Below are 55,543 nucleotides of genomic sequence, written 5' to 3'. Positions count from 1 at the left end.
GACTCTACGGAAAGGCTGGCCCAACATCACGCCTCGGCGCGAACCCGCCCTTGACGGAGTGTGGCGAGGAGTTCTCGGTACGGGCCGACGATGTACGCGGTATCGCCCGCCGAAAGGCGAGTATCCCGACGCGGATGCAGCTGGAGCGGCATCGCTTTGCGCTCGATCGCGAAAACCCTGGTCTGGGTGGACAAATCGGCCATTCGCAGGCCGTCCAACTCGCTGTCTTCCTCGACGAAGACACCGCCCACGGTGAACGACTGCTGTCCCACCGAGAACGTGCCGAGGACGCGGAGCCCCATGGCTGCGCCGATGAACCACGGTGCCGCGAGGTCGACCGTCGACCGCACATGGTCGAAGCCGAATCGTTTGGCGACCGCAGAGCCGAGATCGCGGTCGAAGACTCGCATCACGACCGGGACGTCGGGCCAGCGGGAACCCAAGCGGTTGCGCAGCACGATTCCGGTCTCGATGTTGACCATGTCGTCCTGGGTGAGAACGGCGACAGCCTGAGCCTCGTCGATCCGCGCCGCGTCCCAGGTCGCCGGCAGGGTCGCGTCGCCGAAGATGATCGGTATGTCCAGCTCGGCTGCGGTCGCCAGGTAGCGATTGCTCTCCGACCGCTCGATCACCGCGACGTCGTATCCCGCGTCTTTGAGGTCCTTCGCCACACGGATTCCGAAGGAACCGATACCGACGACGATGATGTGCTGGGTGAGGTCGCGTACCGCCCGTCGTCCCGCGTTCTGCGCGACACGTCGCGACAGCAGCAGGTCGACGACGAACGCCATGACAACGGCGGTGGTCGCGATGCCGGCGAACATCAGGAAGATGCTGAACATTCGTAGCCATACCGGCTGGTCGACGAACGAGAAGTCGCCGTAGCCGACCGTTGCGATCGTCTCGGTGGAGAAGTACAGCGCGTCGACGAAGCCCATACCCGGTCGCTGGTACGCATAGCGCAGCAACACCGTTGAGATGGCCAGCAGAGTGAGGCCCACCCCGAGGGCGCGGAAGAATGTCGGGTTCACGTCTTCGCGGAACGCCCGCAGCCCGGAAACCAGCCGGGAGGTTGGCGAGCGCAGCCGAGGCCTGCGGACGACACTGACGGGCGGCGCGATGCCATACGGCTCGAACTCATCGGCGGTTCCGATGAGTGCGGTCAGATCACCCTGTCGCACTGCGAAGTCGCGGCCCGGGCACGCGACGACGTTGCCCGGAGACGGTGACGCCTCCCCCTCCAACACCGCGACGGGAGCCAGATCGCCGAAGACATCGCGAAGAACGCCGTCGCGGGAAACCTGACTTTCGGAGATCACGAAGTCCACGCCCGCCGCCGCAACAGTGTGGGTCGTACGTCGCAAGCATGCCTCTACGACCGAAGGTGCTGCGAGATCGGCGACACCGAGCACCGCGCCCGGACCGTTTCCGCGTGCCACGGCTTCGCGGATCACGTCATTCACCAGGCGGGTCACGACCCGCACGTTCGGGTTGAGTTGCCGAGCCAAGAGCGCGATTTCGAGGTTCTGCGCATCACCTGTGCCGGCGCAGACGACGGCCGACGCTTTCGAAACACCGGCTGCGCGGAGTCCCTCGACGCCCTCGAGTGCGACGACGCGCACACCAGAACTTCCAAGCTCGTCGGCGATACGAAGAGCGAGCGCGTCACGGCCGTAAACAATCGCGTGTCCCCTCACCCTTGGGAACGTTAGCGTGCGCTCCGACGTTGCTGGGGCCGACATATGGCCTTTCGCCTCACGACTTTCGTCACTGGCGAATGCGGTCGGCGAGAGATGAAATGGAAGTACGGGCCGAGTTATCCGCCCGATCGCTCCGTCTCGGGGAGGCAGCAATGAAGACTTCACAGTCGATCGACGCCAGGACACGGATGTTCGCCCGTGTGATCGGCCCCTACCTGGTGCTCGTCATGGCCGTCGCAATTGCGCGTTTCTCGGACCTGCGGAACTTGATCTCTCAATTCACCGCCGACTCCAGCCTGACGTGGTTCGGCGGCGCGTTCGTGCTTCTCGCTGGACTGATCGTCATCGCGCTGCACACATCGTGGCGCGGTGCGCCGGCGATCATCGTGTCGCTCATGGGATGGAGCACGGCACTCAAGGGTCTCGCTCTGATGGCATTTCCCGCCTCGTACTTCGACTTCGCGAAGTCCTTTGTCGATGCGACTCCCGTGTGGATCGCTACGTACGTTCTGGTGGGCGTCATCGGCCTCTACCTGACGTATGTCGGTTGGGGTTCGTCGTTGCGGATGCCGACAGTCCACGGTTCGCGCTCGTTCGGGCGGTTGGGGCACGCCACGTAGGGTGGCCGCATGACCACCGCAACTGTCGTGGGCGCGGGACCGAACGGTCTCGCGTCCGCGGTTGTGCTTGCCGCGCAGGGTATTCGGGTCACGGTGTTGGAGGCCGCTGCCGAGATCGGCGGCGGCACCCGCACCAGCGAAATGCTGGTGCCGGGCCTGCTACATGACCACTGCTCGGCGATCCATCCGTTGGCCGTCGGCTCGCCGTTCCTGCAGAGCCTGGGTCTCGAGAAGTACGGGTTGTCGTGGAAACTCCCGGACGTCGACTGCGTGCACCCGCTCGATGACGGCACCGCGGGCGTTCTGGTCCGCTCGGTCGACGAAACCGCCGCTGGCCTCGGCCGCGATGGCAAGCGTTGGCGCCGACTCTTCGGTCGCCCGTCGGAGCGCTTCGACGCGCTCGCCGAAGACATCATGGGTCCACTCGTCCGCGTACCTCGTCACCCGCTGACCCTGACCCGGTTCGGTGCGCCGACCGCGTTGCCGGGGTCCGCGCTGGCGCGGTACTTCCGCACTCCGCAAGCCCGGGCACTGTTCGGCGGGGTGGCCGCGCACGCCTTCCGTCCACTGCACTACCCACTCACCTCGGCGATCGGCCTCGGCATCATCACCGCTGGTCACCGGCATGGTTGGGCGGTCGCCACCGGCGGTTCTCAGTCGATCACCAACGCCATGGCCCGCCTTCTTGGCGATCTTGGCGGGGAGATCCAAACGGGGGTCCGGGTCGAGTCCGCAGCCCAGCTGCCGGAATCGGACGTGACGATGTTCGACCTCGACCCGGCCGCGGTCGCGCGCATCATGGGCGATCGACTCCCCCGTCGTATCTCGGATGCATTCACGAAATTCCGACGCGGGCCGGGGGCCTTCAAAGTCGACTTCGCGGTCGAGGGTGGGGTGCCGTGGACGAACACTGATGCCCGGCGCGCAGGGACTGTGCACGTCATCGGCGACTACCGCGAGCTCGCCGCGGCCGAACGTGACATTCATGTCGGCCGGATGCCGGAGCGTCCGTTCGTTCTCGTGGGCCAGCAGTATCTGGCGGATCCATCTCGGTCGGCCGGAAATGTCCATCCGGTGTGGTCGTACGCGCACGTGCCGAACGGATACACCGGCGACGCCACCGCGGCGATCATCGACCAGATCGAACGGTTCGCACCGGGATTCCGGGACCGAATCGTCGGGCATACCGTGCGCTCGACGACCGAGATGGGCACGTACAACGCCAACTTCGCCGGCGGTGACATTCTCACGGGCGCCAAGGACATTCGTCAGCTGGTGTTCGGGCCGCGGATCACGTTGTCGCCGTACACCTTGGGTGTCCCCGGGTGGTACATCTGCTCGGCTGCCACGCCGCCCGGACCGGGTGCACACGGCATGTGCGGGGCCAACGCGGCAGCGAAGGCGTTGGAGTACTTACGCCGAGGCGCAGGATCGCCTACGTTCGAAACGTGACTGAGTCAGACGCAACTGAGGTTGTCCGCGCATTCCTGAATGCACTTGCTGTCGATGATGTCGCGACCGCGCTGTCGCTGACCACCCAGGATCTCAAGTGGCTCAACAGTCGCCTTCCCACGCTTCGCGGGCGGGCGGCGTCCGGGGTCCTGAAGTTGCTGGATCGTGGTCCAGTCGGATTCGACGTCGAAATACTGGCAATTTCGGCAGACGGAAACGTCGTCCAGACCGACCGCGTCGATTACCTGACGATGGGGCGCCTGTCCACGGGGTTCCCGGTTCAAGGCACCTTCACCTTGCGCGACGGAAAGATCGCGCGGTGGGACGATCATTTCAGTGTCCGGGAATTTGTCGGCGGATTGACATTTCGCGCGCCGCCGTCCAAAAGAGCTTGATCAATAACTTCCGAATTGGTGCCGGTGTTTCGGTTGTCGGTTACTGAATCGCTGGAATAGGTGCCTCCCTGAAGTGGTTCAACGTTCCACTTGAATTGACGTAAATACCAAGGTCAGCCGTATTGTCACGTGCCGTCGCGGCCACTTAATGTTGGAAATGCGATAACCCTGGAAGGAGCCTTCCGATGACGACTTCAAATGGCTCCGAGGCGTCAGCCAAACACAATATTTTGTTCGTGTTCACCGACCAGGAACGCTACTTTTCCGAATGGCCCGCAGGAATGTCGCTGCCCGGACGCGAACGGCTCCAGCGCGATGGCGTTTCGTTCTGCAACCACTACGGACCGGCAGTCATGTGCACGAGCTCGCGTTCGGTGATCATGACCGGGTTGCAGACTCCGGACAACGGGATGTTCGAGAACGCGGACCTGCCCTGGGTGCCGAACCTGGACCCGGCGATCCCGACGATTGGCCACATGCTGCGCAAGGCCGGGTACTACACCGCCTACAAGGGCAAGTGGCATCTCAACGCCGACTTCGATGTGCCGAATCCCGACCACTTGCTGATCAAGGAGATGGAGGCCTACGGCTTCTCCGACTACGCGTGGCCAGGTGACGTCGTGGGACACACGCTCGGCGGGTACACGTATGACTCGATCATCGGTGGCACGGCGGTGTCGTGGCTGCGCGACAAGGGCCGTCCGATGGCCGACGACGACAAGCCGTGGGCGCTTTTCGTCAGTCTCGTGAACCCGCACGACATCATGTACTTCAACACCGACGCGCCAGGCGAGCGGGTGCAGGACACCGGCAATCTCATGATGCACGCCGCCCCCGCACCGAAGAACACAGTCTATTCGAAGACCTGGGATGTCAAGCTTCCGGACAACCTGACGCAACCGATGGATGAGGCGGGGCGGCCCCGCGCGCACGACGAGTTCCTCAAGTCGTGGGGATACACCCTCGGTCTCGTGCCGCCCGAGGAAGCCCGTTGGCACCGATTCTGGGACTTCTACCTCAACAGCATCCGCAACGTCGACCGCCAGCTCGAACTGCTGCTCGACGAACTCGACGCGCTGTCACTGACCGAGAACACCATCGTCATCTTCACGTCGGATCACGGTGAAATGGGCGGTTCGCACGGTCTCCGCGGCAAGGGTCCGTTCGCCTACCAGGAGAACATTCATCTACCGCTGCACATCGTGCACCCGGACATCGAGGGCGGTCAGGAAAGCAAAGCACTCACCGGCCACATCGACTTCGTGCCGACGATCCTCGCCCTCGCCGGTGCGACACCGGAGCAGCGGAGCGAGTTTGCGGGCCGGGATCTGCCCGGCCGGGATTTCAGCGATGCCCTGGGCATTCCCCGGACTGCCGAGTTGCACAGCGTGCGGGACGGCGTGCTGTTCACCTACAGCTGCGTTTCGACGAACGACAGCGAGGTCGTCCGGATCGTGTCCGAGGCTAAGGCGGCCAAGCAGGATCCGAAGCAGGCCGTGAAGGCGTCCGGCTACCAGGTGGACTTCTCCAAGCGCGGAACCCTGCGCGCGATGTTCGACGGGCGCTACAAGTTCACCCGGTACTTCGGGCCGACCCAACGCAACCTGCCGAAGACGCTCGACGACCTCTACGCCCACAACGACCTGGAACTGTACGACCTCGAGAACGACCCCAAGGAAATGACCAATCTGGCGGCGAAGAAGGGCGAGAACGAAGACCTCGTGCTCGCCTGCAGTGCCAAGCTCGAAGGTCTGATCAAGGACGAGATCGGCGTCGACGACGGTCGGGAAATGCCTGAACTCACCAACATCAAGTGGACGCTCAGTCGCATCGACCTCTGACGGCGCGCTGCAAGAGAAGCCCGCAGGAAGGCAGACCGATGTCTACTCTTGGCCAACTCCTTCTCGGATCAGTGCCCGTCTTGGGTGGGGCATTGCTCGGCGTCACGGCGGGTGGCGAAAAGCGGGAGAGGAAGGAACGCCCAGGTGGACCTGCGTCCCGGGTCACGATCCGGCAGGACCAGGAAATCCTCGAGCGGATTCCACCCGAGGACACTGAGCTACGGGCCGGGCTCGAACGCAGCATCCAAGCGCGAATTCGCTACCTCGTCAAGGTGAGCGAGGCGAATCGCGAGGTCATGCAGGCCGCGGTCTCACATCAAGGGACGTGGCGGGATGCGGTTCTCTTCGTCTGCACGGTGACCTTCACGGTCATCTGGTGGGACCTCGACCACAGCCGGGAAACGTGGCTGCCGGTGTTCATCGTGCTGCTTCTGCTCGTTGCGGTGAGCGCGTATTACGCGTTCTCCGGCGGATTCCGGCGCCTGTCCGAACTCCGCGACAACGACTAGTTACGACCCCTTCGGCTGCCGCCCGGGGCCAAAGCCGATTCCCGCGAACGTGCCACCGAAGATGCGGCTCACGCCGGGGATCTGGCTGAGCACCGACTGCGCCGCATGCACTGCAGCCGAGGTGCCCACGTCGACACCTTTGCCGATGAGACCGCGCTCGACATCGGCATCGGTGATCAGATTGCACGCGCGCCACAGGCCGGCGGCCGGGCCACCGATCAAGCCGTTGTCGTGGAGGAATTCAACGAGGTTCTTGCCCCACTCCGCGCGGGCGGCGTGCACGTGCGGGTTGTTCCGTGCAACCTGCAGAGCACGCTTCTGGTCGAGGCCGACCGCGGGATACACGCCCGGGCTGACCAATGCCTGGACGATCGTGTAGCCGACCACCGCACAGATCGTCTGCTGCGCGAGTTTGTCCGCGGGGTTGAGTCCCGCCTTCACCATGTCGGTGATTTCCTCGCGCGCGAAGCGCATGTGCCGCGCTTCTTCGGTGACGTGAATCTGGGCGACTTTGCGCACGAGCGGCTGCAGCGAGTCGTCGATCATCATCTCTTTTTGCGCCTCGTCGAGTATCTCCTCGGCGACGAGGATGCCGGCGTACGCCATCGGCCCCCACGCGATCGTCTTGAAGATCCGGCCGAGTTCGTTGAACATCGCCGAGTGGCGGTGGGGCGAAACTCCCACTTTGTCGCAGTACTTGCCGAACATGATCGAGTGCCGGCATTCATCGGCGATCTCGGTGAGGGCCCAGTGCACGTGTGAGGTCCGCGGGTCCTGGTCATAGATCGCGCGAAGGACCATCTGCATGAGGATCATCTCGAAGAACACGCCGGCACTGGCGATGCTCGCCGTCTCGTGTTTGCTGAGTTCGATCTGCTGCGCACGGGACATCTCTTCCCACATGTCCGTGCCGTACAGCGTGACCCGGTTGGGCGAGATGTAGAACTTGTCGGGATCCAGAGGTGCATCCCAGTCGATGTCGACCCAGGGGTTGTAACTCTGCTTCTGCGACGCCTTGATGAGCGTTGTGGAGATCTTTTCCGAAGCTTCAAAGCGTGCGTCGACAACACCGGTCACGTGTTCCTCCAACAGCCATGGTGGGAGTGATCTATGTCACTATGGCTGACGGTACCTGTTCCGTTTACACGCTGCGGAAATTTGCGACGTTAGCGCGGACCAGTTGGACTTACCCGGTCGCCGCACCCTTCAAGTCGAACTGCCACACCCACACGTCCCCGAGATAGGTACCCGGCCGGTTGAAGAGTGCCGTCAACACGTCGTACATCTGCCTATCGCGCACGGTGTGCGGCAACACGACGACGTCCGCGTCCCAGTCCTGGAGATCGGTGATGAATTCCAGTCGGTCAGCGTCGGTGATCGACGGGACGGTGCCGGTTTCGTACACGGACTTCAGCAGTTCGGACGTGAAGTTGGGATCGGGGTAGTGGCTGCCCACTCCCCAGACGTTGGGTCCGACGAAGTATCCGCTGGCCATCGGGAAACCGAAGTCGGCGACGGCCTGCCACCGCAGTGGTTCGGCATAACTGTGCCCAGGCAGCGGTGCGAAAACGACGCTGCCGCCGTGGACGTATTTCTGCCACATGGTGTGCGAGATAAAGCCCGGAACCGGCGGACGGGGCACGACGTCGAGCGGAGTCGGGACGAGCGGCACGAGCGCGACCGCCAGGGCCCCAAGTCCGAGAATCCGGACATCACGGTGTTCGCTGCGCAGAATCCGGTCGATGGCCATCGCGATGAGCATCGCGATCAGGGGCAGGCAAGCCCCCGCGAACCGCAACTCGACGATCGTGCTGAGGGGCGGAATCTCGCGCAGCGCGGCCCAGGGCAGCGGGATACCGGTGTGATGGCCGGCAATGTCCAGTGTCGGCCCGAGAGACAGCACCAGCATCACTCCGATCGCCAGCGCGGCGGCGCGGACGAGCGGCCTCCCCCACATCACGACGATCGCGGCGATGACAACCGGCAGCAGGAGCCCGTAATACGCACTCAGCTCGGTCGGGTTCGTCGAGAGTCGCTCGGTGGTCCACAGCAGGTTCCCGACCGAATGCTCGGGGAACTGGACGAACTCGAGCAGGTCGTTGCTGGTGCCGGTGTGGTCGAGCGTGCGGTAGCTCTGCGGGCCGAAGAATTGCCACCAAATCGGCACCCCGGTAAGCACCAGCGTGACGGCGACGCCCGTGATGATCGGACGAACCGCTCCCCGTCCCCATGTCACCGTGCGCCGGAAGTCGAAGCCGAGCAGCCCGAGCCCGAAGACGACGCATCCGAAGGCGAACAGCAACAGGGGTTCTTCGCCGATGAATATCTGCCAGGAAACGAGCAGCCCGAGGTACACACCGTCGCGCCATGGGCGCTTTGTCGCGCCCGCGCGGATGAGGCGAATCGCGATCCACGGCAGCAGCGCGCCGAACACGAAGTTCACATGGCCATGGGCATGGGAAACGATGGCCGGCCCGAATCCGCACACCGCGCCACCCACCACGGCGGCGACCTGATGGAGCCGGAGATGTCGTTGGAAGACCCAGTACCAGCCGAAAGCCGTCGAAGCCATACCGAGGGTGAGCGTGAGAGCGAATGTCGCGGTGGGGCCAAAGGCGAGAGTGATGGGCGCGAGCGGTATCCCCAGCCCGAGCAACAGTGTGTTCGCCATGCCGTTGAAGCCGGTCGGGTAATTCTGCAGCGTCGTGAGGAACGGGTTCTGCAGGTGCGTGAGCACGTGCGCGTCATACGCGAAGAACCACTCCATCATCACTTGGTCCTGGTTGTCCGGCAGGACGCTGGAACGCAGGCCCTTCCACACCCGCCACAAGACGAAGAGCGCAGCGGAAAGGTAGACGAGGGCGATGATCGCCGGGAGCGGAACCCGGAGTCGGAAGCGACGTACGGGCCGGAACCCGGGAGTAAGTGATTCGGGCTGAGTGCGCCACTCGGGTACGACGGCGAGCTCAGCCAGGTCTGCTGTCATTTACCCTCTCGAGCCAAGACGGGCTTACGGTCAAACGCGGAAGACCGATACGACTGCGTATCGCCGCGGCGGGTGCATATGTTGCAGCGAGGTTAACCGGAATGTATATGGTTTGACTAAGTGATCGTGATCAGTCGTCGAATACGTTCCAGCAGATCGCACTTCGGTTCCGCTGGTCGTCGAGGACGAGATCTTGAACTGCCGCGGGAATTTGTTCCCGCTGCCAGTCGCGCTCGCGGATTCGCGCCTGCGCGCCTTCTGCAGCCACCACCGCCCGGATGGCATACGCCGCAGCGCCGAGATCGTGCGCAGCAACGTGACCGACGGCCGCGGCCTGGCCCGCGGACAGCGCGGCGAATTTCGCCGGATCCGGCACACCCTTCGCCGCCGCATTCGACCCGAAAGCGGCTTGGCGCGCTTCCTGCCACGTCGCCTCACCGCGGACCCAGGCACGACCCAAAACGATCGCATCTCGCGGACGGGAGTCGTTGGGTTGCGTCTGCTCGAACAGGTGGAGAACGTGTTCGGTGCACACGAACGCCCACTCCGCGAGGAGACGGTGATGTTCGTCGGTCAGTGATCCGCCGCGTCGAATGGTGATCAGCCGCGGGTCGCGGTCCTTGGGGAGGATGGGCATTAGGTCAGCTTGACCAGCTGTTTGCCGAAGTTCCGGCCCTTGAGTAGGCCGAGAAAGGCCTCCGGAGCGCTGTCCAGGCCCTGGGCAATGCTTTCGCGGTACCGCAGTCGGCCGGCGGCGTACAACGACCCCAGCTCGGTCAGTGCCTCGGGCCAGAACTCCATGTGCTCCGACACGATGAATCCGCGGATGGTCATCCGGTTGATGAGAATCAGCGCCGGGATCTGCATCGGCGTCGGTTCGCCGTTGTAACCCGCGATCATCCCGCACATGGCGATCCGGCTGAAGGCGTTGGAGCGCAGCATCACCGCGTCGAGGATGATGCCGCCGACATTCTCGAAGTAGCCGTCGATGCCGTTCGGGCAGGCGGTCTTCAAGGCAGCGGAAAGCGATCGCGCGTCGGGGTGTTCCCGGTAGTCGATGCAGACGTCGAACCCGAGTTCGCTGACGACGAATCGACACTTCTCCGGACCACCGGCCAACCCGACCACGCGCGCGCCGCGCTCTTTTGCGAGTTGTCCGACGACACTGCCGACGGCACCACTCGCCGCACTGACGACGACCGTCTCCCCCGGTTTCGGGTCGATGATCTGGGTGAGTCCGTACCACGCCGTGATGCCCGGCATGCCGACCGCACCGAGATACGCCTGCAGCGGGATGTGGGTTGTATCGACTTTGCGCAGCTGCCCCGGTGTGCCATCGGCGACCTGAAACTCCTGCCATCCGCCCATACCGACGACGTGGTCGCCGACCTCGAAGCGATCGCTCCTGGACTCGACGACTTCACCGACGGTGCCGCCGATCATGACCTCGTCGAGAGGCTGCGGCGCCGCGTAGCTCTTGGTGTCGTTCATCCGGCCCCGCATATACGGGTCGAGGCTCAGGTAGTGGTTGCGGACGAGGACCTGGCCGTCGGCGAGGGCGGGTATCGGTGTCTCGACCAGCCGAAAGTTGTCGACCGAGGGTTCGCCCTCGGGGCGGGAGGCCAACAGGATCTGGCGGTTGGTCGCAGTCATGGTTCTCACTCAACCACTAAGTCCCCGGGCGTAGCGTTCGGATCGTGGGCGTCATTGATCGGATCGGAATCGAGCACCCGGTCGTCCAGGCGGGCATGGGTGGTGGCATCGCAGCGGGCATGTTGGCGGGCGCGGTCTCTGCCGCCGGCGGCCTCGGGACTGTCGGAATTCTGCCGCCGAAGAAGTTCGAAAACGAACTCGACCTTGCGTACGAACAATCGGGTGGACGGCCGATCGCAGCCAACCTTCTGGTGCCCTTCACGACGCGCGCGCATGTCGAGGCGATCGCCAGGTCGAAGGCACGGGTGGTCACTCTGCACGGTGGCTTCGACAGCCGGCTGGTCGAGCAACTCCAGGAAGATCAGGCGTGCGTCCTCGCGACGGTCGGCACTGTCGACGAGGCGCGGCAGGCCCTCGCTGGTGGCGCGGACGGACTCGTCGTGCAGGGAATTGAGGCGGGCGGACACCTTGTTGGTGTCGAGCCGGCATTGGAAGCCCTGCGCCGAATTCACGACGCAACCCGTTCGAATGATCTGCTGGTCGCCGGCGGAATCGCGACCGCAGCCGACTCCCGCCAGGCCCTCGAGGCCGGTGCTGCTGCGGTGGTCGCGGGAACGCGCTTCCTGCTCACAGCCGAGTGCGGAGCTCACGAGGCGTACAAACAACGAGTCATCGCCGCGGACCGGACCTTCGAGACGATGTTGTTCAGCATGGGATGGCCGATGCGCCACCGCGTCATTCCCAACGCGGCAACTGACCGGTGGTGTCGCGACGACCCGCATGGACCGCGGGCAATCCGGCGTCTCGCGTCGCTGACGAGCGGAATGCGGCATCTGCCGATGACCATCGCCGACCGGTTTGCGATGACCCAGACTCCCGCGATCCCGTTCTTCGGACCTGCCGCTCCCCTCGCCGGAATGCCGGAACGACTGGTCGACGCGACCGCGCTCTATGCCGGCGAGACGGCGTTGCGGATCCAGTCGGTGGTGCCCGCTGCCGTGGCTGTACGGGAGCTCGCGGGAGTTCCGTGATCGAGGTACAGACCGGTGACGTGATCGCGTTCCGCTTGCGGGCGCATCATCTGCTCGCGCGACGACCGGCTTCCGACGTGGCAGAAATGCTGGGCGCCTGCGGAATTCAGAACAGCTCGCCGGGGTCGGCGCTACTCGCTCTGAATGCCCGGGTCGAGGTCATCGATCGGCTCGTGGACGAGAAGACCCTGCTGCAGACCTGGAGCCTGCGCGGCGCGCCGTACTACTTCCCCACGGTCGACGCTTCGGTCTTCACAACGGGAGTTCTACCCGCCACCGAGTCGGCGCGGCTTCATCTGATCCTCGGCGTCGAGCAGGCACTCAAGCAGGTCGACCTCGGGCTTGACGAGGTGGTCGCACTGATCTCCCCCATCGTGCGGGAGGCGCTGCACGGACGGCATTTGGCGATCAACGAACTCGGCCGGGACGTGGCAGAGCGCGTGGCGGACCGGCTGCCGACGAAGACCTGCGCGGCCTGGAACACAGAGGGCCCGTACGCCAAAGATCAACCGCTCGGCGAGGCCATTGTGCATTTCTGCCTGCGGATTCTGACGCTGCACGGCATCGTCTGCTTCGCTCGTCGCACCGACAACAAGGCGCCTTTCGTCCTCGTCGACGAGTGGTTGGGCGGACCATTGACACCCATCGACAACGTGCGATCCGAACTCCTGCGCCGCTATCTGCACTGCTACGGACCGTCGACGCGCAAGGACTTCGCGGCGTGGGTCGGGGTATACGTCGGTGACGTCGACGCGTGGTGGAGCGCGATCGACGACGAGCTTTCGCCGGTCTCGTTCAACGGGAATCGCACGTGGATGCTCGCGGACGACGTTGCGTTGCTCGGGCAGTCAACCGTGCCTGGCGGTGTTCGGCTTCTGCCACCTGGTGATCCCTACACCCAGTTGCGGGACCGCGACACCATCGTCGACAAAGCCCACCATCGCGAGGTGTGGAAGCACCTCGGTGCCCCCGGAACCGTCCTGGCAGACGGACGGATCGTGGGTACCTGGCGACCGCGCAAGACCGGAACTCGACTGACCTTGACGCTGGAAACCTTCGAGGCGCTGACGGCACTACAGATCGACCAACTTCAGGCGGAAGCCGAACAGGTCGCGGTGCTGCGCGGAGCATCCACAGTGGAGATCCTCACCTGACCAACGCCTGCAGTGCTTCGGCGACAAGCACTGGGTCGATGATCATCGCGTCATGACCGCTGGGAAGTTCGAGCCACGTCCAATCCGACCGGCCACGCGCGTAGTCCCGGCTGGCGTCGATCGTGGAGTAGGCGGGATCGCACAGCGAGATGTACGTGCACGGCAGCCCGTTCCCTATGGGATGCAACCACGGCATCTTCTCTTCGTAGAGCGCGATGGGGTGCGGCGTGAGCCGGCGGCTCAACCACGCGGCATCGTCGGGATCCGTCACGCCATACGCCTCGGGTGGCGGGATTCGCATGCATCGCACGCCGAGGTGGATTTCTGACTCCGCTCTTCTCGTCTCCACGACATCGATCGGCAAGGTGTCGAACACCGACTTGCCGTGGTCGACGAGCAGGCTGTCCAGGAAGACCACCTGGCGGAGGCGCTCGGGAATGCGATCCGCGACGCCGATCGCGGTCAGCCCACCAAAGCTGTGGCCGACGAGGATGACGTCGTTCAGCTCTTCGCATTCGATGACGCCGACGACATCCCGAATCTGCGTGTCCATAGTCGCGGACGCGATCAGGTGTTCGCGTTCGCCCAGTCCCGTCAACGTCGGCGTGACGACGACGCACCCGTGGTGACGAAGAAGATCCGCAACGTGTCTCCAGCACCAGCCACCGTGGGAGGCACCGTGAATGAGAACGAACGTCGGGTCTGTCTGCATAAGCCGTCCCGGGATCGAAGCGTTTCCATGCTCATGATCGCACTGTCTCGCGGCTCACAACACCAGGACTGTTCTAGTACCTTGACAGGCGAGGTACTCCGACATATGTTGTATTGCATGGCAGACAGGAAACTCTCCGCGGACCTACTCCGCGGACATACGGACACGATCGTCCTGAGGCTGCTGACGGATGGCGACAAGTACGGCTACGAGATCACCAAGCTCGTATTCGACAACTCCGACCAGCTCTACGAGTTGAAGGAGGCGACCTTGTATTCGAGTCTCAAGCGACTCGAGAAGGACGGCTTCATCACCTCGTACTGGGGTGACGAATCCCAGGGCGGCCGGCGGAAGTACTACAGCGTCACCGCATTGGGCCGCGATCTCTACCACGACAACAAACGCAACTGGGAGTACGCCAAGCAGATCATCGATCGCCTGGTGTGAAGGGAGCTACAGAACACATGCACGCAGAACTCCGGAGCTTCCTGGAGACCACGCTCGCGCCGTACGGCAACTTCCCCGCGCGGGACGACGTGATCGAGGAACTACTCGCAAACCTCACCGACAAATACGAAGACCTGAAGAACCAGGGCAAGACCGAGAAAGAGGCATTCGACATGGCAACCAGCTCGTTTGGAGACGTCTCCGAATTGATGGAAGAGATCCCGCAGGCACCGGCTCAGCCGACTGAGAAGCCGGGCCTGATCAGGGGATTCATCGCGAAGGTGGTCGGACCCGGCTCCGACACTCCCCCGGGCCGACTCCTCGGTGGCACCGACCTCCGCGACGCGGACCTGAGCGACAGCAACCTGCGCGGCGCGAACTTCAACGGCAGTGCACTCGAGAAGGCGAACTTCGACGGTTCGGATCTCGCCGGCGCCAAGTTCAAGGGTGCCGCCTTGCGGTCCGCTTCCTTCGGCGGCGCAGACCTCACCGACGCCGACTTCTACGGGTCAGACACGTCGAATGTGGCGCTGACCGGGGCGAACCTCACCCGTACCAAGTTCCGGGCGATCCCGTTGCAGGGTGTCGACTTCGAAGGCACCACCCTCGTCGGGACGAACTTCAGCACGTCGGACCTCGGCGACGTCTCTTTCGATGGCCTCGAACTCGTCGGCGTGAACTTCAACAGCACATCGCTGAAGAACACCTCGTTCCGGAATGCCACGCTCCGGGACGTCACGTTCCGCCACTCCGCGGTCAAGAAGGCGGTGTTCGACGGTGCGGCCATGGACAAGATCACGTACGCGGTGCTCAAAGGCGCCAAGGCAACGTTGAAGGACGTCACGATCCTTCCGGGTAAGTCGGAAGAGTAATCCCGATCTACACAGCCCCGGCGATTATCGATCGCCGGGGCTGCGCTGGTTGTGTCATCGATCACTGCCGTTAACGGCGCGGGTGACTTGACCGACTGACGGGGGGATCTGGTTGTGTCGCCAGACACGATTGAGTGGATGTGGCGGACAAGTGCGACGTGTTCTGAGTGCTGTCTTTCTTGTGGCGGGCGTTGCTCTCGTGGGTTCTGCCCCAGCCTCCGCCATTGCGAACGGGACTCCCGCGCAGCCGGGTCAGTTCGGATTCACTGCCAAGCTGACCATGACCGAAGTCCCCCGGCCGGATGGCACCACTTACGACAGTGCGTGCACTGGCGCGCTGATCTCTCCGACCTGGGTCATCACCGCGGGCCACTGTTTCCATGACGTCTTCCGGACGAATGTGAGCGGCCCGGTCCCCTACCGGACGACGGCGACGTTCAACACCGTCGATCTGTCGAAGTCGCCAGGAGACGTGATCGACGTCGTCGAGGTGGTGCAGGCTCCCGATCGAGACATCGCATTGGCAAAACTCGCACGGCCGTATACCGGCGTGACCCCGGTCCGGTTGCCCACGTCTAGTCCCCTGTTCGGGAGCACGGTGACACTGGCGGGCTGGGGTGCCACGTCGAGCGTCGATCCGGTGCCGTCGACGCGGCTGATGACCGGTCAGTTCAAAGTCCGGTCGATCATGCCGGACACGGTCGCGATCTTTTCCTACGCGCCGTCACGCGACACGAGTGCTTGCCCGCACGACAGCGGAGCGCCCTACTTCACCACGCTGCCGTCGGGCGTTTCGCAGCTGGTGTCCGTCGAGAGCAACGGGAATGAGTGCCCGTCGAAGGCCGGCGAGATCACGTCCCGGGTCGACAACATCGTCAGCTGGATCAAGAGCATCGTCGCCGATCTCCCGAACTAGGCACCGTGGTGTTCGTTTCCGCCCGCTGAGTGGGCGGAAACGAACACCAATCGACTACTTCCGAAGCAGTTCTCTCGAGATCGCGTACTTGTGCACCTCGGTCGGGCCGTCGTAGAGGCGGAAGGCGCGCATGTCGCGGAAGATCCCGGCGACCGGCGTCTCGTCACTGATACCCATTCCGCCGAGTACCTGGACGCAGCGATCTGCGACCTTGAACAGTTCCTCGGAGACCGACGACTTGACCATGCTCGACTCGTGGCGTCCCTTGGAGCCGTTGTCGAGGTGCCAGCAGGCCCACCAGATCATGAGGCGGCACTGCTGCAGCGCGATCTCATTGTCCGCCAACATGAATCCGACGCCCTCGTGCTCGCCGATCGGCTTGCCAAACGCTGTCCGGGTCTTGGCGTAATCGATCGCGATGGCCTGCGCACGTTCGGCGGCACCAAGCCAGCGCATGCAGTGTGTGAGGCGGGCCGGCGCCAGGCGCAGCTGGGCGTAACGGAAGGCCTGTCCGGGCTCGCCGAGGATCGAACTCTTCGGCAGCCGCAGGTTCTCGAAGCGCACGACGCCATGGCCCGAGACGTAGTTCCGGTCCATCGTGTCCATCGCGCGCTCGATGACGATGCCTTCGGTGTCGCCGTCGCACAGGAACAGCGTGGCGCCCTCGGCACCGTTGGCCATGATGATCCACGTCTTCGCGCCGTGCGCTCCGGTGATGAGCCACTTGAGCCCGTTGATGACGTACTCGTCGCCGTCGAGGACGTATTCGGTGGCGAGCTGGCTCGGGTCGGATCCTGCGCCATTCGGCTCGGTCATCGCGAAGACGGACCGCTGGTGACCGTCGACGACGGGCTTGAGGAATTGCTCGGCCTGCTCCTCGTTCGCGACCTTCGACAGCAGGAACATGTTGCCTTCGTCCGGGGCCGCGCAGTTCATCGCGACCGGACCAAGCACCGACCATCCAGCGGCCTCGTACACGACCGCCTGCTCGATGTGGCTCATGCCGTCGGCCTGAATCGTGAGTAGCCCCGCCGCACGTGCCAGCTCGACGAGTTCCTGGCGAAGGTCGTCGGTCGGTCCGTGCACAGTGACGCGCGGGTCCTTCTCGAAGGGCACGATCTGCTCAACCACGAAGTTGCGCACTTTGTCGCGTAGAGCGGCCAGTTCGCCAGGGATCTCGAAGTCGATCATCAGTTGCCTTCCATCAAAGTGACGGCTCGCTCGAAGAGCCGAAGGGTCGTGGTGTGGAGCCGGTCGCCGATTTCCATCGGCGCCTTGCCGGCCAGCGCACGCGCGTGGCTTCCCTCGAGAATGATCCCGAGCTTGAAGCAGGCCAGAACGATGTACCAAGTGAGGTCATCGAGCCGGCGCGTGGCGCGCTCGGCATAGCGGGCCGCGAGTTCCCCGGCGGTGGCGAGATTCCCGGCCCGGGTCAGCGGACCCGCGAATTCCTCTGGCGCGCCGGGCAATTGCCACGTCGCGAGGAGCCAGCCGAGGTCCAGGAGCGGGTCGCCGATCGTGCACATCTCCCAGTCGACAACCGCTGCGACCTCGGGTCCGGTGCGCGAGAACATGACGTTGGCGGCGTGGAAATCGCCGTGGATGATTCCCGGTCGATAGTCGGTCGGCCGATGCTCGTCGAGCCAGCGGGCGACCTCGTCAACAGGGCCGATGTCGGGACCGGGGTATTCCGCGAAGACGTTGTACGACTCGAGTTCACCGAGCCATCGCGGCACCTGCCGTTCTAGAAAGCCGCTCGGCTTCCCGAAGTCGCCGAGTCCGACGGCGACATGGTCGACCTCGCTCAGTTCGGCGAGTGCATCGACGAGGTGGAGCCCCATGTCGTGACGGACCTGCGCGTCTGTTCGGTGCAGTTCGGGTAATCCGACGCTGGCGTTGAAGCCGTCGACCGGCTCCATGAGATAGAAGACGGCGCCGCCGAGAACAGTCGTGTCGTCGCAGGTCGCGATCAGTGCGGGGTGCGGAACCCCGGTCTTTCCGAGCGCCTCGAGGACCCGGAATTCACGCGCAATCTGATCGTTGCTGCGCGGACGCAGATGCACTGGGCCGCGCCGAAGAATGTAGCTGCGTCCGGCGCGATCGAAGCGGACCATGACGTTCTGGGTGCCGCCCGTAACAGGTACGACGTTGAGCAGCGGTCCGGTGCCGAGACTGACAGTGTCCATCCACGATGCGACTGCTGCTTCGTCGATCAAAGCCTTGGCTCCAACTTCTGACAGGATAGATTGTCAGGCCTTTTCTATCACACCCGTGCCTACTAGTGACCGGAGGGCCAGGCCGGCGCGGTGAGCCACGCGGGCGTCACAACGTTCTGCCCCAACATTCTCGACTGCAGCGTGTAGCTCGCGTTCAGGTTGGGAAAACCCGTGTCGAGACTGGTGGCGATCTGGTAGTGGTCAGCACTCGGTCCCGCCGTGACAGTTCCCGTGGTGTTGGCACCGTCGGAGAAGTCGTTGGCCTCGAACACGACGACGGTGTGGTCCGGAAGTTGGTAGCTCATGACGGCCGCCATCCGGTCGTAGCCGGCATTGCTTGCCGTGACGATCTCACTCGTGTGCGGCGCCAGGATCTGTTGCGGCGCCGCGATGAAGTCGCCGACGTTCGTGTACTGCGCAGCAAGGGTCATGGGCTGATCGGTGTCGTTGGAGATCGTCATCGCAACGGTGTCACCGTCCATCGGCAGGGTGCCGGCGTGCGCCGTGGCGACGAATCCGAGGCCGGTGCCGACGATTGCGATTCCGACGAAGGAAACGCCCAGGATGAGGTGGCGGCGGGGGTTGATGCGGGTGGTGGTCATTTCCGGGCCTTTCGTAGAAGGTGCAATTACTCAATGACTTTCGCCCGCGTCGGGGGTGCGCGTGATGCCCCGAATGGGCCCTCCAACAGGGGAAACCCGCCTCCCCCAATCGGTGGAGGACCCGGTAGGTTGGCGTGATGGCCGACCAGTCCGCAGTAACCGCAGTCATGGCGGACCTCGCCGCGCTCGAAGACCCGAAGATGCGCGCGGTCAACGAAAAACGGGGTGACGATCACGGCGTCAACCTCACAAAACTGCGCGCACTCGCAAAGCAGTTGAAGATCCAGCACGAACTCGCGGTGGATCTCTGGGCGACCGGCGACACCGCAGCTCGCCTGCTCGCTCTACTGATCTGCCGCCCGAAATCGTTCCGCCGCGAGGAACTCGATTCGATGCTTCGCGACGCCCGAGCCCCCAAGGTTCACGACTGGCTCGTCGGTTATGTGGTGAAGAAGAGCCCGCACGCAGAGGACCTCCGGAAGGCCTGGTTCAACGATCCGGACCCGGTGATCGCGAGCGCGGGGTGGGCGTTGACCAATGACCTGATCGCGAAGAAGTCCGCGGAAGTGGACCCTGAGCAGTTACTGGCGTTGATCGATCCGGGTATGAAGACCGCACCGGAGCGCCTGCAGTGGGCGATGAACAACGGCCTGGCGATGATCGGGATTCATCGTCCCGAATATCGGGCCCGCGCCCTCGAGATCGGCGAACGACTGGAGGTCCTCAAGGACTACCCGACTCCCCCGGGCTGCACCTCACCGTTCGCGCCCATCTGGATCGCCGAAATGGTCCGGCGAGGAGCCTAAATGCTTGTGGCGGGAGCCCCATCCCGTTGGCACACTGGGGTCAGACCATGAGGAGGTCACATGAGCAACAACGGCCCATTCGGTATTGACCCGGAAGACCTCGAACGCGCGATCGCGGACGCGACGGCTCAGTTGCGGGGCGCATTTGACTTCGCGAATGGGCTGGTCGAGAAGTCAAAGGACGGCTCGCTGTTGTCCGGGCTTCTCGACGGACTCCTCGCCGGTGGACGCCCGTCCGTGTGGGACCAAGCGACTCGACGGCACGAGGGCGGAACCGCCCAGGAAAACGGCAGCGGCGTATGGGTGATCTACACCCTCGACGGTGACGGTTCAGCGCGCGTCGAGCAGGTGTACGCGACGGAGATCGAGGCTCTGCGAGCGAACAAGGACAACACCGACGCCGCGCGCAAGGTGCGATTCCTCCCCTACGGAGTGACGATCGGCGTTCTCGACGCGTCCTGATTCACTCGCCACCGCCGCGGCGGCGTTCCGACCTCGCGAGTAAATACCCGCGTGAAGTACGCGGGATCATCGAATCCGACGTTGCGCGCGACGATGCCAACGGGCAGTTTGGTCTCGGCCAGTAACTTCCGTGCCTCGACGAGTTTTCGCTCCAGAATCCACTCCTGCACGGTCTTGCCAGTGCGCTTGCGGACCCAGGTCGTGAGGTAACCGGGCGTCAGACCGACAGTCTTCGCCACATCGCTGAGGGTCAGCGGCTCCGCGACACTGGCTTCGATCGCCTCGAAGACGGCGTGGAGTGCCGGGTCCGGACGGCTGATGAACTCGGCCGCGAGCCGTTCCAGTTCGATCAACAGCACGGTCAGATGTGCCGCGAGCGCCAGTCGATAACCGTCTCGTCGATCGGCGATTTCGCACTCGATCGCCGCGATCGTTCGTTGCCAGTCGGGCTGCTTCTCCGGCGGGAGGGCAATCTGCAGGATCCCGCCCGACTGGTTGTGTCGCGTCAGCGTGAGCAGTTTCGCGTCCACGAGGGTCGGCTCGAAGACGATGGCCGTGCAGTCGTGGCCTACATCCGCGCGATCCGGATCGATGATTTCGCCAGGCTGCACGATCCAGGCCGATTCGCCATCGGTGAGCAGAATCGGAAAGTCGTGGATGTGCCGGTTGGCAGTTGCCGGAAGGTGGCCGTGCCCGACGCGCAAGATCGTGACGGGGGCCGCGTCGGGCGCGGGGTCATATCGATAGACCGGGACGCCGTTGCGATAGCGAACCGGGTGGATCGCGGTGTGCATGAGTCGAAGATAATCCAAGTACTAGCGCATATCGACCAATTCACCGGCCCTTATGTGCGCGAACATCGAAGTCATGAAGCATGTTCATCCAAATACGCACGATTACCTTCCGGCCGCCGGGCATGACGCCTTCCTGCCCTTCTACGACGTACTGACGAAGCTGCTCGGCGTCGGCAGACTGCATCGGGAACTGATCGAACAAGCGAGACTCTCGAACGGCCTTGCGGTGCTCGAAATCGGATGCGGAACCGGCAACCTTTCGCAGGCGGCGAAGCGGTCCACTCCTGGACTTCACGTGACCGGCACCGATCCCGATCCGCGAGCAATCGAACGGGCGCGGAAGAAGACCACCGACATCACCTTCGAAACGGCGTATGCGCAGACCCTGCCGTATCCGACCGCCACCTTCGACCGAGTGCTGTCGGCGTTGATGATTCATCACATTCCCGAGCAGACGCGCCCCGATGTGCTGGCGGAGGTGTTCCGGGTGTTAAAGCCCGGCGGGGGTTTTCACGTCGTCGACTTCGCCGGCGGACATGGGCACGGTCACGGCTCGATCAATCCGGATGCGATGACGACACTGCTCGAGGCGGCCGGATTCACGGTCGGCCCGGTGCGCCGCACACGCACGATCGCTGGTCAGTTCGCCTTCTACGAGGCCGTCCGCTGACGCGATAACGTGGGCTTCGTGACCGTTGATCTGTTCGCGGGAGTTCCCGTCAGTGACTTCCGGGTTGCCCAGACGTGGTACGAGAAGCTGCTGGGAGCTCCGCCGGCTTTCTTTCCGAACGACACCGAGGCAGTGTTCGAACTCGCCGATCATCGCTACCTCTACATCGAGCATCTGCCCGCGCGGGCCGGGTTCGCGATGCTCACGCTATTCGTCGAAGACTTCGACGAGAGGATCGCGACGATTGCTGATCGCGGGCTGCAACCAGTGAGTGTGGAGACCTACGAGAACGGCGTCCGGAAGGCGATTTTTCGGGATGTGGATGGGAACGAGATCGGTTTCGGCGGAGCGCCGCGCCCCGTCTAGTCGCGGGTGACAAACGATTCCGTGCTCTCACAGCGTTGTCGTCGACGCATATCGATGACGACGTCCGGAGAGCACGGAATCGTTTGGAAGTCAGGCGATCGCCCGCTCGAGTGCCTCGCGGTTTGACTCGATGAAGGCGATGTCGGCCTGCAGGAGCTTCACGAATTCGGCACACCCGCCATTCGCGGACAGCTTGGTGAGCGCGTGGCCAAGTCGATCGAGGATGTCATCGACGAAACCCGTGCGGTCGGTGAGTCCGTAGGCGTCGAGGAAGATCCGAAGGCGTCGAGCGACGTCCGGCTGGCGGGTCCAGCCGCGCGCCTCCGCGTGTGCCGGCGCGTGCAGGGCGACGACATGCCATGCGGCGATCGCCAGATCCTTGCGGCGGGTGGTCGGGCCGGCGTTGTCCCAGTCGATGAGCGAGTGGATGCGGCCGTCCGAATCGGCGACGAGATTCGCCAGGCTGACATCGTTGTGGCCGATGATCTCTCCCGGCTCGAGGCCGCTGCGGCCGGACCGCCAGGTCAGTTCCGGGTCCGGGCGAAACGTCTCGACCGCGTCGTGGAATCGGCGAAGCATGCTCCCGACGCGCACCAGGTTGGATTCCGAGCGAGCCCACTCCGGCCAGGACGCGGCGGTGGCGACAGTCTGTCCTTCGATGAAGCTCAACACTTCGCGGCCTTCAGCGTCGACTCCGAAAACTCGGGGCGAGCCGTCGAAGCCCGCGGACTCCAGATGGGTCAAGAGAGCGTGAACCGCCGGCGTCCAGTCGCCGGTCGACCGACGGACGGTGCCTCCGGTGCGGATGACCGCGCCGCCCCAACCTCCATACAATCGTTCGCTCCGCTCGGTCGTGGTGTCGCGGTAGACGCGGCGTCGTGTCGTGAGGCTCGCAGCGTGGAACCCCTGGCGCTTGTCCGATCGGGACTGAGTGGCAACCATGATGTTCCTCCTGCGAGAGTCAATTTCTCTAGTACTGACGCTACGGAGAAGGGCCTGCAGGTAGGAGGTGCCAGACGGCCGAATAGTTACTAGATGTGGCAACGTTGATCGGTCAATGGTGACGAGTCACGGTGGCGGTCCGCTACCGTCGAAGCTGTGACTGTCGATCAGTTCCATCTCTCCGGCGCGTGGAACTTCCGCGACGTCGGCGGACTGAAAGCCGACGATGGCCGCACGATTCGTCCGGGGATTCTTTTCCGTTCTTCGGAACTCTGTGCGCTCGACGCCGATGGCCAACGCACGCTGCTCGGGCTCGGGGTCGCAGACGTCGTTGATCTGCGCAGTCCTGACGAGGTTGCCTATAACCGTCCAGACGCGCTTCCCTCTGGCGTGCACCTGCATTCGACGCCGGTCAAGGATCACGAGCGCCAAGAACACGCACCCCACGAGCAGCCCCGCGTGCTCACTCCGGAGTTGGCCGAGGTTCTGCTCGAGTACGCCTATACCCGGTTCCCAGTTCTCGAAAACGGTCAGAAGGCGCTGGCGCACACGATCGAACTCATCGCGAATTCCACTGGGGGCGTGCTCATTCACTGCGCTGCCGGCAAGGATCGGGCAGGCTGGATCGTCGCGGCGGTCTTGCGTGCGGCGGGTATTTCCGAGTCCGACATCCTCGCTGATTACCTGCGAAGCAACGACGGGATCGAGCCGCTCCGGCAGGTGGTGATCGCACGCAATGGCGACCTGACACAGATCTCGGACAAGGTGCTCGGCGTGCACGAGGACTTTCTCCATGGAGCGTGGCGGGCTGTCGACGAGAAGTACGGGAGTTTTGAGAATTACCTTGAGTTAATCGGGGTTCGCGACGAATCCGTCGAACGGCTGCGAGCGCGACTGCTCGGCTGAATTCGCGGTAGTTCGAAGAATTCGGCGGGCTAATGTCCAGTAATGATCCGCAAGCTCATCGCGATCTGCGCGAGCGTCGCATTGCTCCTCTTGGCCGGATGTTCGAAGGCCGAGGACAAGAAGCCTCCGACGCCCGTGGAGATCGTCAGCTACACCCAGATCGACGAACACCTCAGCGTCCGCCTGCGGAATCCCAACAGCGATGTCGGGTTGGTCCGGAGCCCGTTTGAGTTGACGATGATCGACGAGTCCGGCGGGATCATCGGCGTTGCTGGCCAAGGCGGGCTCGCCGGGGCACCGATCAACACCATTTATCAGCTACCGCCCAAGGGTGATTTCGGTCTGGACGTCGACGTACCGAAAGGCAGTGTCGTCAAGAACGTCAAGCTCACCGTTCTTGGCACGTGGTTCGACTGGGACATCGTCGGTGCGGCGAAGGTAACCGTGTCCGACCAATCTGTGCGACCGGACCCGGGCTTTTCGGGTCCCACCGTGACCGGACGGATTGCAATCGACAAACCTGGTCCCTTCAACATCCGCGTCATTGCATTCGTCAAGACGCCACAAGGCGTGGTCGTGTCGTCGAACTGGGTTGACTGTGTCAAGCAGGGTGATGACCGAGCATTCGAAACGCAATCGTTCGGCAGCGTTCGTGGTCCCTATGAACTCGACGGCGTGGTCGCGTACCAAAGCGCAGTTCCGGACGTCGGTCCACAATATGTGCCGACGTGCCCGGCGTGAGTTCTAGGCCTGCACCGTTGCCGTCGCGACGAATTTGAACCGGTCCCCGCGGTACAACGAGCGCGTCCATTCGATGACTTCGCCGGATTCGTCCCGACCGGTTCGATGGATGAGCAGACCAGGTTGGCCGACGCCGACATCGAGAAGCTCGGCCTCATTCGGATCGACGAGCGCGACCTCAACCGCGTCCTCGACCGTAGCGATCCGACGCCCATACGCGGTGCGCAGGGTGGTGTACAGCGAGCCATGCTCCGACAATCGTTGCGGCAGATCGCGCAGTGAGCCTGGCAGGTGCGCGATCTCGAGGGCGAGTGGCGCGCCGTCGACGAGTCGCAACCGGTTCAGCCGCCACACCGACGCAGCGGGCGTGACGCCGAAGATCGTGGCGAGTTCGTCGCCCGCTCGCACCTTCTCGATTTCCAGGACCTTCGCCGAGGTCGTCAACCCCATCGACGCCAAATCCTCAGTCAGCGAGGTCAATTGGCGAACCGGCACGATTTTCGGCGGCGCAACATAGTTGCCACTGCCCTGCGTTCGGCGGAGGCGTCCCTCGGCAGCCAGTTCCGCGAGGGCCTTGCGCAGCGTCGTGCGCGAAGTCCCCAGTTCCTCAGCGAGCGCGCGCTCGGGCGGTAGCGATGAGCCTTCAGCGAGCGCGGCGAGTCGATCCTGAAGTGCCATCTTGACCTGGAAGTACCGAGGCGCTGACATGAAATCACCCTAACGTCTTGACGGCCCAATTGGTATATGCCAATGTTGTCTACATCACATTGGTATATACCAATTGTGGCCCAGTGAAAGGATCGGGGACAGTGGGCACAGCAACCACCATCGCGACGAAGGCGCCGGCACGGCTCGGGCTGTTCGTTGCCATCACGGCCGCGAGCGTCGGTGTCATCTACGGCTACGACATGTCGAACATCGCCGGCGCGCTTCTCTTCATGACGAGCGACCTCGGGCTGACGACGCATCAACAAGAGCTCATCACGACCGCTGTCGTCATCGGATCGATCGCGGGCGCGATCGGCGCCGGATGGCTTGCGAACGCGATCGGCCGGAAGAAGTCGATGGTGCTGGTAGCCGGAACGTATGGCGTGTTCGCCGTCCTGAGCGCGTTGTCGACGTCGGTGCCGATGCTGCTCGGTGCACGTTTCCTGCTCGGCATCACGATCGGTATCTCGATTGTGGTCGTTCCCGTGTTCGTCGCCGAATCCGCTCCGGCCAAGAACCGCGGTGCGCTCCTCGTCGCCTATCAGGTGGCGACGGTCATCGGCATCATTCTTGGATACCTCGCCGCCTACGCGCTCTCGGCAACAGAAAGCTGGCGCTGGATGCTCGGCCTCGCCGCCATTCCCGCGTTCCTGACCACGCTCCTGCTGCTCCGCATGCCCGACACCGCGCGGTGGTACGTCCTCAAAGGCCGGATCGACAAAGCTCGTGAAACTCTCCGACTGATCGAGCCGGCGTCGGACGCCGATGCCGAGATCGCAGAGATCACGCGGAGCCTGAAAACCGAGTCGGGCGGCGGCTTCCGCGAAATGCTTCGCAAGCCATTCGTGCGGGCCACCGCCTTCGTCGTGGGGCTGGGCTTCGCGATCCAGATCACGGGTATCAACGCGATCGTGTACTACTCGCCACGGCTGTTCGAAAAGATGGGCTTCCACGGCAACTTCTCGCTGCTCGTCCTTCCAGCCCTCATTCAGGTCGCCGCGCTCCTGGCCGTGTTCGTGTCGCTGTCGCTCGTGGACAAGGTCGGCCGCCGACCGATCCTGTTGGGCGGCATCGCGATGATGATCGCGGCGAACGCACTGCTCATCGGCGTTTTTCTGACCAGTTCTGACTTCGGTGGACTGCTCACCGCGCTCGGCTTCTTCGGGGTCCTCCTGTTCACCGTTGGTTTCACGTTCGGATTCGGCTCACTCGTGTGGGTCTACGCCGGCGAGAGCTTCCCGGCTCGGCTGCGGTCCATGGGCTCGTCCACGATGCTGACCTCCGACCTGGTTGCCAACGCGATCATCGCTGCCTTCTTCCTCACGATGCTCAATTCGCTCGGTGGCGCCGGGACGTTCGCGGTGTTCGGTCTGTTCGCCGTCCTGAGCTTCGCGTTTGTCTACAAGATGGCCCCCGAGACGAAGGGCAAGCACCTCGAGGAGATCCAGGAGTTCTGGGTCAACGGAGGCAAGTGGGAGTCGAGCAAGTGATGGCGACCGTACTCGGCCTCGATATCGGCGGATCGAAAACGCAGGCAGTTCGTTCCGAGGACGGAACCGTTGTCGCAGAAGCACTCTCGGGCAGCGCGAACGTCATGAGCGTGGGCACCGTCGAGGCCGGACTCCAGCTCGACACCATCGTCGCGCGGGTCGGCAATCACGATATCGACGCGGTGTGTGCGGGAGCCGCCGGCATCGACACACCGGCTGGCGAGCGGCGACTGCGGGATCTGCTCAGCTCGCGATTTCCGCGCGCGAAGATCCGGATCGTCCACGACAGCCAGCTGATTCTCGCGGCGGCCGGTCTGACCGATGGAATCGCCGTCATCTCCGGTACCGGTTCGGTGGCCTGGGGTCGCACGGGGACGGAAAGCGCACGAGCGGGCGGTTGGGGTTACCTCCTCGGCGACGAAGGAAGTGGCTATTGGATCGGCCGGGAGGCGGTTCGGCACACGCTGGGCCGCGTCGACCGGAACGAGCACCCGGACCGGCTTGGCCAGGAGATCGCCGCCGATTGCGGACTGCAATCCGCCGCCGACCTGCTCGACCATTTCTACGCCCAACCCGAGCGCCGCTACTGGGCCGGACGAGCGCGTGTTGTCTTCGAGCTCGCCAAGACCGGCGACGCCACCTGCCTGTCGATTATCGAGGAGGCCGCGCGTCACCTGGCCAACCTCGCGGTCGCGGTCGGAGAACGGCTCGGGACGCCGGTGCCCGTGGTCCTCGCGGGCGGGCTCGCCGTCCACCAACCGGCACTCCAGCGCGGTGTTCGACGTCATCTCGCCGAACACCGCATCCACGACGTCCGCATCCTGACCGTCGACCCGGTCCGCGGCGCCATCGAAATCGCACAACGAATGCTTCAGGAGCAGAAATGAACCCCGGTCACTTGATGGCCCGTGAAATCGCCGAACAACCCGACGTCTGGCGGCGATTCCTGCGTGAGGGGTCGGACCAGATCGCGGTCGCCAAGGCGCGAATCGCGGACTACTCCCCCAGGTTCGTGCAGTTCGTGGCCCGCGGCACGAGCGACCACGCTGCCCTGTACGCCAAGTACCTCGTCGAGATTCATCACCAACTTCCCGCCGGTCTCGTCTCGCCCTCCTCGACAACCGTCTACGGGGCGCGGCCGAAGCTCGAGGATGTGCTCTATGTGGCGGTGAGCCAGTCGGGCGGATCTCCAGATCTGGTGAAGTCCGTTTCGGTGGCGCGCGAGCAGGGTGCGCTCACCGTGGCGGTCACGAACAACCCCGATTCCGCGCTTGCCGAAGCCGCGCAGCTCCACATCGACGTCCTGGCCGGACCGGAGCTGTCCGTCGCGGCGACGAAGACGTACACCGCCGAACTGCTTGCGCTGTACGAGCTGTTCGTGGGTGGCGGCACCGCGGACTTGCCAGCGTTCGGGGAGCAGGTGCTCGCCAACGACGAAGCCGTGGTCACCGCGGCACAGCGCTATCGATTCGCGCAGCGACTCATCACGACCGCACGCGGTTATTCGTACCCCACCGCGCGGGAAGCAGCACTCAAGCTCATGGAAACGTCGTACCTCTCCGCGCAGGCCTTCTCGGGTGCTGACCTCCTCCACGGCCCGCTCGCGACCGTCGATCCACAGGTGCCGGTGATCGCGATCGTGCCGAACAACGTGGGTGGGCACGCGATGGCGCCCGTCCTGCAGCGACTCGAGGAGCGCCACGCTGACATCCTTCGGGTGGGCGCGAAGCTACCCAACGTCGCCGATTCGCTGTCGCCGTTATTGGAAATCCTTCCGCTACAACAGCTTGCGCTCCATCTCGCACTGGCCCGGGGCGGCAATCCGGACGAGCCTCGCGGTCTGTTCAAGGTGACCGAGACGCTATGACGATCGTTGCTGCCGGCACCGTGATCCACGGCGGCTCGGTGTTCCGCCCCGGGTGGATCGACACCGCTACGGGCCTCGCCGGGCCTGGTCAACCACCTGTTCCGCCAGAGTCGAACCACCCTGACGGCATCGTCGCGCCTGGCTTCGTCGACCTCCACGTGCACGGTGGTGGAGGCGCTGATTACGCGGTCGATCCCGAGACGGCCTTCGCGTTCCATCGCAGCCATGGAACGGTGGCCACGCTCGCGAGTCTCGTCACGGTGTCGCCATCGGAACTCTTGGCGACGGTGTCGAAACTCAGCACCGATCACCGGATCGAAGGCATTCACCTGGAAGGGCCGTGGCTCAGTGCGCTGCGCTGCGGAGCGCATGATTCGACGCAGCTACGCCTTCCGGATCGCGCGGAGATCACTGCGGTTCTCGAGGCTGGGCAGGGCCGCATCCGCATGGTGACCCTCGCACCAGAACTCCCCGGAGCGATGGACGCGATCAGACAGTTCACCGACCACGGGGTGATCGTCGCCATCGGGCATACGGACGCGTCCTACGAACAGACCGTGGCCGCGATCGACGTCGGCGCGACCGTCGCGACGCATCTGTTCAATGCGATGCGTCCACTTCGACAGCGCGATCCCGGCCCCGCGCTCGCACTGCTCGAAGACCCCCGGGTCACCGTCGAACTCATCGCCGACGGGATTCACCTGCATCCGGCGCTCGTTCGCAACACGATCAATGCGGTTGGCGGGGAGCGGGTCGCCTTGGTGACGGACGCGATGTCCGCGGCGGGAATGTGCAGTGGCCACTACCGACTGGGAACCCTCGACATCGACGTGCAGGACGCGGTGGCGAGGGTTGCCGGGACCGACACGATCGCGGGGAGCACGGCGACGATGGACAACCTCTTCCACGCGACGGTGTCGATGTTCGGTGGAGCTGCAAACGACGATGCCTTGCTCATGGCCGCGACAGTGACGTCCGCAACTCCGGCCCGACTGCTCGGAATGAAGGACCCCGACTACATCGTGCTCGACGGCCGGGCGGTTGTCTGGCCGCCCAAACGCGGCCCAAACTGTTAGGTCCACCCCAACCAGCGCTCCATTTGGTGTGGATCTGGCAGATGTGGGTGCGTTTGTCGAGGCCAGTCAGTGGCGACGCAGGCGTTCCCGCGCATTCTGGAGACGCTCGCGCATGGTCGGCTTCGACGGCCGTGGAACCTCGCCGCCGTTGTTGTAGGCCGCGGTATAGCGAACGTGGAGTTGTTCGCGCACTTCGTCGGGCGTGTATGCCCGACGTTTGCGCTCATCTCGGGCCACCATGACACCGGTGGCGGCCACGCCGACCACTCCCGCCATGCCAACGTATTTCAGAACCTTCGCTCCAGAAACCGCCATATCTCTACGCTATTGCTATGCCGACCCGTCCGCGCGAATCTTCGGTAAACCTGAGCACCGCTGTCGACAACGCACGTACTGGAGACATCTGGATCTTCCGTGGTCACTCGGGTCCCGATCGTGCGATCCAGACCCTGAGCAACAGCCCGGTCAATCACGTCGGAATGGCCGTGGTCCTGGACGACATGCCGCCATTGATGTGGCACGCCGAGCTCGGAAAGGCGCTTCAGGACATGTGGACTGGGCGCTACCAACGTGGTGTGCAGCTCCATGACCTGCGCGGTTCGGTGCAGGTGTGGTGTGGTCGCTACGGCCAGACTCCGTGGTTCCGCCAGCTCGAGCCGGGTGTCACGAAGGAGCAGGAGGATGCTGTCCTGCGCACGATCGCGCGCCTCGACGGCACGCCGTTTCCGTCCACAGCCAAGGTCGCGAGTCGATGGCTCGGCGGCAAGGTCAACCGGGTTGCGGCGCCGGTCACGAGGGCCGAGCTCGAGACGACATACTGCGCTGAGGTCGTGGGTGTGACCTACGAGTCGATGGGGTTGCTCAAGAAGGAACGCCGGCGCGATTGGTACGACCCGGGCCGGTTCTGGAGTGGCGATCGACTGCCAATGGCGCCCGGCTACTCACTCGGCAAAGAGGTCGCGGTTGTGCTCACGCCGGAAGAACTGGAAGCCGGTAAGAACCCACCCCGACCGGCTACCCGATAACGGGCGTACGTCCGGCGGTCAGCTCATCCATCTTCGCTTGCATGACGCCGTGCACGCGTCCGGCGAACGCTTCCGCGGACTCGCCCTCGTAGGCACGCATCGGCGGCAGCACGGCGGTGACCAGCTTCGTCGGGAGCGGAATGTATGGCAGCGCCATCCCGACCAGGCCCACGTTGAGCCCCCACGGAATCGACAGGCTGACCGCCAGGGACTTGGCGCGCATCAATTGCGGAAGGCGCAGCAACTTCGCCAGTCGCTGCCCGTCGTTGAGAACGAACACCGACTCCCCCGCACCGGCGGTCACCACCGGGACAATCGGCACGTCATGTTCGATTGCCACGCGGGCGAAACCAGTCCGACCGTCGAACTTGACGACGTTCCGCTCGGAGTAGGGTTTGGCGGCCTCGATGTCACCACCGGGGAAAACGGCGACGTGATGCCCTGCAGCGAACCCGGCGTCGACCGACTCCTGACTCCCCGGACGGCAACCGAGGGGCTCGATCAGCCATCCGAGCTTGAAGGTCCACGCCACCTGATGCACCAGGAAGGTGATCGGCCGGGATTCCACCAGTTTGTCCAGAACGACCGCAAGAACCATCGCGTTGAGGTCGAGTGCGCCCCCGAAGCCATGGTTTGCGACGACGAGGCACGGGGTGTCCGGGAGCATCTCGTCGGCCTGAACCTCATGGCGGTGGTACGTGCGCAGATAGGTGTCGAGCACCGAAATCAGGGCGGGCGCGGGTGACGCGGCGTTCATGCAACAGCTTTCTAAGCGGAATAACTGATAAAAGAATCAGTTACGAGCCTGATATCAGTCAAGGGATGTGAGGAACCTTTCACGTCGTCCCGGTGGCCGCTGACCGTCAGCAGTTCAACGGCCAGCATGGTTCGGATTCTCCACCATGTCCTTGTCCCAACCGGGCAGGAAAGCTGCGAAGGACTCGGACGCCGCGGTGGGCGGTCTCGCCCGTGCGGCCCTTATCGTGCTCGGAAATCGCATAGCCTGGCAATGTGCTCACAGAGTTGCTCCGTTTGCCGGGCGGCACATTTCGGATGGGGTCAACCGACTTCTACCCGGAAGAAGCGCCGATTCGCGACGAACAGGTTGGGCCGTTTTCGATCGAACGCCATCCAGTCACAAACGCGCAATTCGCAGATTTCGTCTCCGACACGGGCTATGTCACCGTCGCTGAACGGCCGATGGACCCACTGCTGTATCCGGGGGTTGCGCCCGAGGATCTCGTGCCCGGCGCGCTCGTGTTCCGGGCGACATCGGGGCCGGTGGATCTACGTGACTGGCAGCAGTGGTGGACCTGGGTGCCCGGTGCGTCCTGGAAGCACCCGTTCGGGCCGGACTCGTCGGTGTCAGAGCGGCCGACGCACCCGGTCGTCCAGGTTTCCTACGCGGATGCGGTGGCCTATGCGCAATGGGCGAAGCGCCGGCTACCCACCGAGGCCGAATGGGAGTATGCCGCACGTGCGAGTACGTCGACGACGTACGCGTGGGGCGACGAAGTGCGGCCGAACGGGCACCTCATGGCGAACACGTGGCAGGGCAGGTTTCCGTATGCCAATGACGGCGCACTGGGCTGGGTTGGTACCTCGCCGGTCGGCACGTTCCCGGCGAACGGGTTTGGCTTGCTCGACATGATCGGAAACGTCTGGGAATGGACCAGCACAAGATATTCGCCGCGGTACAAGCCGATCCAGCTCGCAGCGACCTGCTGTCCACCGTCAGATCTCGCTGACCCGACGATCAATCAGGTATTGAAGGGTGGTTCCCACCTGTGTGCGCCCGAATACTGTCACCGATACCGACCGGCAGCGCGCTCACCGCAATCTGTCGATAGCGCGACAACCCATATCGGGTTTCGTTGCGTTCTCTAACCGGCCCTCTTGCCGAGACCATGCGGCAGTGACCGAAGGCTGCCGAACTACCCGCGCAACGGGCGCTCTCAGATGCTCAGCGGAACGTCATCGAAGTCTTCGTAGACGCTGAGCACCTTGTCCAGGCCGGTGATTTCGAGGGGCCGGGCGGCGATGTTGTTGGCGACAATCGCCATTCGTTGCGGCGCGGCGAGGCGTTGATGGGTTCGAGCCAGGATCGTCAATCCGGCCGAACCGAGAAACTCGACCTCCGACAGATCAACGACGAGAAGCGTCTGAAGATCGTTGAGAACGTTCGCGAGGGCGTTCTCGAGCACTTCCGCAGTCGACAGGTCGATATACCCGGATACTTTGAGCACCAAGGCATCTCGAACCACCGACTGCTCCGTCCAGAGGCCAACGTCGGTGGGTTGGTTCTCCGTCATGGTGTTAGTTTGCCTGATACGTTGGGTCACGAGAAGCGGCTGACGTTTTTGATGCCGCTTGGGCGGGAATTCGCTTCATACCGCCACAGATGGAGCGCCTTGTCTCACCTTGAACCCGCACGCGATGGGAACGAACTGTCGCGTTTCGACGAAGAATTCGGGAAATACATTCCGGAATACGTCGAACCGCGGCACCTACTCGAAAATGCTCTCGCGCGACTGCGCACTGTTCTCGATGTCGACACCGCGACCGTGCTTCGATACGACGCCCGGAGCAATCGTCTCGTTGCCGTCGCGTCGTCGGGCATCGAGGAAGAGGTTTACCAGGGCGTCCGGATTCCGTTCGGTTCCGGATTCGCCGGGCGCATCGCGGCCGCTCTTCGTCCGTTGACCTTGGACCACGTCGATCGAGACACCGTGATCAACCCTTTGCTGTGGGAACACGGTCTGCGCTCGCTGCTCGGCGTCCCGATGGTCAGCTACGGACGATTGCTGGGCGTCCTGCACGTCGGTTCGATCACCGGGCGGGTGTTCACACCGTCGGATATCCGCATTCTGGAGCGGGTGGGTGAACGCCTCGCTCACTCGGTCTATTTCGCCACGCTCGGTGAGGAACACACCGCCACTCTCGCGCTGCAGCGAAGCCTGCTCCCCGCCGCGCTCCCGGAGGTGCGTGGACTGGAGGTTGCCACCCGCTACGTGCCCGGCGCCGATGCCGGACTCGGTGGCGACTGGTACGACCTGTTTCCCTTGCCGGAAGATCGCGTCGGCCTGGTCATGGGAGACGTCGCCGGACACGGACTCGAGGCGTCGGTCGTCATGGGGCGGATCCGGAGTGCGCTCCGTGCTTACGCGCTGGAGTGGTCGGCCGACCCGGCCCGCGTCCTGGAACGCGTCGACGCCAAGATGCACCACTTCGAACCAGGTGTCATGGCCACGATTGCCTACGGGGTACTGGATGCGTCGCGGCGAAAACTCACCCTGTCGCTCGCTGGTCATCCCCCACCGATTCGAACGAATGATGATGGATCGACATTTCTCGCCATCGATCCGGATCTGCCGATCGGGCTGTTCCCCGGGGTGCCGCGTGCGAACACCGAGTTCCTCCTCGCCGATCACGACGCAATCGCTCTCTATACCGACGGCCTTGTCGAAAGGCGTGGCGAGAGTATGGATCTCGGATTGCGGCGGCTTTGTATGGCAATGACGAACGGGGAACCAGAGGCGGCCTGTGCCCGTGTCATGTCCCGGCTCGTCGGGCCACACGCACCGCGCGACGACGTCGCATTGCTGATTGCACGATGCGTCCCGTTCGATGCTCCGCAGATGAGTTAATGCGGACCTGCGCGGGTAATCAGGGATGACGATGCCTGATGATCTCGCCCAAGGATTTGCACTGACGATGCCCGGAACGCCTGCAGTCCTGCAGGACGTTCGGTTGGCTCTGCGCGCGTGGCTGTCGGTGGAGCATGTCCCGTCGTTGGTCCAGATCGATGTCGTTCTGGCCGTTGACGAGGCCGTCGCGAATGCCGTGGAGCACGCGATTCCGCGTACGCCGGGGACGCCGGTCGAGTTCAGCGTCGTCGCGTTCGTTCGTTCACACGAGTTCTTGGTGACCGTTTCCGACAATGGCGGATGGCGCGAATCCCCGCGGAACGCCATGCGCGGCCGCGGAATTCCACTCATGATCGCAGTGATGACGACGGTCGACATCGAGAGATCCGAATCCGGCACGACTGTGCACATGAGTCGCACGTTCTAGCGGACGTTCTGCCCCTGCAGTTCGCGATCGAATCCACCACGGCGCGTTGCCATTCGGTCGAGGAAGTAGTTCTGGTACAGGCGCCACGAGCCGCGGGGACCCTGGGCCGGAAACTGGTCGCCCGCGCGTTGGAAGTATCCCGACTTCAAATTGAACAAGGGGCTCCGCGGCATTCCATTGGGCGCCGAGGCAGTGACAGAGGCCAGATTCTTGCGGTCCATGTAGCGAAGCAGTCGGCACACGAGTTTGGCGGCGATGTCTGAGCGAAGCGTCCACGACGAGTTCGTGTAGCCGATGCAGATCGCCAGGTTCGGTACGCCGCTGACCATCGCGCCACGCCAGAGGAACGTCTGATTCAGTTCGATCTTTCGTCCATCGACCGAAACCTCGATTCCGCCCGCGGGTAGCAACTGGAGGCCGGTGGCGCTGATGACGACGTCCGCCTCGAGTTTCCCGCCGCTGACGAGGCGGATGCCGTCGGGTTCGAAGTGGTCGATCCGATCGCTCACGACGCTCGCGTCTCCACTCCGGATGGCCTTGAAGAAGTCGGCACCCGGCGCGGCACACAGCCGCTGTTCCCACGGGTTGTACGTCGGCGTGAAGTGCTCGGCGACGAGATCCTCGTGGCCGTCGAGCATCTTCGTCACAAGTTCGAGAAGTAGTTTGCGGGCGCCTTCGGGGTTCCGTCGACAGTAGGAATAGAACACTGTCCGCAGCGTCGCGTACCGCAGGCGCAGGATCGAATGTGCGAGTTTGGCGGGCAGTATCGACTGCAGACGCTCGGCGGTCTTGTCCCGGAACGGGACCGGGGTGATCCACGTTGCCGATCGCTGGAGCATCGTGACGTGTCGGGCCGTACGTGCCATCGCGGGCAGCATTGTCACCGCCGTCGCACCGCTCCCGATGATGACGACATTCTTGTCGGCGTATTCGAGGTCTTCCGGCCAGAACTGCGGATGAACAAACGTTCCCTCAAACGATCCGAGGTCGGCGAAATCTGGGGTGTACCCGGCGTCGTAGCGGTAGTAGCCGCAGCACAGATACAGGAACCGAGCGTCGATGGATGAGGTCCTACCGTCGGCCTCAATCGTCAGATGCCACTTCTGGTGCGGGCTCGACCAATCGGCGCTCAACACCTTCGTGCCGTACCGAATGTGCTGGTCGATGCCGTTTTCGCTGGCTGCTTCGCGGAGATAGTCGAGGATTTCGGCACCATCGGCCAAGGTTTTGTCGCCCGTCCACGGCTTGAAGCCGAAACCGAACGTGAAGATGTCGGAATCGGAGCGGACGCCCGGATAGCGGAACAGGTCCCAGGTGCCGCCCATCGAATCGCGGGCCTCGAGGATCGCGTACGTCTTGTCCGGACACCGTTCCTGCAGCCGATAGGCGGCATTGATGCCCGACAGTCCCGCGCCGACAATGACGACGTCGAAAGAAGTGGTCAACTGCGCTCGCTCAGCGGGCGAAATTGACGTCGGATGAGCACGGTTGCCCAGATCGCCGCGAACAGTCCGAACAGCACGAACCCGGCGTATTCGAGGTTGACCGACGCGATCGCCGCCGTGACCGGGTCCGACAGCCCCAGCGCCGAATGCAGTGTGCCGACGAGGACGATCACCCCGACGACCAGTGCCGACACGACGGACATGGCCGTGATGAAGACGAGGAACCGCGGCCGCTTGGTCGAGGACATCGCATTCGCGTAGAGGCGCAGCATCACCAGGCCGTTGGCGGTGTCGGCCAGCGTCATGCCGGCGGCGAACGCCACCGGGAGCGCGAGCACGCCGGCGATGCCGATTCCCGACGTCGCCGTCGCCGCGGTCAGGACGAGGAAACCGATGAGGGTCGCCGTGTCGAAGCCCAGCCCGAACAGGAAGCCCAGCACGAAGATGTGCCACGGCTGGCGAACCCGGGCGAGGGGTTTCATCATCAAGCGCCCGGAGAAGGTCCGCGGGAGCATGTCCTGTTGTCGCGAGCCGCCGAAGAGGCTCACCGAGTTGAACGTGCCGATCAAGATCAGGAAGCTGCCGGCGACGATCCCGCCAACCGTGGCGAACGTCGTCGGCGCACCATCCGCGACCACGCCGCGGGCGAGTTGCGAACCCGCGACGATCGCGAGCGCCAGCAGGAACACGACGGTCGAATGCCCCAGGCTGAACGCCAGGCCGACGCTCGTCGGGCGTCTCCCCTCGCCAACGAATTTTCTTGTCGCATTGTCGATTCCGGCGATGTGGTCGCAGTCTGCGGCGTGCCGTAGGCCAGCGAGGTAGGCGGTGACGGCGGCGCCGATCGCGATCGCGCCGGCCGACCCGTCGAGTGCTCCGAGAGCGAGCAATGCAAGCGCGATGACGTGCAGCAATCCAACGACGCCGAGCGTCACGGCTCGACGCGTGCGCTCCGGCCGCGACTCTCGGTACGCCGAATCAAGAATCAGCCGGGCGTGATTGGACACCGCGTGCATTCTCACGACCTTCTCTGTATCAGAACGGCGTTGACCAACGCGAGCGAACGCTCCGTCGCCGCCGACAGAGCGGAAACCTCGGCAGAGTCCAACCTGTCACAGATCCAGCCCCAATGCGCGCTGACGCTGAGGCCAACCCGGGGCGGGCCGATGAGCGAACGATTGGGACTTCGCCAGCGGATCCGTTCGGGCGACGGTTCGCCGAGGGACAGTGTGTTCCCATCGAATTCCAGTGGCCGGGTTTCGACCGTGGCATGGTCCTCGTCCACGGCCATCACCTTGCCCCAGCGGATCCGGCACTTCTGCAGGATCGCGAGCGGCGTCACCGGATCCACCGCCAGTAGCCGAACCCAGGGATAGACCGCGAGAACGTGGAAGCTGTGGTGCGCCACCGCCGATTCGACGTCCCCCAGCGCGCCGGGATTCTGGTGCGCGAACACGGGTCGAAGGTGATCCAAGAGGGCTTTCGGATCGACGCGGTCGAGTAACTCGCCACCGATCCAGTAAGCCTCCACGATCCGGGCGTCCATGGGGTTCTCGAACCCGCCGGCTTTGGCCAACGCCGCGAGATAGGGCCAGGCACCGTCGAATTCCCGGGCGCGCTGCCCCAACTCCAATTCGGTGTCGACGTCGGTCGGGCCGCAGTAGCCGAGCTCGTGCGGTGGAAACGCGTAGCGCGCGAACAGCACGGGCCCGGCATCGGAATCGACGGTCGCAGTCATGGAAGGTTTCTCAACAGATTCGTGGAAGCTGCTCTCCAGCGGGTAGGTCGACCACCCGCGTTCCGCCGAGTGCGGTCTTGGCCACCACGATCCCGGGGTGGTCGCTGACGCACTCACCGATCGCGACGGCACGCGATCCACGTGGGTGTGCGCGCATTGCTTCGAGCACCTTATCGGCGTCTTCTGGCCGAACGAACGCCACGAGCTTGCCCTCATTCGCCACATACATCGGATCGAGTCCGAGGAGCCCACACGCGTCGCGCACTTCCGGCGGAACCGGCAGTTTGCGTTCGTCGAGTGAGATGCCGACTCCGGCGGTGCGCGCGATCTCGTTGAGCGTGGCCGACAGTCCACCGCGGGTGGGGTCCCGCATCGTGTGAATGTCGGCACCGGTGGCGATCATCGCGGCGACCAGGCCGTTCAGTGGCGCGGTGTCGCTGGTGATCGTGGTTCCGAATTCGAGCCCTTCGCGGCAGCTCATGATCGCGATCCCGTGAACGCCGAGGTCGCCGCTGACGATCACGACGTCGCCGGGAGTCGCGCGCTGTGGACGCACGTCGACGTTCGCCGGCACGACGCCGATCCCCGTCGTGTTGACGAAGATTCCATCGCCATGTCCAGCATCGACGACCTTCGTGTCGCCCGTGACGAGCTTGACGCCGGCCGCCAGCGCCGCCGTACCGAGCGCGTGCGCGACGCGCTGGATCTCGGTGAGCGGCGTGCCTTCCTCCAGGATGAACGCCGTCGAGAGAACCAACGGTGTCGCGCCGGACATCGCGAGGTCGTTGACCGTCCCGTTGACCGCGAGATCGCCGATGTTGCCGCCCGGGAATTCGAGCGGTTTCACGACGAACGAGTCGGTCGAGAACGCGAGCCGAGCGCCATTCACTTCGACGATGGCCGAGTCGCCCATCTGAGCGTCCGCGGCTGCCCCGAATGCGGGCAGGAACAGGTGCTCGATGAGCTCACCGGACATCGCACCCCCGCCGCCGTGGCCCATGACGATGTTGGGGGAATCGCGAAGCGGCAGCGGGCACACCCAGCCGTCGATGTCGATCGTCACGGGCAGTGTTTCCTCAGACATGAGCCACCTCGGGTAGGACGGTCAGTCGCCGGTACAGGTAGTAGGCCGCGCACGCGCCTTCGGACGACACCATCGTGGCGCCCAACGGATTACGCGGCGTGCATTCCTTGCCGAACGCTGCGCACTCGTGCGGTTTGATGAGGCCTTGCAGCACCTCTCCGGACCGGCAGATCGGGGACTCGTTGGCGTGCAGATCCTGAACGGAGAACCGGTGTTCGGCGTCGAACTTGCGGTACTTCTCGGACAGTTTCCAGCCGCTCTTCGGGATCATGCCGATGCCTCGCCACTTGCGGTCGGTGACCTCGAAGACGTCGTTGAGCATCTTCTTGGCGGGGAGGTTCCCCTCTGCCCGAACCGCTCGCGGGTAGGCGTTGTCGAGTTCGGCGCGTCCGTTTTCGAGCTGGTCCACCGTGCGGCGGATGCCCTCGAGGATGTCGAGCGGTTCGAACCCGGTGACCACCATCGGCACCTTGTACTTCTCGACCAGCGGCGGGTACTCCTCGGTGCCCATGACGCTGCACACGTGACCCGCGAGCAGGAATGCCTGGACTCGGCACTGCGGCGAGTCCATGATCGCGGCGATCGCCGGCGGGACCAGAACGTGCGAGACCAGCAGCGAGAAATTCTCGACGCCGAGTCGCTCGGCTTGGTAGACCGTCATGGCGTTCGCCGGAGCCGTCGTCTCGAAGCCGATGCCGAAGAAGACAACCTGCTTGTCCGGATTCTGGCGAGCGAGATTGAGCGCATCCAGAGGTGAGTAAACGACGCGAATGTCGCCGCCTTCGCTCTTGATGTGGAACAGGTCCTTGCGGCTGCCCGGGACGCGAAGCATGTCGCCGAACGAGCAGAAGATGACGCCGGGCTGCGCCGCGATGGCGAGCGCCTTGTCGATGAGTTCGAGCGGGGTCACGCAGACCGGGCAACCGGGGCCGTGAATCATCTCGATCGTCTCTGGCAACAGCTGGTCAATCCCGTGACGAATGATCGAATGCGTTTGTCCACCACAGACTTCCATCATCGACCAGCGGCGGTCGGTGGTGTCGTGGATCTTGTCGATGAGAATGCGCGCGAGGTCGGGATCGCTGAATTCGTCGAGGTACTTCATGACGTCACCTTCGGGACGGTTGGATCGGGTAGACCCGCTTGTTTGGCGGCGAATGAGAATCCGTCGCTGAACTCTTCCTTGAGCACACCGAGGTGCTCGAACTCTTTCAGCGTGCGAAGGGCGGACTCTTCATCGAGGCGCTGGATCGCAAAACCGACATGGACGACGACGTAATCCCCTACGGCGGCGTCGGGGATGTATTGCAGACAGACGTCCTTGTGCACACCTCCGAAGTCGACCTCGGACATCAGAGTCCCGTCGCGCTCCTCGAGATTGAGGATGCGTCCGGGTACGGCCAGGCACATATCCACTCCCCTCACATTGCGTTGGCGGCCAGGATCTGCCCCAATGCGATCCCGCCATCATTTGGTGGCAATTTGCGGTGGCTGATCACGTCGAATCCGTGATCGGTCAACGCCCGGCGTGCCGCGGACAGCAGCACAGCGTTCTGGAAGACGCCGCCGGACAGGGCGGCGACATTGGTTCCGGTGTCGGTCCGGATTCGCTCGGCAAGGTCCACGATGAGCGCCGAGACCGCAGCGTGGAAGCGCGCGCCGATCAGCGCGGCCGGCACGCCGTTTCGCACATCAACGACGACCGCGCGGATGACGGGCGCAGCGTCGATTTCATCTCTCGCGAGCTCGAACGCATATGGCTCGGCGTCGGCATTGGCGGTGAGCCCTTCGAACTCGATCGCGGCTTCGGCTTCGTAATCGACGACGTGGCGGACACCGGCGAGGGATGCGACCGCGTCGAACAGTCGTCCCATGCTCGAGGTCGGGGCGCAGCCGAAACCGGTCTCGAGCTGATGCCGCAGGACTCGTTGTTCGGTCGGCGAGCACGCCGCGACCGACGGGATGTCCGGCGTCCATTCGATGCCCGCGGCCCACAAGTGCGACAACGCCATTCGGTACGGACGTTCCACACTGATGTCGCCGCCGGCGAGCGGGACGTAGCGGAGGTGCCAAAGCCGTTGGAAGCCTTTGTAGTCGGCGAGCATGACCTCGCCGCCCCACACCGCACCGTCGGGGCCGTAGCCCGTGCCGTCGAAGGCGAAGCCGATCACTTGACCAGAGCCGTCGAGCCCGTGCTCCCCCATGACCGCGGCAATGTGCGCGTGATGGTGCTGGACGAGAACAAGCGGGCGATCGCCCTGATGGCGTTTAGCCCAGCCTGTCGAGCGGTACAGCGGGTGCGCGTCGGCCACAACCAGCGTCGGCGATACGGTCGTGAGTTCTTCGAGGTGCTGTTCGGCGTCAGTGAAGGCCTGCAGCGTGGCGAGGTCGTCCATGTCGCCGATGTGCTGGCTCAGCCAGGCATACCGCCCGTCGGCGACCGCACACGTGTTCTTCAGATCGGCGCCGACCGCGAGTGTCGGTTGGACCGGCGTTGGCAGCGCAACGGGCATCGGTGCGTAGCCGCGCGACCGGCGGATCGGGACGTCCTCGCCGTCGACCACCCGGATGACCGAGTCGTCGCATGGCACGAGGATCGCGCGGTTGTGCTGCAGGAATCCGTCGGCAAGGTGCTGCAGCCGGTCGAGGGCGTCGTCGTTGCGGTAGCAGATCGGCTCCCCGCCGAGGTTGCCCGAGGTCATCACGAGAACCTGTGGTCCCGGTGCGTCACCGGGCAATCCGAACAGCAGTTGATGCAGCGGCGTGTAGGCGATCATGAGCCCGAGGTTGCGGTTGTGCGGCGCGACGGACGGCGCGAGAATCTCGCCGCGCTTGGCCGCCAGCAGGATCGGCCGCTGCGGGCACTCGAGCAGGAACCGCTCGCGTTCGTCGAGGTGAACCAAGGACTCCGCGGTCGCGAGATCGGGCACCATGACGGCAAACGGCTTGGCACCGCGCCGCTTTCGTTGTCGCAGAAGTTGCACCGCAGTGTCGTCGTAGGCATCGCAGGCCAGGTGGTAGCCGCCGATTCCCTTCACCGCGACGATTCGTCCACCGGTCAGCATCTCCCGAGCACGGCGAAGGGCGTCTTCCCAGCGGTGAACTTCGCCCGATGCGACGAACTCGAGTTCGGGGCCGCATTGCGGACAGGCGACCGGCTGCGCGTGGAATCGGCGGTCGCCGGGGTCGCGGTATTCGCTGGCGCAGTCGGAACACATCGGGAACACGCTCATCGTCGTAGCTGAGCGGTCGTACGGAAGCTCCCGGATGATCGTGAACCGCGGTCCGCAGTTCGTGCAGTTGACGAATGGGTGGCGGTAGCGGCGATTCGTGGGATCGCGCAGTTCACGGGCGCAATCGGCACACAAGGCGACGTCCGGGGACGCGAGCGTGCGCCCGCCGGTTTTGTTCGTGCTGCCGATGTGGAACCCGGTTCCACCGACGAGGGGAATCTCGACTGCCGTCATCGACTCGACGACCGCGAGGGGTGGCGGGCGGTGCTCGACGCGGTCCGCGAACTCCGCCACGGCGCCTGGTTCGCCTTCGACCTCGATGAAGACACCCGAGCTGTCGTTGCCGACGAATCCGGAAAGAGCGAGTTCGGCCGCGGTCGTGTAGACGAACGGACGGAACCCGACGCCCTGCACGACGCCGTGGACCTCGATGCGCATCCGGGTTCTCAAGGTTCGTCGCCCCGCTGCAGGAGGCGAAGTCCGGCCATTGCGTTCGCGGCGCCGTCGGCGTCAGTCTTCTCCACGGCGAAACCCATGTGGATGATGATCCAGTCGCCCGACTCGAACGTCTCCTCGGGCAGCATGCCGATGTTCACCTTCCGGTGCTCGCCCGCCACATCGACAAGAGCGAGTTGGCCGCCGTAGCCCTCGAGGAGCCGTACGACCTGTCCGGGAATGCCGAGGCACATGAGTCAGCCCGCCTTTGCCAGTTGGGCCACGAGGTTGGTCGCGAGGTCGACGGCCGCGGCGACCGTCGGACTCAGCCCCATCCCTTCATCGATGTTCTCGGCCTCGCAGCCGACGACGATGGTTCGGGGCAGCTCTCCCCCTAGTGCTTTGAGTGACGCGAAGACCGTCGCCGGGTCCATGGCGTGCGCGTCCAGCGCGGCGCCGTTTCCGGCCGCCGCTTCGAGAACGTGCACGGTACCGGGTGCACCGCGGCTGGGTATCGCGTCCACGAGAATCAGTTCGTCGACGCCCTCGAGCAGGTCGTAGGCGAGGTGAACCCCACGGATTCCGTAATCGACGACGCGGATGCCCGGACCAAGGTCGGGCAATCGGCGGACCACCTCGGAGCCGAAGCCATCGTCTCCGAGGAAGATGTTGCCGATGCCGGCGACCAGAATTCCGGGCACTTACCGCACCATCACATTCGACGCATCCGGACATACCGGCGTAGATCCGGCACCGAGCGAATACCCACTACAACGCCGATCAGGACGGCGGCTGCCACAATGACCGTTGCGCCTATGCCAACAATTTCCATTTCAGGCTCCTATCTAGCCGTGAGCGGTTCGACCTCGTCGGGTGCGAAATACAGGTAGCGGCCGAACCATTCATGCAGGTCGGACGCAGGATCGTCATCGAGCACGACACCCACGTGCGCATTGCCGTCGACGTCGGCATGAACCGACGTCACGTGGGCGGTCTTGCCCTCGTAAAACAGGTCATGGGCATCAGCGCGGCGGCCCGGATGCAGGCGCACGTGGCTTCCCTTCGCGACGCGCACACCGTTGACGAGCACAGCGTCGGAATCCGGTGACACGGCAGTGTCAGCCATCGGATCCCACCAGTCGACGCCGTTCGGGACTTCGGGGATCAGGCCCCGCGGACTGCGCAGAATCCCGTGCAGCCGCTGCATGGCGTCGGGGGTCATGGAGTCGCACTGGTCGATGATGCGAGCGGCTTCCGGGTCGGTGGCGCGGGCCTGTGCCTTCTCCTCGTCGGTCATCGTCATGATGCGCAGGGTGAGGATCTCGTCGATCTCGGTCGAGTCGAAGAGCGAGCCTTCGCTCTGCTCGGCGATCTGCGGGTAGTCGTACAGGATGATCGGCGAGATCAAGAGCGTGCGGCGCTGGTCAGGTTCGCCCGCCAGGACCGGGAAGCATCGGTGCTGTTGGCAGCCGACAACGGCGGAGTCCGCGCCCGGTGGCGGATCGATGAGTGAGACGAACTCGCCGGGGGCAGCTTCGACGATCACGTGCGTGCCGATGAACGACCGGGCGATGGCGTCGGTCTTGTCGGTGGCTCGGGCGGCGGTGTTGTGCACCAAGAGGGTGATTCGGGTGAAACCGTCGACGGGTTCGGCCGTCACTTCGAGGAAGCCGTTGAGGCTCTCGCGCGTCCGAACCAATCTCCCGGCAGCGCCGACCATTTCGATGTCCGAGCCGCCGGGGACCTGGAGTGGCAGCAGACGCGGCAGGTCGGCCACGGCGATCGGGCCGTAGGAGATTTCGCGCGGTACGGCTTCGTCCCAGGTGAGCCACGACAACTGGCCGTCAGTGAGTTCGGCGACGCGCTCGAAACCAGAATCGAGAGCCTTCTCGGCATCCCGGCGCTGCAGCTGCAGGAAGCGCACAGTGACGTCGAGCGATGTCTCCCCGGCGACGACAAACTGCGCCTCGAGGTGGTCGTTCTCACCCAGTCCGTCGGCCTCGGCGTTCGGTGGTCCGAGCACCCCGAACTGCCATCGGGCCTGGTTCTTCGTCGCGTTTCCCCGGTACGGATAGAGCAGGTAGCCCTCGTACAGGACGGCATCGGCGACCGCGCGAACAGAACTCATGCCGACGCTCCGAGCAGTTTGCCGACGGTCTCGTCGAAGTCGAGTAGGCCGTGGGCCGCCTTGTATCGGGTGAGTGCCGCAATCGTGTCTTCGTGCAGACGCAGCCAACCGGTGTGCGGGAAATGTTGCGCGATGAGCGCGCGCCAGGTGGCCACCGGCAACTCGTGGTGATCCTCGCGATCCCAGGGGATCTGCTGAACGGCGAATCCGTCGGTGCCCTTCAGGAATACCGTGCCGCTGAACAGGAACAACAGCGGGATCGACCCGTTTCGGAGGGCGTGCAGGTACTTCGAGGCGGCGACGTCGAAGTCGTAGGTGCATTCGAGCGGCAGGTCGATCTCGGTCGCGCCGGAGAACCCGCGCAACATCGTCGCGCAGTGGAGCCACAGGAAAGTGCGCTGCGTGTCGGCCCAGCGCTCGCGGGGTCCGAACAGGTCGGTGAGACCCGCGGCCTCCTCGTCGTCGTAGCGGCGGCGCATCGGCTCGATTCGCACCTGGCAGCGCAGCGCGATCGCATGCACCGGCATCTCCTCGAGTGAAGCGACACCCACCCGCGCCCGGAGAACCGGTGTGACTGAATAGGGTTCCGGAGTCACATCGAGGACGGCGAACGTGATGCCACTCATGACGTCACCGCCTGGCTGCGCGCTCGGATTCGTTCGAAGAATTCGTCGATGAATGCGCGGACATCCTGCCCACCGTCGAATCCGCGCCACAGCATGCGCAGCCGACCGACGAACTCGTAGCAGGCGTCGATCGGAAGCAAGAAACAATCCGGGCCCGGCATCCGCATGAGCAGCGCTTCGACGTCGTCGGTGAGCATTTTCACCCGCGGGTCGGCTGCGGTGATGTCGTCCCAGGCACTCATCGACAGCTCGGATTCCGTCGCCCCGGCCGGGCCGGGGTAGAACGCGACCATCCGGTCCTGGAGGGAGTTCCGGAAGAAGAACGCCAATCCGACCGGAATTTCCAAGGCGTCCCAGTGCGCCGGGCTCAACGCGAAGTCTCCGAACTCCAGGTATCGGTCCGGGACCGCGCGATACCGGAGATCGGCTGATTGATCGGTGAACAGCAGATAGCAGGGGCGGCACACGCACAGCAATTGCCGCCCCGCGACATTCACGACGTGCGAGTGCTCGTCGGAGATGGGCTCGGTGCACATCTCGCATCGCTCGCCGGCGGAGCTGGGACGACGATTGGCCCGGATCCGCTGCAAGACGTCGTACGCACTGTTCATCCCGAGACTCCGGCCGGTATCGCGACCGAAAGCACGCCGTCACGCATGAGGAGCGGCAACGGATCGAGATGGGTGTCGCTGTCGAGGCTGGCCCCCGCGTGGACGACGTCGAAATGCGATCGGCAACGGGGGCAACGCAATACGGCCGGCGACGCACCGGTGCCGCGATGCAGGACGGCACCCGCCATCGAACTCAGGCACGCCGGACAGCGATCGCGATACGCGTACAACTCATCGCCCACCCGGCAGGCCAGCACAGTCGCGCCGTTGACCGCGAAGCCGCCGACTTCCCCCGCGGTCAACGACGCTATCTCTGGCACGTGGTGCCAGCTCGTCCCGTTGGCGTGCACTTTCGAGAAGAGCGATGCCGCTGGGATGACCTTTTCTGCCTTCTCGGCAGGTACCACCTCGATCTCTTCGATCTCGGGTGCAGCGGCCCGAATCGCGTCTTCGACCGCGAATTCGAGCGTCACCGACGAGGACGGGCAGCTCTGGCAGCTCCCCGCGAACTGGAGTTTGACGACGTTGTCCGCGACGCTGAGCAGCTTGACGTCACCGCCATGCGAACCGAGGTATGGCCGCACCCGTTCGAGTGCATCGGCTACCCGTTGCTGCAGGTCGTGCGGATGCAGACCGTGGACGAGCAGCAGGCTGGCCACCAACTCGTCCGCGGCAAGCCGGTCAAGCGTCGGTGCGGGCACAGACGCGGCAACGCGCGAGAGCGCCGACCCGTAAAGGTCGGCGACCTCGTGCACGAGCATCTCGGCCCGCTCGCGGACCGCAGGCCCGCCGGCCGACATGGCGTCGAGGAGATTCTGGATCCGCTCTCCGGCCGAGCGCCAGTGGTCGTCGTTGGTACCCACTTCGCCCGGCATGGTTCACTCCGCCGTGAGGGTTTGAGTCGGAGAGTGGAGCTTCTCCAGGGTCTTCCCTTCGCCGAGGTACATGTGCACTCCGCACGGCAGGCACGGGTCGAAGCTGCGGACCGTCCGCATGACATCGATGCCTTTGAAGTGCTCCCGGTCGTTCTCCTCGAAGATGGGCTGTCCTTGAACGGCGTCCTCGTAGGGACCGGGTGTCCCGTAGCTGTCGCGCGGATTCGCGTTCCACGGCGTCGGCGGATACGGATGGTAGTTCGCGATCTTGCCGTCACGAATCACCATGTGGTGGCTGAGCACACCGCGTACGGCCTCGGTGAAACCACACCCGATCGCTTCATTCGGGACGTCGAACTTCTCCCACGTCTTCGTCCGTCCGGCACGGATTTCCGCGATCGCCTTTTCGCAGAAGTGCAGGGCGCACGCTGCGGCGTAGGCCTGGAAGTACGTTCGTGCGCGGTTCCGCTCGATGGTGTTGCTGCCGGCCGCCGGAATCTTCCACTCCATCGAGACCGGGCCCTTGAGCGCGGTCTTCGGGAAGTTGATCTGCACGCTGGTGCCGGTCGCCTTCACGTAGCCGATGTCGACGAGCCCGGCCAACGCGGTGGACCACAGGCGAGCCAAGGGGCCACCACCGGTGTCGAGGGCGAGATGGTCCTTGCCGTCGTACCAGCGCGGCGACATGACCCAGCTGTACTTGCCGCCCTCCTCCATGTTGCGCTTCTGCGGCTTCGGGTTGGTGTGCTGGTTCCACGGGTGCCGGCGATCGACCGGGTTGCCGAGCGGGTCGTTCTTGACGAACATCTCCTGGTCGGTCCAGTCGTCGTAGTACGAGCTGCCCAGCAGAATCCGGATACCGAGGTTGATGTCGACGAGCGAGGTCGTGACGAGCTTGCCGTCGACCACGACGCCCGGGGTCACGAACATCGCCCGGCCCCACTTCTCCATGTCCTTGTAGGCGAAGTTGCACACCGCCGGATCCTGGAAGGAACCCCAGCATCCGAGCAGGGTCCGCCGGAGGCCGACCTTGTCGTAGCCCGGCAGTGCTTCGTAGAAGAAGTCGAACAGGTCGTCGTGCATGGGCACGACCTTCTTCATGAACTCCACGTAGCGCATGAGACGGGTCTGGTAGTCGGTCATGAGTTGGATCGTCGCGACCGTGCCGATGCCGCCGGGGTACAGCGTCGACGGGTGGACGTGACGGCCTTCCATGAGGCAGAACATCTCTCGCGTCCACCGGCTGACGACGAGCGCTTCGCGGTAGAACTCGCCGGTGAACGGGTTGAGGGCCCGCATGATGTCCGCGATGGTCCGGTAGCCGTGGGCGTCGGAGTTCGGTGCCTTGGTCTTCTCGGCCTTGGCCAACACCTTCGGGTTGGTCTCCGAGACCATCTTTTCGCAGTAGTCGACCCCGACCAGGTTCTCCTGGAAGATGTTGTGGTCGAACATGTACTCGGCGGCCTCACCGAGATTGACGAGCCACTCACCCAGGTGAGGTGGCTTCACGCCGTAGGCCATGTTCTGGCAGTAGCACGAACACGTGGCGTGGTTGTCGCCGCAGATTCCACAGATGCGGCTCGTGATGAAGTGTGCGTCGCGAGGGTCTTTGCCCTTCATGAAGATCGAGTAGCCGCGGAAGATCGACGACGTGCTGTGGCATTCCACCACTTGACGGTTCTTGAAGTCGATCTTGGTGTAGATGCCGAGACTGCCCACAATGCGGGTGATGGGGTCCCAGGCCATCTCCACCAGATTGCCGGAATCGGTCCTTTGCGACGGCTCGGGGATGATCGTTGTCATCGGATGCCTCTGCAGTTCGGGTTACCAGGTGCGGGTGGCACCGGTGGTGAGCTTGTCGCCCTTGTGCCGCCAGTGCGGCTCCTTGTCGACGGTCTTTGCGGTGATTCCGCGCAGCTTGCGAATGAGCGAGCCGTACGCCTTCGAGCCGGCGGACGATAGCTTTCCGCCTGGCGGTTCGTCCATGAATGGCATGAACTTGTCCGGGAATCCGGGCATCGTGCAGCCGATGCAGATCCCGCCGACATTCGGGCATCCACCGACACCATTGACCCAACCACGTTTGGGCACATTGCATTTCACCACTGGACCCCAGCAGCCGAGCTTGACGATGCACTTCGGCGAGCCATACTCGGTCGCGAAGTCACCCTGCTCGTAGTAGCCCGCGCGATCGCAACCTTCGTGAACGGTGGCACCGAAGAGCCACGTGGGGCGAAGGGCTTCGTCGAGCGGGATCATCGGCGCCTGGCCGGTCGCCATGTAGAGCAGATAGGTCAGGGTTTCGGACAGGTTGTCCGGGTGGATCGGGCAACCGGGAACGCACACGATCGGAATCCCGGCCTTGGACTTCCAGTCCCAGCCGAGATAGTCGGGTACACCCATCGCTCCGGTCGGGTTTCCGGCCATCGCGTGTATGCCGCCGTAGGTCGCGCACGTCCCGACGGCAACGACCGCGGTCGCTTTCGGCGCAAGCCGGTCGAGCCATTCGCTCGTGGTCATGGGTTGTCCGGTCGCGGGGTTGTTTCCAAACCCGCACCAGTAACCCTCCGCGTGCAGCTTTTCGTTGGGGATGGATCCTTCGACGACGAGGACGAACGGCTCCAGTTCTCCACGGTCGGCCTTGAAGAACCATTCGAGGAAGTCGTCTGCCCCACCGTTGGGGCCACATTCGAAATCGATAAGGGGCCAGTGGACAGCGACCTGAGGCAGTCCGGGAAGTGCGCCCAGCGCAATTTCCTCGATACTCGGCTGGGTAGCGGCAGTCAACGCTACCGAGTCGCCATCACAACTGAGCCCAGCGTTGATCCAGAGAATATGGATCAACGCTGACTCTGCTTTGACTGCTGCTTCTGTGGGCACGATGCAGCTTTCGCGGGGGCGGTGGGCTGGGAGCCCCCTCGCGTCGCAGGAGCTGTCCTTCAGCCCACTTGCGTGACGCTAACTTTCAGCGTCTGCCCATTTTCAATCACTGTCAATGCTTGTCCGACAATTCATCTCGACCCATCCGAACCACGCGTCGAGACCCTCCCCAGACTTCGCGGAAACGGGTAGAACAGTGACGTCTGGATTCACCAATCGTGCGTACTGCGAGCAACTTTCAAGGTCAAAATCGACGTAGGGCAGCAAGTCGATCTTGTTCACGAGGACCAGCGTCGCGGCCGCGAACATATGCGGATACTTCAGCGGTTTGTCGGTGCCCTCGGTAACCGAGATGACGACGACTTTGCCCATTTCACCGAGATCGAACATTGCCGGGCAAACCAGGTTTCCGACGTTCTCGATGAACAGAATCGAACCTGTTTCGGGTTGGAGTTTGGCAACGGCGCGGTCGATCATGCTCGCGTCGAGGTGGCATCCCGCGCCGGTGTTGACCTGCACGACGTTCGCCCCCGCCGAGTGGATGCGATCGGCGTCGAGGGTCGTTTCCTGGTCGCCCTCGATCACCGAGACCGAACGCTTGCCGCTGAGTTCTCGGATGGTGCGTTCCAGAAGTGTGGTCTTGCCGGACCCAGGTGAGCTGGTCAGGTTGAGGACGGTGATGTCGTGGTCGGCGAACCAGCGCCGGTTCTGCTCGGCGATCGCGTCGTTCTTTGCGAGGACTTTCTGCTCGAGCGTCAGCGTCTCGTGCGGGTGTTCATGTTCGTGCTCGTGTTCATGCACGTGGTGATGGGTGTGGGTGTGCCCATCATGGGTGTGGGTTTCGATCGTGATTACCGAGCCGTCGGACTCGCCGCATCCGCAGGTTGCGCACATTGTTGTTCTCGATTCTGAGGGTCTTCTCGATCCTCGACGTCGATGGAAAGAATGCGTATGTCCCGACCGCTTCGCACCACGACATCGGCGCTGCCACAGGGGCACAACAGAATGAAATCGTCGAATTGAACGTCGTTGCCGCAGCTGCGACACGACCCGGCACCCGGCGTGACGGTCAGTTCGAGGCGGGCGCCGGCAGCAAGGGTGCCTTCGGTCGCCAGCTCGAAGCAGAACTCCATCGCATCCGGGAACACGCCGGTCAACGCCCCGGCCTCGACCCGCACCACCGACACGCGTCTACCCGCGGCGGCCTCGCACACCGCATCGATGAGACTTTCGGTAATCGCCAGTTCGTGCATCACGACCTCGCCAGGAACGGTTATTTCCACGATAGGCCGGTGACCAGCGGGGCGACAGAGATGACCCGATGGTCGAGGCGCCCCAACCTCGCAATGGAGATGCTCGGGGACGGATGACATGCCAACATGTGGCATCTGCCGTCCGCCATGTGGAGGCGCGACGGTACCGTGCATCCAGTGCCGTAGAGAGCGCCTGATCAGGTGCTCTAGACGGCAGGCTATGCACCTGACCTCGGTATTCGACGCTTGAACCGGCAAGCGATGCATTCTTCTGTCGTCCAACTCACCGGAAAATGTCCGGCGGACGTTCGTCCAGCCGCGATTCTGCAATGCCTACTGACCGCGGGTTTTCCTGCTGTCTAGAGAAACTCCGCGAGCTCGGACTCCAGCTCCTGCTTCGTCTTCCGGCCCGTGATCGTCTTCACGACCTTGCCCTGATCGAACACTTTGAGCGTCGGAGCGGCGGTGACGCCGTATTCGTACGCGATGGCCGGTTCGTTCCCGACGTTGACGGTGTAGATCGGCAGCCCCTGGTCCCCCAGCTCCGAGACCGCGGGCATCGTCGCCTTGCACGCGCCGCACCAGGTGGCCCAGAACGCGACCACGACGGGCTGCTCGTGCTTGAGCACCGTCGTCCAGAAGTTCGAGTTGCCGACCTCGTTCATTGCCATGCTGGGGAAACGCCGAACGCCGGGGATTGATTCCAGCCCGCGGCGCGCAGTGCCATGCTGGGGTTATGTCGAACGCCCAACGGTCATCGGTGACCTGGCCTCGAGTCGCCCGAAATGTGCGCCGCATCGTCACTCGCGGTGGACTCCGAGCAGCCGGTCAGTACACCCGCGGCATGGCCGCACGTGAAACCCTGACGCTGCCTGAGGTTCGCGCCATGCGAATCATGCTCGAGAGGTACATGACGAGGCCAGCGATGGCAGCCGATCGCAGTACGCGCGTCGAACAGGTTCGCGCGGCCTTCGACAACGACCAGGTCCGCGGCGAATGGGTCGAACGGCCCGGCGTCGGACCGCGCAGCGAGGCAGTCATCCTGTACATCCACGGCGGCGGCTTCGTCGCCGGGTCTCCGCTGTCGCATCGGGGCCTGACCAGCGAGATCTCCGCGCGTACCGGACGTCCGGTGTTCTCCGTCGACTATCGGCGCGCACCCGAGTACCCCTATCCGGCGGCCGCCGATGACGCTCTCCGGGCGTACAAGTGGCTCCTCGCATCGGGACTTGACGCTTCTCAGATCGTCGTTGCAGGCGACTCCGCGGGCGGACATCTGACGCTTGGACTGCCGCCGCGTGCGAAGCGGGCTGGACTCCCCACTCCCGCCGGCGTCGTTGCGCTCTCTCCGGTCGTTGATCCGAAGATGGCGCTGAGTCGCCGGTGGGTGCGCGATCACGACGCCGATCTTCCGGACTACTTCACCGACGCGGGCCGCACGCTCATGGCGGCGCACTGGCGCAACGTATCCGCGGAGCACCGCGAAATGTTGCTCACCAACGACGACCTCACGGTCATGCCGCCGGTTCTCGTTCAGGCGAGCGACAACGAATTGCTCGCCGGCGATGCCGAGCACTACGTCGAGCGGCTCAACGCGGTCGGCGGCAAAGGCCGACTACACCTGTATCACAACAAGTTCCACGTGTTTCAGGTCTCGCATCGAGTGTCGAAGAACGCCTCACAGGCACTCGACGAGATTGCCGCATTCGTGGACGAAGTGAGCCCGAAGGGTCGCTAGGTTCCGAGTTCGAGGACCTCGTCGAGTTCCGCACGAAGCGCGGCGAGAGCGACGTCGACGCCCGGGTCGAGCCACTTGTCGGCGGTGACTCCGAAGCAGACGCGCCCGTTGTAGGACAGGACGCCGACGCCGAAGCCCTGGTCAGCGGGGTTGAGAGACATAACTGGAAACACGCCGTGCACCGCGGAGCCGTTGAAGTACAGCGGCATCTGCGGGCCAGGCACGTTGGACACGACAATGTTCTGAATCGAGCCGCCATCGTCGCGCGGCCGGGGCATGGCGGAGAGCGCGCTGGACATGAGTGGTGGAACGACTCCGGTCATGTCCAGAGCGACCGAGCCGGCGATGACTTCGGCCGACCCTTTGATCTTCCGCATCCGCTCCGAAATCAGTGCGATTCGCTTCGCGGGATCCCGTTCGGAAACCGGCAGGTCGACGAAGACGACGGCGATCCGGTTACCGCCCGACGAATCACCCGGTGGCCGTACCGACACCGGCACGAGCGCGACGGGGTCCTGCTCCAGACTCGATAGCGCGAAACCCGCGGCTTCGAGATAGCGCGCAACCTGACCGGAAACCGCTGCGAGGATGGCGTCGTTCACCGTTCCACCATTGGCCTTGGCGGCCCGTTTGAGTCCGTCGAGCGGTGCTGTGGTCCACGCGAAGGAACGGTTGGCACTGATCGGCTTGTTGAACGGCAGAGGCGCCGCCGACGATCGCAGCTTCTGCAATGCGCGCACCAGCCCAGTGGCGAGGCGCAGGTCGCTTTCGGCTTGTCGCGGGTCCAGCGCGCGGTCGAGCATCCATTCGGTCGCAGTGACCGCGATCCGCTGCGTCATGCTGAGGTTTCGCATCGGAATTCGCGCGAAGTAGTGATAGAGCTTCGAATGCTGGCGCGGTTCGGATTCCTCTTCGGAAACCGGCGGGACCGGCTGCGGCTCGGGAGTCATGTCCATCAGCACCATGAACACGCCGACCGCGCTCATTCCGTCCACGAGTGCGTGGTGCATCTTGACCAGCACGGCGGACTGCTCATTGGGCAGACCTTCGATGACGTGCAACTCCCACAGCGGCCGCGACCGATCGAGCCGCGAGGACATTGCCTTGCCGACATAGCGAGCGAGTTCGGCCTCGGACGTCACGTGCGTGGAATGCACGTGCCAGTGGGTGTCGTAGTTGTCGTCGTCGACCCAAACGGGGTGGCGCTCGCCGAACCAGGACTCCTGCAATCGCTGGGTGTACCGAGGCAACAGGTGAATTCGCTCGTCGATGCGCCGCACCAGGGCGTCGTACGTGACCCCGGGCCCGGCATCGGTGAGAACCAAACCACCGACGGTCATGTTCACGTTGCCTTTTTCGGCGGTCAGGGTCGCGCGGTCGGTTGCCGACAGTGAATCACCCATAGATCACCCGTAGTCCTTGGCGCCGAGCCGCGCAAGCAGGTACGCCTCCGCCAGGCAGGCTCGTTTCCATTCGGCGAGGTGCAATCCTTCGTTCGCGCCGTGTGCCCGGGTATCCGGGTCTTCCACGCCCGTGACCAGGACCGTCGCGTCCGGGAATGCCTCGCGGAACGACGCGATGAATGGAATTGAGCCGCCGACACCCATGTGGATGGGCTCGGTGCCGTCCCACGCGTCGCGCAATGCCTCTCGTGCCACGTCGTAGATCGGCCCGATCGGGTCGATCGAGGTGGGTTCCGCCGCGTCTCCGGGCGTGAACGTAAGTTTCGCGCCCCACGGGACATGTTGTTCGAGATGCGATCGAACCGCGGCAAGCGCCCGCTCGGCGGTGTCGCCAGGCGCGAGCCGCACCGAGATCTTGGCGCGGGCATTGGCACTCAGGGTGTTGCTCGCCTGCGCGACAGACGTGACGTCCATGCCGACCACGGTGATCGCGGGTTTCGTCCACAACCGTTCGACGGCGGTGCCCGAGCCGATGAATTCGACGCCGTCGAGAATTCCGCTCTCGGCGCGCAGGCGGTAAACCGGGTAGTCGACCGGAGCGGCGGTTCCGCTGTGCAGCCCGGCTACGGCGACGTTGCCGTCGCCATCGTGGAGAGTTCCGAGCAGACGGATCAGTGCGGTGACAGCGTCCGGAACGAGGCCACCCCACATGCCGGAATGCACCGCATGATCGAGGGTCCGGATTTCGACGGTCCCGTCGACGAGACCGCGCAAGCTCGTAGTCAACGCCGGCACGCCGATATCCCAGTTGCCGGAGTCGGCGATCACGATGGCGTCGGCACGAAGCAGCTCGGAGTGTGCGGCGAGGAATGCGGCCAACGTCGGCGACCCGACTTCCTCCTCCCCCTCGACGAGTACGGTCACTCCGACCGCGAGGTCGTCGCCGAGAGCCCGGATCGCCGCCAGGTGGACCGCGATTCCGGCTTTGTCATCAGCGGCGCCGCGCCCGTACAGGCGAGCACCTACCTCGGTGGGCTCGAAAGGCTCGGTTGTCCAGTCCT

60 protein-coding genes and 1 pseudogene (1 of these 61 only partly in view) are annotated in these 55,543 nt (G+C 64.1%); 25 read left to right on the top strand and 36 right to left on the bottom strand.

The annotated features are described in order from the left end of the window. Positions 1-26 precede the first annotated feature (26 nt). Positions 27-1,697 carry an NAD-binding protein gene (locus tag F600_RS28785; RefSeq protein WP_040631800.1) on the bottom strand — a complete coding sequence of 557 codons (1,671 nt, stop codon included), beginning with the start codon at positions 1,695-1,697 and terminating at the stop codon, positions 27-29. A gap of 155 nt (positions 1,698-1,852) precedes the next feature. On the opposite strand from F600_RS28785, the gene F600_RS0117490 reads away from it, so the two are divergent. The 5 genes from F600_RS0117490 (at position 1,853) to F600_RS0117470 (ending at position 6,517) form a co-directional block, all read left to right on the top strand. Then, complete coding sequence (locus F600_RS0117490; RefSeq protein WP_040631797.1) at positions 1,853-2,320, top strand: membrane protein; 468 nt, start codon at positions 1,853-1,855, stop codon at positions 2,318-2,320. A gap of 9 nt (positions 2,321-2,329) precedes the next feature. Further along, on the top strand, positions 2,330-3,772 hold the full coding sequence (locus F600_RS0117485; RefSeq protein WP_018161933.1) for a phytoene desaturase family protein: 1,443 nt from the start codon (positions 2,330-2,332) through the stop codon (positions 3,770-3,772). Further along, positions 3,769-4,167, top strand: coding sequence for a limonene-1,2-epoxide hydrolase family protein (locus F600_RS0117480; RefSeq protein ID WP_018161932.1), 399 nt, complete (start codon positions 3,769-3,771; stop codon positions 4,165-4,167). Before F600_RS0117485 ends, F600_RS0117480 begins: the two co-directional genes overlap by 4 nt. 185 nt (positions 4,168-4,352) lie before the next feature. Then, positions 4,353-6,008, top strand: coding sequence for a sulfatase family protein (locus F600_RS0117475; protein WP_081628903.1), 1,656 nt, complete (start codon positions 4,353-4,355; stop codon positions 6,006-6,008). Positions 6,009-6,046: 38 nt separating this feature from the next. Next, on the top strand, positions 6,047-6,517 hold the full coding sequence (locus F600_RS0117470) for a hypothetical protein (protein WP_026306643.1): 471 nt from the start codon (positions 6,047-6,049) through the stop codon (positions 6,515-6,517). Here the strand turns inward: F600_RS0117470 and F600_RS28780 are convergent, their stop codons facing one another. The 4 genes from F600_RS28780 to F600_RS0117450 form a co-directional block, all read right to left on the bottom strand. After that, a complete protein-coding gene (locus tag F600_RS28780) occupies positions 6,518-7,594 on the bottom strand; it encodes an AurF N-oxygenase family protein (RefSeq protein WP_018161929.1) in 1,077 nt (358 codons plus the stop codon). 109 nt (positions 7,595-7,703) lie between these two features. Then, a complete protein-coding gene (locus tag F600_RS0117460; protein ID WP_018161928.1) occupies positions 7,704-9,503 on the bottom strand; it encodes a hypothetical protein in 1,800 nt (599 codons plus the stop codon). Positions 9,504-9,633: 130 nt separating this feature from the next. Further along, positions 9,634-10,140, bottom strand: a complete 507-nt coding sequence (locus F600_RS0117455) for a putative immunity protein (protein WP_018161927.1) — start codon at positions 10,138-10,140, stop codon at positions 9,634-9,636. Then, on the bottom strand, positions 10,140-11,156 hold the full coding sequence (locus F600_RS0117450; protein ID WP_018161926.1) for an NADP-dependent oxidoreductase: 1,017 nt from the start codon (positions 11,154-11,156) through the stop codon (positions 10,140-10,142). Before F600_RS0117450 ends, F600_RS0117455 begins: the two co-directional genes overlap by 1 nt. Before the next feature lie 44 nt (positions 11,157-11,200). On the opposite strand from F600_RS0117450, the gene F600_RS0117445 reads away from it, so the two are divergent. Further along, positions 11,201-12,187: an NAD(P)H-dependent flavin oxidoreductase gene (locus F600_RS0117445; RefSeq protein ID WP_018161925.1), complete on the top strand. Its 987-nt coding sequence runs from the start codon at positions 11,201-11,203 to the stop codon at positions 12,185-12,187. After that, positions 12,184-13,341 (top strand): winged helix DNA-binding domain-containing protein, encoded by a 1,158-nt coding sequence (locus tag F600_RS0117440; RefSeq protein ID WP_018161924.1) that lies wholly within the window; start codon positions 12,184-12,186, stop codon positions 13,339-13,341. Before F600_RS0117445 ends, F600_RS0117440 begins: the two co-directional genes overlap by 4 nt. On the opposite strand, the gene F600_RS0117435 is transcribed toward F600_RS0117440, so the two are convergent. After that, the gene (locus F600_RS0117435; RefSeq protein WP_018161923.1) at positions 13,334-14,053 is read right to left on the bottom strand and encodes an alpha/beta fold hydrolase; all 720 of its coding nucleotides are present in this window, start codon (positions 14,051-14,053) and stop codon (positions 13,334-13,336) included. The genes F600_RS0117440 and F600_RS0117435 overlap by 8 nt on opposite strands. 117 nt (positions 14,054-14,170) lie before the next feature. On the opposite strand from F600_RS0117435, the gene F600_RS0117430 reads away from it, so the two are divergent. The 3 genes from F600_RS0117430 to F600_RS0117420 all read left to right on the top strand — a co-directional run bounded on the left by F600_RS0117430 (position 14,171) and on the right by F600_RS0117420 (position 16,288). Then, complete coding sequence (locus F600_RS0117430) at positions 14,171-14,500, top strand: PadR family transcriptional regulator (protein ID WP_018161922.1); 330 nt, start codon at positions 14,171-14,173, stop codon at positions 14,498-14,500. 17 nt (positions 14,501-14,517) lie between these two features. Further along, positions 14,518-15,372 (top strand): pentapeptide repeat-containing protein, encoded by an 855-nt coding sequence (locus tag F600_RS0117425; RefSeq protein ID WP_018161921.1) that lies wholly within the window; start codon positions 14,518-14,520, stop codon positions 15,370-15,372. Between the two features lie 199 nt (positions 15,373-15,571). Beyond that, positions 15,572-16,288: a S1 family peptidase gene (locus F600_RS0117420; protein WP_217999895.1), complete on the top strand. Its 717-nt coding sequence runs from the start codon at positions 15,572-15,574 to the stop codon at positions 16,286-16,288. Between the two features lie 54 nt (positions 16,289-16,342). Here the strand turns inward: F600_RS0117420 and F600_RS0117415 are convergent, their stop codons facing one another. The 3 genes from F600_RS0117415 to F600_RS0117405 all read right to left on the bottom strand — a co-directional run bounded on the left by F600_RS0117415 (position 16,343) and on the right by F600_RS0117405 (position 19,106). Beyond that, complete coding sequence (locus F600_RS0117415) at positions 16,343-17,479, bottom strand: acyl-CoA dehydrogenase family protein (protein ID WP_018161919.1); 1,137 nt, start codon at positions 17,477-17,479, stop codon at positions 16,343-16,345. After that, entirely contained in the window at positions 17,479-18,474 is a 996-nt protein-coding gene (locus tag F600_RS0117410; protein WP_018161918.1) for a phosphotransferase family protein, read from the bottom strand. Before F600_RS0117410 ends, F600_RS0117415 begins: the two co-directional genes overlap by 1 nt. Positions 18,475-18,566: 92 nt before the next feature. Beyond that, positions 18,567-19,106 (bottom strand): hypothetical protein, encoded by a 540-nt coding sequence (locus tag F600_RS0117405; RefSeq protein ID WP_018161917.1) that lies wholly within the window; start codon positions 19,104-19,106, stop codon positions 18,567-18,569. 137 nt (positions 19,107-19,243) lie between these two features. On the opposite strand from F600_RS0117405, the gene F600_RS0117400 reads away from it, so the two are divergent. Both F600_RS0117400 and F600_RS0117395 read left to right on the top strand, forming a co-directional pair. Beyond that, complete coding sequence (locus F600_RS0117400; protein ID WP_018161916.1) at positions 19,244-19,912, top strand: DNA alkylation repair protein; 669 nt, start codon at positions 19,244-19,246, stop codon at positions 19,910-19,912. A 60-nt stretch (positions 19,913-19,972) separates the two neighbouring features. Further along, complete coding sequence (locus F600_RS0117395) at positions 19,973-20,374, top strand: hypothetical protein (RefSeq protein WP_018161915.1); 402 nt, start codon at positions 19,973-19,975, stop codon at positions 20,372-20,374. Here F600_RS0117395 and F600_RS28775 read toward each other — a convergent pair. Then, positions 20,338-21,168 (bottom strand): helix-turn-helix transcriptional regulator, encoded by an 831-nt coding sequence (locus tag F600_RS28775; RefSeq protein ID WP_018161914.1) that lies wholly within the window; start codon positions 21,166-21,168, stop codon positions 20,338-20,340. The two genes, F600_RS0117395 and F600_RS28775, sit on opposite strands and share 37 nt — an antisense overlap. Positions 21,169-21,241: 73 nt before the next feature. On the opposite strand from F600_RS28775, the gene F600_RS0117385 reads away from it, so the two are divergent. Both F600_RS0117385 and F600_RS0117380 read left to right on the top strand, forming a co-directional pair. Next, positions 21,242-21,838, top strand: a complete 597-nt coding sequence (locus tag F600_RS0117385) for a class I SAM-dependent methyltransferase (protein WP_040631977.1) — start codon at positions 21,242-21,244, stop codon at positions 21,836-21,838. 18 nt (positions 21,839-21,856) lie between these two features. Further along, a complete protein-coding gene (locus F600_RS0117380) occupies positions 21,857-22,204 on the top strand; it encodes a VOC family protein (RefSeq protein WP_026306640.1) in 348 nt (115 codons plus the stop codon). 90 nt (positions 22,205-22,294) lie between these two features. On the opposite strand, the gene F600_RS0117375 is transcribed toward F600_RS0117380, so the two are convergent. Then, positions 22,295-23,146, bottom strand: coding sequence for a phosphotransferase (locus F600_RS0117375; protein ID WP_018161911.1), 852 nt, complete (start codon positions 23,144-23,146; stop codon positions 22,295-22,297). Positions 23,147-23,302: 156 nt separating this feature from the next. On the opposite strand from F600_RS0117375, the gene F600_RS0117370 reads away from it, so the two are divergent. Both F600_RS0117370 and F600_RS0117365 read left to right on the top strand, forming a co-directional pair. Next, positions 23,303-24,052 (top strand): tyrosine-protein phosphatase, encoded by a 750-nt coding sequence (locus tag F600_RS0117370; protein WP_018161910.1) that lies wholly within the window; start codon positions 23,303-23,305, stop codon positions 24,050-24,052. Between the two features lie 42 nt (positions 24,053-24,094). After that, positions 24,095-24,793, top strand: coding sequence for a hypothetical protein (locus F600_RS0117365; protein WP_018161909.1), 699 nt, complete (start codon positions 24,095-24,097; stop codon positions 24,791-24,793). 3 nt (positions 24,794-24,796) lie between these two features. On the opposite strand, the gene F600_RS0117360 is transcribed toward F600_RS0117365, so the two are convergent. Then, positions 24,797-25,501 (bottom strand): GntR family transcriptional regulator, encoded by a 705-nt coding sequence (locus tag F600_RS0117360; RefSeq protein WP_018161908.1) that lies wholly within the window; start codon positions 25,499-25,501, stop codon positions 24,797-24,799. Positions 25,502-25,602: 101 nt separating this feature from the next. Between F600_RS0117360 and F600_RS0117355 the strand changes: the two genes are divergently transcribed. Genes F600_RS0117355 through F600_RS0117340 form a run of 4 tightly spaced genes read left to right on the top strand, consistent with a single transcriptional unit; the run spans position 25,603 to position 29,934 of the window. Further along, positions 25,603-26,991 (top strand): sugar porter family MFS transporter, encoded by a 1,389-nt coding sequence (locus F600_RS0117355; RefSeq protein ID WP_018161907.1) that lies wholly within the window; start codon positions 25,603-25,605, stop codon positions 26,989-26,991. After that, complete coding sequence (locus F600_RS0117350) at positions 26,991-27,878, top strand: N-acetylglucosamine kinase (protein WP_018161906.1); 888 nt, start codon at positions 26,991-26,993, stop codon at positions 27,876-27,878. The genes F600_RS0117355 and F600_RS0117350 overlap by 1 nt, the downstream gene beginning before the upstream one ends. A 14-nt stretch (positions 27,879-27,892) precedes the next feature. Beyond that, the gene (locus tag F600_RS0117345; protein WP_211220094.1) at positions 27,893-28,858 is read left to right on the top strand and encodes an SIS domain-containing protein; all 966 of its coding nucleotides are present in this window, start codon (positions 27,893-27,895) and stop codon (positions 28,856-28,858) included. Then, entirely contained in the window at positions 28,855-29,934 is a 1,080-nt protein-coding gene (locus tag F600_RS0117340; RefSeq protein ID WP_018161904.1) for an N-acetylglucosamine-6-phosphate deacetylase, read from the top strand. The genes F600_RS0117345 and F600_RS0117340 overlap by 4 nt, the downstream gene beginning before the upstream one ends. Positions 29,935-30,000: 66 nt before the next feature. Here F600_RS0117340 and F600_RS0117335 read toward each other — a convergent pair whose 3' ends face one another. After that, entirely contained in the window at positions 30,001-30,249 is a 249-nt protein-coding gene (locus tag F600_RS0117335) for a hypothetical protein (protein WP_018161903.1), read from the bottom strand. A gap of 17 nt (positions 30,250-30,266) precedes the next feature. Between F600_RS0117335 and F600_RS0117330 the strand changes: the two genes are divergently transcribed. Then, positions 30,267-30,959: a hypothetical protein gene (locus tag F600_RS0117330; RefSeq protein WP_018161902.1), complete on the top strand. Its 693-nt coding sequence runs from the start codon at positions 30,267-30,269 to the stop codon at positions 30,957-30,959. Here the strand turns inward: F600_RS0117330 and F600_RS0117325 are convergent. Further along, positions 30,949-31,716: a 1-acyl-sn-glycerol-3-phosphate acyltransferase gene (locus F600_RS0117325; protein ID WP_018161901.1), complete on the bottom strand. Its 768-nt coding sequence runs from the start codon at positions 31,714-31,716 to the stop codon at positions 30,949-30,951. The genes F600_RS0117330 and F600_RS0117325 overlap by 11 nt on opposite strands. 254 nt (positions 31,717-31,970) lie before the next feature. On the opposite strand from F600_RS0117325, the gene F600_RS0117320 reads away from it, so the two are divergent. After that, positions 31,971-32,846: a formylglycine-generating enzyme family protein gene (locus F600_RS0117320; protein ID WP_026306638.1), complete on the top strand. Its 876-nt coding sequence runs from the start codon at positions 31,971-31,973 to the stop codon at positions 32,844-32,846. A gap of 68 nt (positions 32,847-32,914) precedes the next feature. On the opposite strand, the gene F600_RS0117315 is transcribed toward F600_RS0117320, so the two are convergent. Continuing rightward, positions 32,915-33,271, bottom strand: a complete 357-nt coding sequence (locus tag F600_RS0117315) for an STAS domain-containing protein (protein ID WP_018161899.1) — start codon at positions 33,269-33,271, stop codon at positions 32,915-32,917. Between the two features lie 99 nt (positions 33,272-33,370). Here F600_RS0117315 and F600_RS0117310 point away from each other — a divergent pair, with 99 nt between their 5' ends. Both F600_RS0117310 and F600_RS0117305 read left to right on the top strand, forming a co-directional pair. After that, positions 33,371-34,606, top strand: coding sequence for a PP2C family protein-serine/threonine phosphatase (locus tag F600_RS0117310; protein ID WP_018161898.1), 1,236 nt, complete (start codon positions 33,371-33,373; stop codon positions 34,604-34,606). 31 nt (positions 34,607-34,637) lie between these two features. Continuing rightward, a complete protein-coding gene (locus tag F600_RS0117305; RefSeq protein WP_162141443.1) occupies positions 34,638-35,033 on the top strand; it encodes an ATP-binding protein in 396 nt (131 codons plus the stop codon). Here the strand turns inward: F600_RS0117305 and F600_RS28770 are convergent. From F600_RS28770 to F600_RS0117210, 19 genes and pseudogenes are all read right to left on the bottom strand, one after another. Further along, positions 35,030-36,478, bottom strand: a complete 1,449-nt coding sequence (locus F600_RS28770; protein ID WP_018161896.1) for a flavin-containing monooxygenase — start codon at positions 36,476-36,478, stop codon at positions 35,030-35,032. The genes F600_RS0117305 and F600_RS28770 overlap by 4 nt on opposite strands. Next, a complete protein-coding gene (locus F600_RS0117295; protein WP_162141442.1) occupies positions 36,475-37,485 on the bottom strand; it encodes a HoxN/HupN/NixA family nickel/cobalt transporter in 1,011 nt (336 codons plus the stop codon). Before F600_RS0117295 ends, F600_RS28770 begins: the two co-directional genes overlap by 4 nt. A gap of 11 nt (positions 37,486-37,496) precedes the next feature. Further along, positions 37,497-38,216: a DUF6390 family protein gene (locus F600_RS0117290; protein ID WP_018161894.1), complete on the bottom strand. Its 720-nt coding sequence runs from the start codon at positions 38,214-38,216 to the stop codon at positions 37,497-37,499. Positions 38,217-38,226: 10 nt separating this feature from the next. Next, a complete protein-coding gene (gene hypE / locus F600_RS0117285; RefSeq protein ID WP_018161893.1) occupies positions 38,227-39,300 on the bottom strand; it encodes a hydrogenase expression/formation protein HypE in 1,074 nt (357 codons plus the stop codon). Next, entirely contained in the window at positions 39,293-40,405 is a 1,113-nt protein-coding gene (gene hypD, locus F600_RS0117280) for a hydrogenase formation protein HypD (RefSeq protein ID WP_018161892.1), read from the bottom strand. The genes hypE and hypD overlap by 8 nt, the downstream gene beginning before the upstream one ends. After that, positions 40,402-40,710, bottom strand: a complete 309-nt coding sequence (locus tag F600_RS0117275; protein ID WP_026306636.1) for a HypC/HybG/HupF family hydrogenase formation chaperone — start codon at positions 40,708-40,710, stop codon at positions 40,402-40,404. Before F600_RS0117275 ends, hypD begins: the two co-directional genes overlap by 4 nt. 11 nt (positions 40,711-40,721) lie before the next feature. Beyond that, entirely contained in the window at positions 40,722-42,971 is a 2,250-nt protein-coding gene (hypF, locus tag F600_RS0117270; RefSeq protein ID WP_018161890.1) for a carbamoyltransferase HypF, read from the bottom strand. Positions 42,972-42,979: 8 nt separating this feature from the next. After that, complete coding sequence (locus F600_RS0117265) at positions 42,980-43,222, bottom strand: HypC/HybG/HupF family hydrogenase formation chaperone (protein WP_018161889.1); 243 nt, start codon at positions 43,220-43,222, stop codon at positions 42,980-42,982. Positions 43,223-43,225: 3 nt separating this feature from the next. Next, complete coding sequence (locus F600_RS0117260) at positions 43,226-43,669, bottom strand: hydrogenase maturation protease (RefSeq protein ID WP_018161888.1); 444 nt, start codon at positions 43,667-43,669, stop codon at positions 43,226-43,228. 11 nt (positions 43,670-43,680) lie between these two features. Continuing rightward, complete coding sequence (locus tag F600_RS32715) at positions 43,681-43,800, bottom strand: DUF6893 family small protein (RefSeq protein ID WP_415837792.1); 120 nt, start codon at positions 43,798-43,800, stop codon at positions 43,681-43,683. A gap of 9 nt (positions 43,801-43,809) precedes the next feature. Beyond that, complete coding sequence (locus F600_RS0117255; RefSeq protein WP_018161887.1) at positions 43,810-45,096, bottom strand: hypothetical protein; 1,287 nt, start codon at positions 45,094-45,096, stop codon at positions 43,810-43,812. After that, complete coding sequence (locus tag F600_RS0117250) at positions 45,093-45,722, bottom strand: DUF6084 family protein (protein WP_018161886.1); 630 nt, start codon at positions 45,720-45,722, stop codon at positions 45,093-45,095. The genes F600_RS0117255 and F600_RS0117250 overlap by 4 nt, the downstream gene beginning before the upstream one ends. Further along, a complete protein-coding gene (locus F600_RS0117245; RefSeq protein ID WP_018161885.1) occupies positions 45,719-46,333 on the bottom strand; it encodes a DUF5947 family protein in 615 nt (204 codons plus the stop codon). Before F600_RS0117245 ends, F600_RS0117250 begins: the two co-directional genes overlap by 4 nt. Then, positions 46,330-47,208 carry a NifU family protein gene (locus tag F600_RS0117240; protein WP_018161884.1) on the bottom strand — a complete coding sequence of 293 codons (879 nt, stop codon included), beginning with the start codon at positions 47,206-47,208 and terminating at the stop codon, positions 46,330-46,332. The genes F600_RS0117245 and F600_RS0117240 overlap by 4 nt, the downstream gene beginning before the upstream one ends. 3 nt (positions 47,209-47,211) lie before the next feature. Further along, positions 47,212-49,011 carry a nickel-dependent hydrogenase large subunit gene (locus F600_RS0117235; RefSeq protein ID WP_018161883.1) on the bottom strand — a complete coding sequence of 600 codons (1,800 nt, stop codon included), beginning with the start codon at positions 49,009-49,011 and terminating at the stop codon, positions 47,212-47,214. Between the two features lie 21 nt (positions 49,012-49,032). After that, on the bottom strand, positions 49,033-50,088 hold the full coding sequence (locus tag F600_RS0117230) for an NADH-quinone oxidoreductase subunit B family protein (protein ID WP_026306635.1): 1,056 nt from the start codon (positions 50,086-50,088) through the stop codon (positions 49,033-49,035). A gap of 102 nt (positions 50,089-50,190) precedes the next feature. Further along, entirely contained in the window at positions 50,191-50,982 is a 792-nt protein-coding gene (hypB, locus tag F600_RS0117225; RefSeq protein WP_018161881.1) for a hydrogenase nickel incorporation protein HypB, read from the bottom strand. Between the two features lie 35 nt (positions 50,983-51,017). After that, positions 51,018-51,341, bottom strand: a pseudogene (locus tag F600_RS31270) (hydrogenase maturation nickel metallochaperone HypA/HybF); the annotation flags it as partial. A 359-nt stretch (positions 51,342-51,700) separates the two neighbouring features. Continuing rightward, positions 51,701-52,012 (bottom strand): thioredoxin family protein, encoded by a 312-nt coding sequence (locus F600_RS0117210; protein ID WP_026306634.1) that lies wholly within the window; start codon positions 52,010-52,012, stop codon positions 51,701-51,703. A 65-nt stretch (positions 52,013-52,077) separates the two neighbouring features. On the opposite strand from F600_RS0117210, the gene F600_RS0117205 reads away from it, so the two are divergent. Beyond that, entirely contained in the window at positions 52,078-53,079 is a 1,002-nt protein-coding gene (locus F600_RS0117205; RefSeq protein ID WP_156024657.1) for an alpha/beta hydrolase, read from the top strand. On the opposite strand, the gene F600_RS0117200 is transcribed toward F600_RS0117205, so the two are convergent. Both F600_RS0117200 and F600_RS0117195 read right to left on the bottom strand, forming a co-directional pair. Beyond that, positions 53,076-54,482 carry a wax ester/triacylglycerol synthase family O-acyltransferase gene (locus F600_RS0117200; RefSeq protein WP_018161876.1) on the bottom strand — a complete coding sequence of 469 codons (1,407 nt, stop codon included), beginning with the start codon at positions 54,480-54,482 and terminating at the stop codon, positions 53,076-53,078. The two genes, F600_RS0117205 and F600_RS0117200, sit on opposite strands and share 4 nt — an antisense overlap. A gap of 3 nt (positions 54,483-54,485) precedes the next feature. After that, positions 54,486-55,543 carry the 3' portion of a dipeptidase gene (locus tag F600_RS0117195; RefSeq protein ID WP_018161875.1) on the bottom strand. It continues 289 nt past the right edge of the window, so 1,058 of the gene's 1,347 nt are visible here — the last part of the coding sequence; its start codon lies off the right edge, out of view; the stop codon is at positions 54,486-54,488.

The sequence above is a fragment of the Smaragdicoccus niigatensis DSM 44881 = NBRC 103563 genome (genome assembly GCF_000380645.1).
GTDB lineage: Bacteria > Actinomycetota > Actinomycetes > Mycobacteriales > Mycobacteriaceae > Smaragdicoccus > Smaragdicoccus niigatensis.
The sequence above is the reverse complement of the archived record's forward strand: the minus strand, read 5'-3'. Positions and strand labels throughout refer to the sequence as shown.

Excerpts from the sequence above, each read along its gene's own strand:
- F600_RS0117410 (WP_018161918.1), bottom strand. The coding sequence starts at position 18,474 with ATGGACACTGTCAGTCTCGGCACCGGACCGCTGCTCAACGTCGTACCT.
- F600_RS32715 (WP_415837792.1), bottom strand. The coding sequence starts at position 43,800 with ATGGAAATTGTTGGCATAGGCGCAACGGTCATTGTGGCAGCCGCCGTC.
- F600_RS0117490 (WP_040631797.1), top strand. The coding sequence starts at position 1,853 with ATGAAGACTTCACAGTCGATCGACGCCAGGACACGGATGTTCGCCCGT.
- F600_RS0117460 (WP_018161928.1), bottom strand. The coding sequence starts at position 9,503 with ATGACAGCAGACCTGGCTGAGCTCGCCGTCGTACCCGAGTGGCGCACT.
- hypE (WP_018161893.1), bottom strand. The coding sequence starts at position 39,300 with ATGTCTGAGGAAACACTGCCCGTGACGATCGACATCGACGGCTGGGTG.
- F600_RS0117360 (WP_018161908.1), bottom strand. The coding sequence starts at position 25,501 with ATGTCAGCGCCTCGGTACTTCCAGGTCAAGATGGCACTTCAGGATCGA.
- F600_RS0117350 (WP_018161906.1), top strand. The coding sequence starts at position 26,991 with ATGGCGACCGTACTCGGCCTCGATATCGGCGGATCGAAAACGCAGGCA.
- F600_RS0117405 (WP_018161917.1), bottom strand. The coding sequence starts at position 19,106 with ATGACCACCACCCGCATCAACCCCCGCCGCCACCTCATCCTGGGCGTT.
- F600_RS0117485 (WP_018161933.1), top strand. The coding sequence starts at position 2,330 with ATGACCACCGCAACTGTCGTGGGCGCGGGACCGAACGGTCTCGCGTCC.
- F600_RS0117290 (WP_018161894.1), bottom strand. The coding sequence starts at position 38,216 with ATGACTGCGACCGTCGATTCCGATGCCGGGCCCGTGCTGTTCGCGCGC.
- F600_RS0117315 (WP_018161899.1), bottom strand. The coding sequence starts at position 33,271 with ATGACGGAGAACCAACCCACCGACGTTGGCCTCTGGACGGAGCAGTCG.
- F600_RS0117330 (WP_018161902.1), top strand. The coding sequence starts at position 30,267 with ATGCCGACCCGTCCGCGCGAATCTTCGGTAAACCTGAGCACCGCTGTC.
- hypD (WP_018161892.1), bottom strand. The coding sequence starts at position 40,405 with ATGAAGTACCTCGACGAATTCAGCGATCCCGACCTCGCGCGCATTCTC.
- F600_RS0117340 (WP_018161904.1), top strand. The coding sequence starts at position 28,855 with ATGACGATCGTTGCTGCCGGCACCGTGATCCACGGCGGCTCGGTGTTC.
- F600_RS0117430 (WP_018161922.1), top strand. The coding sequence starts at position 14,171 with ATGGCAGACAGGAAACTCTCCGCGGACCTACTCCGCGGACATACGGAC.
- F600_RS0117335 (WP_018161903.1), bottom strand. The coding sequence starts at position 30,249 with ATGGCGGTTTCTGGAGCGAAGGTTCTGAAATACGTTGGCATGGCGGGA.
- F600_RS0117275 (WP_026306636.1), bottom strand. The coding sequence starts at position 40,710 with ATGTGCCTGGCCGTACCCGGACGCATCCTCAATCTCGAGGAGCGCGAC.
- F600_RS0117435 (WP_018161923.1), bottom strand. The coding sequence starts at position 14,053 with ATGCAGACAGACCCGACGTTCGTTCTCATTCACGGTGCCTCCCACGGT.
- F600_RS0117385 (WP_040631977.1), top strand. The coding sequence starts at position 21,242 with ATGAAGCATGTTCATCCAAATACGCACGATTACCTTCCGGCCGCCGGG.
- F600_RS0117450 (WP_018161926.1), bottom strand. The coding sequence starts at position 11,156 with ATGACTGCGACCAACCGCCAGATCCTGTTGGCCTCCCGCCCCGAGGGC.
- F600_RS0117305 (WP_162141443.1), top strand. The coding sequence starts at position 34,638 with ATGCCTGATGATCTCGCCCAAGGATTTGCACTGACGATGCCCGGAACG.
- F600_RS0117235 (WP_018161883.1), bottom strand. The coding sequence starts at position 49,011 with ATGACAACGATCATCCCCGAGCCGTCGCAAAGGACCGATTCCGGCAAT.
- F600_RS0117365 (WP_018161909.1), top strand. The coding sequence starts at position 24,095 with ATGATCCGCAAGCTCATCGCGATCTGCGCGAGCGTCGCATTGCTCCTC.
- F600_RS0117250 (WP_018161886.1), bottom strand. The coding sequence starts at position 45,722 with ATGAGTGGCATCACGTTCGCCGTCCTCGATGTGACTCCGGAACCCTAT.
- F600_RS0117265 (WP_018161889.1), bottom strand. The coding sequence starts at position 43,222 with ATGTGCCTCGGCATTCCCGGACAGGTCGTACGGCTCCTCGAGGGCTAC.
- F600_RS0117205 (WP_156024657.1), top strand. The coding sequence starts at position 52,078 with ATGTCGAACGCCCAACGGTCATCGGTGACCTGGCCTCGAGTCGCCCGA.
- F600_RS0117210 (WP_026306634.1), bottom strand. The coding sequence starts at position 52,012 with ATGGCAATGAACGAGGTCGGCAACTCGAACTTCTGGACGACGGTGCTC.
- F600_RS0117200 (WP_018161876.1), bottom strand. The coding sequence starts at position 54,482 with ATGGGTGATTCACTGTCGGCAACCGACCGCGCGACCCTGACCGCCGAA.
- F600_RS0117400 (WP_018161916.1), top strand. The coding sequence starts at position 19,244 with ATGGCCGACCAGTCCGCAGTAACCGCAGTCATGGCGGACCTCGCCGCG.
- F600_RS0117325 (WP_018161901.1), bottom strand. The coding sequence starts at position 31,716 with ATGAACGCCGCGTCACCCGCGCCCGCCCTGATTTCGGTGCTCGACACC.
- hypB (WP_018161881.1), bottom strand. The coding sequence starts at position 50,982 with ATGTGCGCAACCTGCGGATGCGGCGAGTCCGACGGCTCGGTAATCACG.
- F600_RS0117240 (WP_018161884.1), bottom strand. The coding sequence starts at position 47,208 with ATGCCGGGCGAAGTGGGTACCAACGACGACCACTGGCGCTCGGCCGGA.
- F600_RS28775 (WP_018161914.1), bottom strand. The coding sequence starts at position 21,168 with ATGCACACCGCGATCCACCCGGTTCGCTATCGCAACGGCGTCCCGGTC.
- F600_RS0117345 (WP_211220094.1), top strand. The coding sequence starts at position 27,893 with ATGGCCCGTGAAATCGCCGAACAACCCGACGTCTGGCGGCGATTCCTG.
- F600_RS0117375 (WP_018161911.1), bottom strand. The coding sequence starts at position 23,146 with ATGGTTGCCACTCAGTCCCGATCGGACAAGCGCCAGGGGTTCCACGCT.
- F600_RS0117245 (WP_018161885.1), bottom strand. The coding sequence starts at position 46,333 with ATGAACAGTGCGTACGACGTCTTGCAGCGGATCCGGGCCAATCGTCGT.
- F600_RS0117395 (WP_018161915.1), top strand. The coding sequence starts at position 19,973 with ATGAGCAACAACGGCCCATTCGGTATTGACCCGGAAGACCTCGAACGC.
- F600_RS0117475 (WP_081628903.1), top strand. The coding sequence starts at position 4,353 with ATGACGACTTCAAATGGCTCCGAGGCGTCAGCCAAACACAATATTTTG.
- F600_RS0117470 (WP_026306643.1), top strand. The coding sequence starts at position 6,047 with ATGTCTACTCTTGGCCAACTCCTTCTCGGATCAGTGCCCGTCTTGGGT.
- F600_RS0117455 (WP_018161927.1), bottom strand. The coding sequence starts at position 10,140 with ATGCCCATCCTCCCCAAGGACCGCGACCCGCGGCTGATCACCATTCGA.
- F600_RS0117255 (WP_018161887.1), bottom strand. The coding sequence starts at position 45,096 with ATGAGTTCTGTTCGCGCGGTCGCCGATGCCGTCCTGTACGAGGGCTAC.
- hypF (WP_018161890.1), bottom strand. The coding sequence starts at position 42,971 with ATGCGCATCGAGGTCCACGGCGTCGTGCAGGGCGTCGGGTTCCGTCCG.
- F600_RS0117415 (WP_018161919.1), bottom strand. The coding sequence starts at position 17,479 with ATGATCGACTTCGAGATCCCTGGCGAACTGGCCGCTCTACGCGACAAA.
- F600_RS0117425 (WP_018161921.1), top strand. The coding sequence starts at position 14,518 with ATGCACGCAGAACTCCGGAGCTTCCTGGAGACCACGCTCGCGCCGTAC.